Origin of the sequence: Colwellia demingiae (assembly GCF_007954275.1) — a bacterium.
Classification (GTDB): Bacteria; Pseudomonadota; Gammaproteobacteria; order Enterobacterales; family Alteromonadaceae; genus Colwellia; species Colwellia demingiae.
In genome coordinates this window covers 1-57,671 of the sequence record NZ_VOLT01000013.1, presented here as the reverse complement: position 1 = coordinate 57,671, position 57,671 = coordinate 1, and the positions used below count along the sequence as shown (strand labels likewise).

50 protein-coding genes, 7 tRNA genes and 2 pseudogenes (1 of these 59 running past the window's edge) are annotated in these 57,671 nt (G+C 38.1%); 11 read left to right on the top strand and 48 right to left on the bottom strand.

Annotated features, from left to right (window positions below; all coding sequences use genetic code 11):
* The 8 genes from pepN to ESZ36_RS19770 form a co-directional block, all read right to left on the bottom strand.
* Positions 1-2,520, bottom strand: partial view of an aminopeptidase N gene (gene pepN / locus ESZ36_RS19805; RefSeq protein ID WP_146791077.1) — the 5' portion only. Its footprint begins 99 nt before the window's first position; 2,520 of the gene's 2,619 nt are visible here — the first part of the coding sequence; the start codon lies at positions 2,518-2,520; its stop codon lies beyond the left edge, outside the window.
* A gap of 27 nt (positions 2,521-2,547) precedes the next feature.
* Positions 2,548-4,026 (bottom strand): Na+/H+ antiporter NhaC, encoded by a 1,479-nt coding sequence (gene nhaC / locus ESZ36_RS19800; RefSeq protein WP_146791075.1) that lies wholly within the window; start codon positions 4,024-4,026, stop codon positions 2,548-2,550.
* Positions 4,027-4,150: 124 nt separating this feature from the next.
* The gene (prc, locus tag ESZ36_RS19795) at positions 4,151-6,202 is read right to left on the bottom strand and encodes a carboxy terminal-processing peptidase (RefSeq protein WP_146791073.1); all 2,052 of its coding nucleotides are present in this window, start codon (positions 6,200-6,202) and stop codon (positions 4,151-4,153) included.
* Between the two features lie 87 nt (positions 6,203-6,289).
* Entirely contained in the window at positions 6,290-6,952 is a 663-nt protein-coding gene (gene proQ, locus ESZ36_RS19790; RefSeq protein WP_146791071.1) for an RNA chaperone ProQ, read from the bottom strand.
* Positions 6,953-7,051: 99 nt separating this feature from the next.
* Positions 7,052-7,339 (bottom strand): hypothetical protein, encoded by a 288-nt coding sequence (locus tag ESZ36_RS19785; RefSeq protein WP_146791069.1) that lies wholly within the window; start codon positions 7,337-7,339, stop codon positions 7,052-7,054.
* Positions 7,340-7,376: 37 nt separating this feature from the next.
* A complete protein-coding gene (locus tag ESZ36_RS19780; RefSeq protein WP_146791067.1) occupies positions 7,377-7,859 on the bottom strand; it encodes a GAF domain-containing protein in 483 nt (160 codons plus the stop codon).
* A 116-nt stretch (positions 7,860-7,975) separates the two neighbouring features.
* Positions 7,976-8,803, bottom strand: coding sequence for an SIMPL domain-containing protein (locus ESZ36_RS19775; protein ID WP_146791065.1), 828 nt, complete (start codon positions 8,801-8,803; stop codon positions 7,976-7,978).
* A 165-nt stretch (positions 8,804-8,968) separates the two neighbouring features.
* On the bottom strand, positions 8,969-9,646 hold the full coding sequence (locus tag ESZ36_RS19770) for a YccT family protein (protein WP_146791171.1): 678 nt from the start codon (positions 9,644-9,646) through the stop codon (positions 8,969-8,971).
* A gap of 158 nt (positions 9,647-9,804) precedes the next feature.
* On the opposite strand from ESZ36_RS19770, the pseudogene ESZ36_RS19765 reads away from it, so the two are divergent.
* The 3 genes and pseudogenes from ESZ36_RS19765 to ESZ36_RS19755 all read left to right on the top strand — a co-directional run bounded on the left by ESZ36_RS19765 (position 9,805) and on the right by ESZ36_RS19755 (position 14,569).
* Positions 9,805-10,362 (top strand): annotated as a pseudogene (locus ESZ36_RS19765) (RNA polymerase sigma factor).
* 30 nt (positions 10,363-10,392) lie between these two features.
* Positions 10,393-11,499, top strand: a complete 1,107-nt coding sequence (locus tag ESZ36_RS19760) for a FecR family protein (protein ID WP_146791063.1) — start codon at positions 10,393-10,395, stop codon at positions 11,497-11,499.
* Between the two features lie 220 nt (positions 11,500-11,719).
* Positions 11,720-14,569 carry a TonB-dependent receptor plug domain-containing protein gene (locus ESZ36_RS19755; protein ID WP_425457426.1) on the top strand — a complete coding sequence of 950 codons (2,850 nt, stop codon included), beginning with the start codon at positions 11,720-11,722 and terminating at the stop codon, positions 14,567-14,569.
* A 160-nt stretch (positions 14,570-14,729) separates the two neighbouring features.
* Here ESZ36_RS19755 and prpF read toward each other — a convergent pair whose 3' ends face one another.
* From prpF to ESZ36_RS19675, 16 genes are all read right to left on the bottom strand, one after another.
* Entirely contained in the window at positions 14,730-15,923 is a 1,194-nt protein-coding gene (prpF, locus tag ESZ36_RS19750) for a 2-methylaconitate cis-trans isomerase PrpF (RefSeq protein WP_146791061.1), read from the bottom strand.
* Between the two features lie 83 nt (positions 15,924-16,006).
* Positions 16,007-18,613, bottom strand: coding sequence for a Fe/S-dependent 2-methylisocitrate dehydratase AcnD (gene acnD, locus ESZ36_RS19745; RefSeq protein WP_146791059.1), 2,607 nt, complete (start codon positions 18,611-18,613; stop codon positions 16,007-16,009).
* A gap of 244 nt (positions 18,614-18,857) precedes the next feature.
* On the bottom strand, positions 18,858-19,982 hold the full coding sequence (gene prpC / locus ESZ36_RS19740; RefSeq protein ID WP_146791057.1) for a bifunctional 2-methylcitrate synthase/citrate synthase: 1,125 nt from the start codon (positions 19,980-19,982) through the stop codon (positions 18,858-18,860).
* 37 nt (positions 19,983-20,019) lie between these two features.
* The gene (gene prpB / locus ESZ36_RS19735) at positions 20,020-20,910 is read right to left on the bottom strand and encodes a methylisocitrate lyase (protein ID WP_011043628.1); all 891 of its coding nucleotides are present in this window, start codon (positions 20,908-20,910) and stop codon (positions 20,020-20,022) included.
* A gap of 13 nt (positions 20,911-20,923) precedes the next feature.
* Complete coding sequence (locus ESZ36_RS19730; protein ID WP_146791055.1) at positions 20,924-21,643, bottom strand: GntR family transcriptional regulator; 720 nt, start codon at positions 21,641-21,643, stop codon at positions 20,924-20,926.
* Between the two features lie 575 nt (positions 21,644-22,218).
* Positions 22,219-22,758, bottom strand: a complete 540-nt coding sequence (locus tag ESZ36_RS19725; RefSeq protein ID WP_146791053.1) for a DUF924 family protein — start codon at positions 22,756-22,758, stop codon at positions 22,219-22,221.
* Positions 22,759-22,831: 73 nt separating this feature from the next.
* Positions 22,832-23,218, bottom strand: coding sequence for an SMU1112c/YaeR family gloxylase I-like metalloprotein (gloA2, locus tag ESZ36_RS19720; RefSeq protein WP_146791051.1), 387 nt, complete (start codon positions 23,216-23,218; stop codon positions 22,832-22,834).
* Between the two features lie 73 nt (positions 23,219-23,291).
* Positions 23,292-24,176 carry a patatin-like phospholipase family protein gene (locus ESZ36_RS19715; protein WP_146791049.1) on the bottom strand — a complete coding sequence of 295 codons (885 nt, stop codon included), beginning with the start codon at positions 24,174-24,176 and terminating at the stop codon, positions 23,292-23,294.
* 335 nt (positions 24,177-24,511) lie between these two features.
* On the bottom strand, positions 24,512-24,931 hold the full coding sequence (locus ESZ36_RS19710) for a GFA family protein (RefSeq protein WP_146791047.1): 420 nt from the start codon (positions 24,929-24,931) through the stop codon (positions 24,512-24,514).
* A gap of 198 nt (positions 24,932-25,129) precedes the next feature.
* Positions 25,130-25,205, bottom strand: a tRNA-Glu gene (locus tag ESZ36_RS19705).
* Positions 25,206-25,419: 214 nt separating this feature from the next.
* Positions 25,420-25,495, bottom strand: a tRNA-Glu gene (locus tag ESZ36_RS19700).
* A gap of 110 nt (positions 25,496-25,605) precedes the next feature.
* Positions 25,606-25,681, bottom strand: a tRNA-Glu gene (locus ESZ36_RS19695).
* Between the two features lie 110 nt (positions 25,682-25,791).
* Positions 25,792-25,867: transfer RNA gene (locus tag ESZ36_RS19690), tRNA-Glu, on the bottom strand.
* Positions 25,868-26,044: 177 nt separating this feature from the next.
* Positions 26,045-26,120: transfer RNA gene (locus ESZ36_RS19685), tRNA-Glu, on the bottom strand.
* Between the two features lie 127 nt (positions 26,121-26,247).
* Positions 26,248-26,323, bottom strand: a tRNA-Glu gene (locus ESZ36_RS19680).
* 102 nt (positions 26,324-26,425) lie between these two features.
* Positions 26,426-26,501: transfer RNA gene (locus ESZ36_RS19675), tRNA-Ala, on the bottom strand.
* Between the two features lie 833 nt (positions 26,502-27,334).
* Here ESZ36_RS19675 and ESZ36_RS19670 point away from each other — a divergent pair.
* The gene (locus tag ESZ36_RS19670; RefSeq protein ID WP_146791045.1) at positions 27,335-28,249 is read left to right on the top strand and encodes a gluconeogenesis factor YvcK family protein; all 915 of its coding nucleotides are present in this window, start codon (positions 27,335-27,337) and stop codon (positions 28,247-28,249) included.
* 71 nt (positions 28,250-28,320) lie between these two features.
* On the opposite strand, the gene dcd is transcribed toward ESZ36_RS19670, so the two are convergent.
* Together dcd and apbC are read right to left on the bottom strand one after the other, a co-directional pair.
* Positions 28,321-28,911, bottom strand: coding sequence for a dCTP deaminase (gene dcd, locus ESZ36_RS19665; protein ID WP_146791043.1), 591 nt, complete (start codon positions 28,909-28,911; stop codon positions 28,321-28,323).
* A 41-nt stretch (positions 28,912-28,952) separates the two neighbouring features.
* Positions 28,953-30,143, bottom strand: coding sequence for an iron-sulfur cluster carrier protein ApbC (gene apbC, locus ESZ36_RS19660; RefSeq protein WP_146791041.1), 1,191 nt, complete (start codon positions 30,141-30,143; stop codon positions 28,953-28,955).
* Positions 30,144-30,255: 112 nt separating this feature from the next.
* On the opposite strand from apbC, the gene metG reads away from it, so the two are divergent.
* From metG to ESZ36_RS19640, 4 genes are all read left to right on the top strand, one after another.
* Complete coding sequence (gene metG, locus ESZ36_RS19655) at positions 30,256-32,400, top strand: methionine--tRNA ligase (RefSeq protein WP_146791039.1); 2,145 nt, start codon at positions 30,256-30,258, stop codon at positions 32,398-32,400.
* 167 nt (positions 32,401-32,567) lie between these two features.
* Positions 32,568-32,990: an Rcs stress response system protein RcsF gene (rcsF, locus tag ESZ36_RS19650; RefSeq protein ID WP_146791037.1), complete on the top strand. Its 423-nt coding sequence runs from the start codon at positions 32,568-32,570 to the stop codon at positions 32,988-32,990.
* 1 nt (position 32,991) lies between these two features.
* Positions 32,992-33,738 carry a tRNA (N6-threonylcarbamoyladenosine(37)-N6)-methyltransferase TrmO gene (tsaA, locus tag ESZ36_RS19645; RefSeq protein WP_146791035.1) on the top strand — a complete coding sequence of 249 codons (747 nt, stop codon included), beginning with the start codon at positions 32,992-32,994 and terminating at the stop codon, positions 33,736-33,738.
* 80 nt (positions 33,739-33,818) lie between these two features.
* Positions 33,819-34,466, top strand: a complete 648-nt coding sequence (locus ESZ36_RS19640) for a carbohydrate-binding family 9-like protein (protein WP_146791033.1) — start codon at positions 33,819-33,821, stop codon at positions 34,464-34,466.
* Positions 34,467-34,523: 57 nt separating this feature from the next.
* Here ESZ36_RS19640 and ESZ36_RS19635 read toward each other — a convergent pair whose 3' ends face one another.
* Positions 34,524-35,108: a class I SAM-dependent methyltransferase gene (locus ESZ36_RS19635; RefSeq protein WP_146791031.1), complete on the bottom strand. Its 585-nt coding sequence runs from the start codon at positions 35,106-35,108 to the stop codon at positions 34,524-34,526.
* A gap of 6 nt (positions 35,109-35,114) precedes the next feature.
* Complete coding sequence (locus ESZ36_RS19630; RefSeq protein ID WP_146791029.1) at positions 35,115-35,504, bottom strand: hypothetical protein; 390 nt, start codon at positions 35,502-35,504, stop codon at positions 35,115-35,117.
* 419 nt (positions 35,505-35,923) lie between these two features.
* On the opposite strand from ESZ36_RS19630, the pseudogene ESZ36_RS22995 reads away from it, so the two are divergent.
* Positions 35,924-36,127, top strand: a pseudogene (locus tag ESZ36_RS22995) (hypothetical protein); the annotation flags it as partial.
* On the opposite strand, the gene ESZ36_RS19620 reads toward ESZ36_RS22995, so the two are convergent.
* The 5 genes from ESZ36_RS19620 to ESZ36_RS19590 all read right to left on the bottom strand — a co-directional run bounded on the left by ESZ36_RS19620 (position 36,123) and on the right by ESZ36_RS19590 (position 44,651).
* Complete coding sequence (locus ESZ36_RS19620; RefSeq protein WP_146791027.1) at positions 36,123-36,626, bottom strand: FKBP-type peptidyl-prolyl cis-trans isomerase; 504 nt, start codon at positions 36,624-36,626, stop codon at positions 36,123-36,125. The pseudogene ESZ36_RS22995 and the gene ESZ36_RS19620 sit on opposite strands and share 5 nt — an antisense overlap.
* A gap of 330 nt (positions 36,627-36,956) precedes the next feature.
* Positions 36,957-37,856 (bottom strand): DMT family transporter, encoded by a 900-nt coding sequence (locus ESZ36_RS19610; RefSeq protein WP_146791023.1) that lies wholly within the window; start codon positions 37,854-37,856, stop codon positions 36,957-36,959.
* Between the two features lie 60 nt (positions 37,857-37,916).
* Positions 37,917-41,798, bottom strand: coding sequence for an AAA family ATPase (locus ESZ36_RS19605; RefSeq protein ID WP_146791021.1), 3,882 nt, complete (start codon positions 41,796-41,798; stop codon positions 37,917-37,919).
* A complete protein-coding gene (gene sbcD / locus ESZ36_RS19600) occupies positions 41,795-43,336 on the bottom strand; it encodes an exonuclease subunit SbcD (protein ID WP_146791019.1) in 1,542 nt (513 codons plus the stop codon). The genes ESZ36_RS19605 and sbcD overlap by 4 nt, the downstream gene beginning before the upstream one ends.
* Positions 43,337-43,778: 442 nt before the next feature.
* A complete protein-coding gene (locus ESZ36_RS19590; RefSeq protein ID WP_146791017.1) occupies positions 43,779-44,651 on the bottom strand; it encodes a LysR family transcriptional regulator in 873 nt (290 codons plus the stop codon).
* A gap of 128 nt (positions 44,652-44,779) precedes the next feature.
* Between ESZ36_RS19590 and ESZ36_RS19585 the strand changes: the two genes are divergently transcribed.
* A complete protein-coding gene (locus ESZ36_RS19585; RefSeq protein ID WP_146791015.1) occupies positions 44,780-46,009 on the top strand; it encodes an MFS transporter in 1,230 nt (409 codons plus the stop codon).
* 91 nt (positions 46,010-46,100) lie between these two features.
* Here the strand turns inward: ESZ36_RS19585 and ESZ36_RS19580 are convergent, their stop codons facing one another.
* The 5 genes from ESZ36_RS19580 to ESZ36_RS19560 form a co-directional block, all read right to left on the bottom strand.
* On the bottom strand, positions 46,101-46,667 hold the full coding sequence (locus ESZ36_RS19580) for a hypothetical protein (RefSeq protein ID WP_146791013.1): 567 nt from the start codon (positions 46,665-46,667) through the stop codon (positions 46,101-46,103).
* 489 nt (positions 46,668-47,156) lie between these two features.
* Positions 47,157-47,477 carry an AzlD domain-containing protein gene (locus tag ESZ36_RS19575; RefSeq protein ID WP_146791011.1) on the bottom strand — a complete coding sequence of 107 codons (321 nt, stop codon included), beginning with the start codon at positions 47,475-47,477 and terminating at the stop codon, positions 47,157-47,159.
* Positions 47,470-48,198: an AzlC family ABC transporter permease gene (locus ESZ36_RS19570; RefSeq protein ID WP_146791010.1), complete on the bottom strand. Its 729-nt coding sequence runs from the start codon at positions 48,196-48,198 to the stop codon at positions 47,470-47,472. Before ESZ36_RS19570 ends, ESZ36_RS19575 begins: the two co-directional genes overlap by 8 nt.
* A gap of 48 nt (positions 48,199-48,246) precedes the next feature.
* Positions 48,247-49,089 (bottom strand): AraC family transcriptional regulator, encoded by an 843-nt coding sequence (locus tag ESZ36_RS19565; protein WP_146791008.1) that lies wholly within the window; start codon positions 49,087-49,089, stop codon positions 48,247-48,249.
* Between the two features lie 132 nt (positions 49,090-49,221).
* Entirely contained in the window at positions 49,222-49,539 is a 318-nt protein-coding gene (locus tag ESZ36_RS19560) for a hypothetical protein (protein ID WP_146791006.1), read from the bottom strand.
* 116 nt (positions 49,540-49,655) lie between these two features.
* Between ESZ36_RS19560 and ESZ36_RS19555 the strand changes: the two genes are divergently transcribed.
* Complete coding sequence (locus tag ESZ36_RS19555; RefSeq protein WP_146791004.1) at positions 49,656-50,414, top strand: spermidine synthase; 759 nt, start codon at positions 49,656-49,658, stop codon at positions 50,412-50,414.
* 101 nt (positions 50,415-50,515) lie between these two features.
* On the opposite strand, the gene ESZ36_RS19550 is transcribed toward ESZ36_RS19555, so the two are convergent.
* The 10 genes from ESZ36_RS19550 to ESZ36_RS19510 form a co-directional block, all read right to left on the bottom strand.
* Positions 50,516-51,115, bottom strand: coding sequence for a glutathione S-transferase family protein (locus tag ESZ36_RS19550; protein WP_146791002.1), 600 nt, complete (start codon positions 51,113-51,115; stop codon positions 50,516-50,518).
* Positions 51,116-51,238: 123 nt separating this feature from the next.
* Entirely contained in the window at positions 51,239-52,030 is a 792-nt protein-coding gene (locus ESZ36_RS19545) for an EcsC family protein (protein WP_146791000.1), read from the bottom strand.
* An 83-nt stretch (positions 52,031-52,113) separates the two neighbouring features.
* Positions 52,114-53,406, bottom strand: coding sequence for an alpha/beta hydrolase (locus tag ESZ36_RS19540; RefSeq protein WP_146790998.1), 1,293 nt, complete (start codon positions 53,404-53,406; stop codon positions 52,114-52,116).
* A 146-nt stretch (positions 53,407-53,552) separates the two neighbouring features.
* Entirely contained in the window at positions 53,553-53,864 is a 312-nt protein-coding gene (locus ESZ36_RS19535; RefSeq protein ID WP_146790996.1) for a cupin domain-containing protein, read from the bottom strand.
* A gap of 119 nt (positions 53,865-53,983) precedes the next feature.
* Entirely contained in the window at positions 53,984-54,421 is a 438-nt protein-coding gene (locus ESZ36_RS19530; protein ID WP_146790994.1) for a hypothetical protein, read from the bottom strand.
* Between the two features lie 166 nt (positions 54,422-54,587).
* Positions 54,588-55,055 carry a helix-turn-helix domain-containing protein gene (locus ESZ36_RS19525; RefSeq protein ID WP_146790992.1) on the bottom strand — a complete coding sequence of 156 codons (468 nt, stop codon included), beginning with the start codon at positions 55,053-55,055 and terminating at the stop codon, positions 54,588-54,590.
* Between the two features lie 216 nt (positions 55,056-55,271).
* Complete coding sequence (locus ESZ36_RS22600; RefSeq protein WP_170235898.1) at positions 55,272-55,418, bottom strand: hypothetical protein; 147 nt, start codon at positions 55,416-55,418, stop codon at positions 55,272-55,274.
* Between the two features lie 353 nt (positions 55,419-55,771).
* Entirely contained in the window at positions 55,772-56,527 is a 756-nt protein-coding gene (locus ESZ36_RS19520) for a hypothetical protein (protein WP_146790990.1), read from the bottom strand.
* Positions 56,528-56,648: 121 nt separating this feature from the next.
* The gene (locus ESZ36_RS19515; protein WP_146790988.1) at positions 56,649-56,918 is read right to left on the bottom strand and encodes a hypothetical protein; all 270 of its coding nucleotides are present in this window, start codon (positions 56,916-56,918) and stop codon (positions 56,649-56,651) included.
* 109 nt (positions 56,919-57,027) lie between these two features.
* The gene (locus tag ESZ36_RS19510) at positions 57,028-57,522 is read right to left on the bottom strand and encodes a rod shape-determining protein (RefSeq protein ID WP_246129180.1); all 495 of its coding nucleotides are present in this window, start codon (positions 57,520-57,522) and stop codon (positions 57,028-57,030) included.
* Positions 57,523-57,671 lie beyond the last annotated feature (149 nt).

Genomic DNA, 57,671 nt, shown 5'->3' with positions numbered 1-57,671 from the left:
TGCGGGGGCAAAACTTTTATATTGAATTAACGGTGTAATTAGTCTTGAAGCAACTTGTGGGTTAATTTCATTTAATTTAGCAATTTGATTTGCTAAAAATTGATAACCTCGCCCTGTCTGACAATGAAAATACTTAGGATTATTCATTGCAAAAGCACTAATTAATGAGCGCGCTCTATTTGGATTTTTTAAGCTAAATTGTGGATGCTCTAATAACTTGTCAAGTTGTGCAAAAACATCTTCACTGACCACACTAGCATTCAAGGCAAACCATTTATCCATAACTAGTGTAGTTTGTTGCCACTTATTCTCGAAATGTTCTAATTGTTCATTTAAGTCGTCTAGATTGTTTTTTGAGCTACAAGTTAAAGCAGCCAAACTATCGGTCATGTTCTCTTGTAAGATGTCATCATTATTCGTAGCTTGTTGGTATTGTTGTGTAACCAAATACTGATATTCAGGTAAAAGACTTAAATACGCCAAACAAACATTTTTTAATGCTCTATTCGCTACAGCGTTTTCTTTTAAATCATCCTGCTGACAAGCTTTATAGCTAGTGAGTAATTGTTGCTGGGTGCCTCGAGCAATAAAAATAGCAAGCGTGGTTATCGCATTGGTCAATGCTATTGGGTCAATATCTATCATCAAACTAGCAGCTTCATCGAAGCTAGGTAATGATAATTGCTCAGCAATGAAGGCGCGATCGCCACCACTATTCAACATATCATTGATTGCATTGATTAATTCAGTAGGGACAGTGTAATCAATATCAAAAGTTAATTGATGTAAGTATGACATTAATAATTTCTGACCTGCATCCCAGCGACAGAAACTATTATCAGCTTGCTTCATAATGGTTAATAAGCTGGTATTGTCTTGATCAAAAATCAACTTAACTGGAGCACTAAAATCAGCAAGCATTGCTAAAGTTGGTTTGCTGGTAAAACCATTAAACTGCCAACTTTGCTCGGTTTGGGTCAATTCTAATAACTCACTTTGAGAAGGCTCGTCATTATTTTCACTGATTAATTCAACCTTGACTGGAATATGCAAAGCTTGTGGATTTTGTTGGTTTTTAGTTATTGGTGACTGCTGTCTTAAGGTTAATGTATAAATGTTAGTTTGTGAGTCAAACATTTCTTGTGCTTTAACCACAGGCGTTCCAGACTGACTATACCATAACTTAAATTGAGCTAAATCTTTACCACTAGCATCACTCATCGCATTGATAAAATCATCACAAGTGACTGCCATCCCATCAAAACGAGAAAAATATAAGTCCATGCCTTGTCTAAATTTATCTACACCAATTAATGTATGCAACATACGAATAACTTCTGAACCCTTTTCATAAACAGTTAGGGTGTAAAAGTTATTCATTTCTAGTACTTTTTCAGGTCGTATTGGATGCGCCATTGGGCCTGCGTCTTCAGCAAACTGCTGTGAACGTAATAGGCGTACGTTTTGAATACGCGTCACAGCACTTGAATGCATTTGGGCACTAAATTGCTGATCTCGAAAAACGGTTAAACCTTCTTTTAAGCTAAGTTGAAACCAATCACGACAGGTGACGCGATTTCCGGTCCAGTTATGAAAATACTCATGTGCGATAACCGCTTCAATATTAAAATAGTCACTATCTGTCGCGCAGTGACTATCTGCAAGTACGAATTTGGAATTAAAAACATTTAAGCCTTTGTTTTCCATCGCGCCCATATTAAAAAAGTCTACCGCGACAATCATGTAGATATCTAAGTCATATTCAAGACCAAATGTCTCTTCATCCCACGCCATTGATTTTTGTAGTGACGTCATCGCATGTTCAGCTTTAACCAAGTTACCTTTATCAACAAATATTTCAAGGGCAACTTCTCGTCCCGACGCCGTAGTAAAGCTATCCTCAAGTAGGTCAAAATCACCCGCGACTAAAGCAAAAAGATAACAAGGTTTTGGAAATGGGTCATGCCAAGTAACAAAGTGTTTATTGTTCGACAATTCACCACTCGCTACTTTATTACCATTAGATAATAAATAGGGATATAAGCTTTTATCAGCGATAACTTTAGTGGTAAATGTTGCCATCACATCAGGTCTATCTAGATAATAGCTAATACGTCGAAAGCCTTCTGCTTCACATTGAGTACAAAAAGCATCACCTGATTTAAATAATCCTTCTAGCGCCGTATTTTCTTGTGGATTTATCTCGGTAGTAATAATGAGGGTAAAATGGCTTCTATCAGGCAAGCTACTTGCCGGAATAATTAATAGCGTATCATTTATTTGATATTGTTCTTTACTGAGCGCCTGATTATCAAGCACTAATGATACTAATGTTAAATGCTCACCGTTTAGTTGCAATGCTTGTTGATTATCACCTTTTCGCTCTAGGGTCAGTTCACTAACCACTTGGCTACAGGTGTCATCTAAATGGATAGTTAAATTTACTGTGTTAATAGTAAAATCAGCTGGGCGGTAGTCCGCTAAAAATCGTGGTGCTGTGTCTGCTAAAATAGATGACATAATAGAGCCTTACTTTGGAGAAGAGAATTAAGCTGTTGCTTTATGAGTTGTTTCATTAGTTGTTTTATTAGTCAATTTCTTAATATTAAAACCAATAAAGCCATAAATAACAGCAAGAATTGGGTTAATCCAATTAAAGAAACAATAAAACATATAATCAAGTGGGTTAACTAATAACACCCCTGACATATAAACCGCACAAGTATTCCATGGGATAAGCGGTGAAGTAATAGTACCTGCATCTTCCAGAGTACGGCTTAATACTAAAGGGTCTAAACCTCTTCGCTCGTATTCTTCTTTATACATGCGACCTGGCATTACAATGGCCATATATTGATCTGCTGTTAAAATGTTAGTGCCGATACAAGTTGCCACTGTACTCGCGATAAGACTACCGGTTGATTTAGCAGAAGCTAAAATAACTTCAACAAATTTTTTCAACATACCTAAGTGCTCTAATACCGCACCAAAACTTAACGCGCACATGATAAGCCAAACAGTATTAAGCATAGAAGACATCCCTCCTCCACTGAGTAAGGAATCAAGCTGACCGTTACCCGTTTCAATCACTACACCATCAAAAAAGGCCGTCCAGATCACTTTAACATTTGCTGTAATCAAATCAGTATCTCCGCCTAAGCGCACGATTAACTCTTGCTGAAATACCAATGCCCAAACGCCACCAATTAAAGCACCAATTGCAACCGCGGGAAAGGCAGGTACTTTTTTAATGGCCAGCGTTAATAAAACCAATAAAGGTACTAAATTAAAGACCGAAATATTAAATTGTTCTGCTAACTGCTGGCTTAACAAATAAATACTGTCATTATTTACTGTAATGGTTTCATTAAGTCCAATAATGATGAACAAGACTAGCGCCGTGATAATAGAAGGCGCTGTTGTCCAAAACATATAACGTATATGAGCAAAAAGTTCACTACCTGCAATAGCCGGAGCTAAATTTGTCGTCTCTGAGAGAGGAGATATTTTATCACCAAAATAAGCACCCGAAATAACAGCACCTGCAGTAACCGCCGGAGATAAATCTAGCCCTTGAGCTATACCAATCAAAGCAACACCTATTGTAGCTGCGGTAGTCCACGAACTACCAATACTCATAGAGACTATCGCACACATTACACAAGCCGCAGCATAAAACCATGATGGATTTAATAACTGTAATCCATAATAAATCATGGTCGGTACAGTCCCTGATAATAACCAAGTGCCAATTAGCGAGCCTACGGCGAATAAGATTAAAACCGCACCAAGAGAAAGAGAAATACCATTCACAATAGCTTTTTCAATGGACTGCCAGTTGTGCCCATTTTTTACGCCAACAATAATAGCAACGCCCATGGCCATAAGTAGTGCTATTTGATTCGGACCATAAGATGAATTATCGCCAAAATAAAATACGGCTAGGGTGAGTAAACAAATTAAAGTGATCACTGGAATGCTTGCATCGAGCATACTTGGTTTTTTTGGGAGATTTAACTCAGACATGTAATGTAAACCTTTTTTATTATTGTAGTTATACCAATCGGATTAATTAACGGTAGGCTAATATCATTGTGTTTATATAAAAATAAAGCCGCCTCGATGGGCGGCTTTATTATGCAAATACTGCTTATTTTTTTGCTATTTTGCCTAAAGATACAAAATCGAAAGTTATACGAGCCGCCTCATCTAAAAATGGGTCTAAATCATCAAGCTCATCAGATAAATCATCTAAATCGGTTACTTTCTCTTTTCCTAGAAGCACAAGTTGTTCATTAACACGCACTAAACGTTTACTTTTACGCTCTTCGCGTTCAGATTTACGTGTCGCAAGGTTCAATGAAATAGTTTTATCATCTTTTTCTGCTTGATAAATACTAATATCTTCCAGTAAGTAATTAAACTCTGGGTTGTCTTTAATTCGTTGCTGATAAAGTGAACTCAGATATTCAATATCTGTATTGAGTTCATTCAATGGCGAATATTTGGCTTGTTGAATTTGATCCCAAGGTAATGCGTTTTCTTCTTTACTTTCGCCCCAATCTTCTGGGTTTACCGCGGCAGGAAAAGAAATGTCAGGTAAAACACCTCTATGTTGAGTGCTACCGCCATTAATACGATAAAATTTAGCGATAGTATATTGAATACTTCCTAAAGGCTTTTCATATAAGTCATATACACGACCTAAACCACGATGCTGTTGCACTGTACCTTTACCAAACGTATGTTCACCAATAATGACACCACGACCATAATCTTGAATGGCAGCAGAGAATATTTCAGATGCTGAAGCACTATAGCGATCAACCATTACGGTTAGTGGACCATCAAAAAAGCTAACACCATCGCGATCACTGTTAACTTGAATACGATTTGCGCCATCTCTAATTTGAACAACAGGACCTTTATCGATAAACAATCCCGTTAATAAAGTCGCTTCACTCAATGAGCCGCCACCGTTACCGCGAAGGTCAACAATGATGCCCTCCACTTTCTGTTCTTTCAGTTTGGCTATTTCTTTTTTTACATCTTTAGATAGGTTGTTGTAAAAGCTAGGTATAGTAATAACGCCTAATCTCTTACTGTCTGCCACATCTGGATTTTCAAGATAAACCTCTGACTTTGCGGCTCTATCTTCTAATTTAATAATATCTCTAACTATAGAAACCACTTTAATATTGGCTTCATCGTCACTATCACCTGATAATATTTGCAAGCGAACTGTAGTGCCTTTAGCACCTTTAATTAACTCGACCACATCATCTAAGCGCCAACCGATAACATCTTCAAAATCTTTATCACCTTGGGCAACGCCAACGATACGATCTTTTGATTTCAATTGTTTAGACTTATCTGCTGGACCACCCGTAACAACACGGTGAATAACAGTATAATCTTCAATTGAGCGTAACTCTGCACCAATCCCTTCAAGTGACAAGTTCATATCAACTTGGAATCGTTCTGCATTACGCGGAGATAAATATGAAGTATGTGGCTCAACAACACGAGCAAAGCTATTCATCACAAGTTGGAAAGCATCTTCACTTTCACTTTGCTTTAAACGTTTAATCGCGTATTCATAGCGCTTAGTTAATACTTCTTTAATTTTTGGCCATTCTTTCTTGGTTAGCGTCAGGTTTAAAACATCTGATTTAACCTTTAATCGCCATAATTCATTCAACTCAGCTTCACTAGCAGGCCAAGGTGCTTCTTCACGATCAAAAGAGTAAATTTCTTCTTTAGTGAAATTGAAAGGGTTTTTATCGCCTTTACTACTTAATAAACTGACAGCATATTCATAACGCTCTAAACGTCTTTGCATATTTAAGTTGTAAATATCGTAAGCAGTTTCTAACTTTCCACGTGTCAATACGGTGTCGAATTCCAGACGGTATTGCTGGAAATCATTAATATCAGTTGCTAAGAAAATATTTCTAGCATAATCAAGTTGTTTAATATAACGGTCAAAAACTTCACCTGATAAAGCATCGTCAATGGTAACTTTCTTATAATGCGCACGAGTGAATCGTGCCGTAATGCGCTTGCTTGCTGTAGCATGCTGAGTTTCAGGCATGAGTACAGGGAGTTCTTCTGGAGTAATTGGTTTTTCAAACGCAACAGCGCTTACTGATAAACCTAACGATAAAGATACGGCGAGAGCGATACGACAAAATTTTTGCATGCATTAACTTCCTATTCAATTTCTAAGTGACCTAACGGTTTTTGTTAGGCCTAGCCGCCAAACCTAATAATGGCGACTTTTGACTGCTTACAAGTAGATGTTTTGTAGTTGAGTTTTGATAACCATGCCAGAATCAAGTTGTACACTGATATCTTTACCTGATATTTCAGTGATAGTCGCTTTCATTGGTGAATTACCCAATTGCACTCTAACTTTACTACCTACATTGATTGTAGTTGATTCAACAGATTTAAGTGGCTCTACTTCTTTTTTCACAGCTTTTTTCGGTGTTGATTTCACTGTTTTAAATTTAGTTGATTCACGTTTCTTATCAGCTGGCTTATTATTAGCTGCTTCTGTTGAGCCTTGTTTACCTTTATAAGGCTTTTTAGCTTCGGTGTCTGTCGCTTTTTTGTTACCAAATTTTTCTTGGCTTTCTTTAAGCGTTTTGCTGGCATAAGCTGCTTGATCTTCATCAATTTCAGCAACGTCTTTACCATCAACGTCTACACGTGAATTGCCAACCTTGATAACTTTTAGATAACGCCAGCTGCTCGTATAATGTCTTAATGCTTGACGTAAACGAGTTTTGCTCACCGTTTCGTCATCATCAAGCTTTTCGGCTAGATCTTGGAATATACCAATTTTAAGGGGTTTAACAGGACCTTTAATAGAAAAACACTCTGGGAATTTTTCAGTTAAATAAGCAATGATGTCTTTCGTACTTGTACGTTTAATTTCAGTTTCCATAACTACACTTTTTTTTACAATTTAAATTAAATTAAGCTAACTTCATTTTTCAACAAGATTTAACTCTAGCAAGAAAATAGCGCCAATGTTTATCTTTCTTTATTCTTCAGATTGGAGATGTTGCTCGGGATTATCGATCACATGCTTACACCAATCATATATATCATCTGTTTCTATTTCAGCAATCGCTTCTTGGCCTATCCAGGTATCCCAAATGAGTGCCAATAACTGCTCTAAAACTTCCGTATCGATATTTTCATCCGCTAAGTCGTACATAGTATGATAAATTTCATTCATACGCTCAGCAACTTCTTCTTCCTGACCATCCCAGTCCCCAACGATTTCTTGGGTTACTAGATAGTCATGAATGACTACAAATTCTTTCATTAAACTTTCACTTTCTCTATAAATTTTAGACTACAGGTTAAACTTGCGCATTATTCATAGCCGCAATATTTTGCTCGAAAGCCTGAACTATTGACATAATACCCTGTTCGTCTTCTAGATCAAATCGGTCAAACACTGTGCTATCAATGTCTAAAATAGCAATTACTTTACCAGCAATTTTAACAGGAACAACGAGTTCAGCATTACTACTTGCATCGCAGGCAATATGACCATCAAACTGATGAACATCTGAAATTCGCTGAACTTCTCCTGTAAAACAACAGGTACCACAAACACCTTTACCGACAGGAATTCGAATACAAGCAACTTTACCTTGAAAAGGGCCAAGCACCAATTCATCATCGATAAGACGATAAAAGCCAACCCAATTTACATCCGCTAATCGCTCAAACAGCAAAGCACTGATATTTGCCATGTTTGCAATAATATCAGATTCATCGTTTATTAGCGCCTTAGTTTGCCCTAATAGTTCATGATATAATTCAGCTTGATTACTCATTTAAAGGCACCATTGAAGAAAGCTATGATAAAAAGCGCTAACATACCTAAAAACACACGATAATTAAAGCTTTTCTCGAACAAATGGCCAACTATTGCAAGTTATTAGTTCATTTATCAATCTTGAAGGCTAAATTTAACTAAAACACGGGCTGTAATGGTTTGACTACCTATTAAGGATGAATGTGCTCTTGGGCTTGAGTCTTTCATCATTGCCTCTGCATACATAGGTCGATAATGATTACTTGACTGCTCTCTAATCAACTGTAATTTTTCTATTTTTCGCCCTGCTTGTTCTGCCATACGCTGTGCTTTTTGTTTTGCATGGCTAATAGCTTTTAATAAAGCTTGTTGGTAGTACTCGTCTCTTCCTTCCACACTCATAGATAGTGAAGAAATATGGCTGACATTTATTTTAATAATTTTCGCTAAAAAACTATCGTAATCATCAATTTTATTAAAATTCACAGTAATTTGACGACTTAATTCAAACAATGGTCTTTTATGGTCATTAACACTATTTGTTTGCTGATTAATACTTTGGCCATCAATATAAACACTGCCTTGTTTCAGCTTGTTAAGTTCAAGTCCCTGCACTTGTATTGATGGTTTTTCTTCTACTATACGTAAATTAACCCGTGCAGAAGTGATATTTCTCTCTTTTACCGCAAGACTTTTAGCTGCATTAATGACTGAATTACTCTTTTTATCAACTAATACTTTTAACTTATTCGGTACACGGCCACGTTCAGTAATTGTTAACGTTAATGAGAATTGATCAGGTATAACTACTACACTGCCCTGACCTGAGACTTCAATCCCTGCGTCATCAAAAGAAAAAGCGTAGCTTGGAAAAAATAAACAAGTCAAAAGTGTCGAGTACGATGTTATGCGCTTTAGGTTTAATAAAGTGCTCATAGGTGAACGAAAAGATAACAAACTCATGTTAGTGCCTTAAATAAAGTGTTAAATGTACTAAACCCGTTACTCACGAAATACCAGGTTTTGTAGGTTGTGTGCCATTTATTGCTGCACCTAAAACTAAAAAGGCTAGCAAACTCTGTAAAACGTATGTTAATTGATAACGGGTGTATAACAGGAGGAGTTTTCCTACTTAAGTGCTTTATTTTTATTAATAAACTTAAGAAAGTTTTCTTTCTCATCTTTGTTCGCCTTCTGCCACCAGTATTTGAGCATAGGAACAGTGTCTACTTTGTTGATAACCTTGTTATTAAAGGCTTGGCTATCTTCAGCAGTAGTCATGGTTGTGCTATTATTTTGAGAGATAACTACTGGGGCTGATAATGTAGTAACCACTTTAGTTACCTGTTGACCCAATTTATAATCACTAAGCGTCTCTAATTCTAAAACCAATTCTTGTTTATTTTCATCGAGCAAGATAACTTCTGGTGATTTAACAAAGCGCTCAGCCGAAGCTAAATCACTAATTTTACTTGTAGATAAAAATAATTTCTGCTGATTTTCTACTACCAGTTTAACGACGAAGTAATCAGACTTTACCAGTCTATCCTCACCCATATCTAAGTCTTCAAAAACATCTTTATATTTAATGACTAAGGTATGTTTCCCTTGAGTTAAATCAATCGTTCGTTTTTTTGATAAAAAACCATGTTCAACTGCTTTGTCATCAACATCACGTAATATCAAATTATCAGTAACCATTAATGTCGCAGCATTAGCCTCAACAGCAATAAAACTGCCTAACAGGAGACTGGCACAAAGATAACTCAGTAGTGAATTGTTCAAAAATTTTGCGGGGGTGGTCATTGTAGTCAAGCTTGAATCCTTTATAGCGATGATATGTAATTACTCTTTATAAACTGCCTAGCGAATAAATAAAAGAAAAAAGATGTGATAAAGGTTAGACATTCATTCAACCCCATGCGTATTATCCATGCAAGTTAAAATGTAGTGAGCAAACATGGATGGCAAGAAACTCGACATTAACAAACCTTTTTCTAAGTACTAAAAGAAATATGGGTCGCTTGATTAGCCATATCGTCAAAGCTGACGATATCGATGATATAGTCCAAGAAACCTTTATTAAGACTTATGAAGCCGACTTAAAACAAGAGATTAAGTACGTTCGCAGCTATATGCTCAAAACGGCAAAAAACCTTGCGTTAAATCATGTAGCTCGATGGGATAATAAATATAATGATTCTCTAGAGGATTTTACTCAGCCACCTGTTCAATTAACTAGCGGAAAAGTTGAAGACGATTATGAAAGCAAAGAACAGTTCTTATTTTTTTGCCGTGCTACCGATCAACTATCAGGTTCAGTGCGTAAATGTTTTATTTTAAAGAAAGTCTACGGATTAAGCCAAAAATAAATTGCTCGTTATTTAAATTTAAGTGAGAGTACTGTCGAAAAACATATAGCACAGGGCCTGCTAAAAAGTACAAAATATATAAAGCGAATGAATCACGGTCATAGTGTTAAAGGTGCTAAACAAAACACCAAGTACATAGCGTCCAAGTAAAAAAAACAGTTTTGAAATAGAGTAATAAGAATGGGTAATGTAAGCCAACTATTCGGCAAAGATAACAAACAAGAAGAAGATAGTATCCAAGACCTTGCTTGTCTTTGGATCAGTCGTATGGATCGAGGATTAAGTGCATCTGAACAACAACAACTTGTTGATTGGTGTAAGCAAAAGACTCAACACCATAATGCACTACTTGAGATGGCTTCTTATTGGGATGATTTAAGCGTTTTGAATGAATTAAGTGATTTATTTCCGTTAATACAGCCAAAAGTGGGCAATCAACGGAACAAGTACTCTGCTATCGCCCTAGCGGCAAGTGTCGCCATTATCTCTATCATAGGCATCAATACATTCGTCAATGAATCATTTTTACCTTATTTACCGTCTTTTCATGAACAGACATTAACGCAAACTGATACCTTGAAAACTCAAGTGGGTGAACAAACAAGTTTTACTTTGCAAGATGGTTCACAAATCCAATTAAATACTAACAGTCTTATCAAAGTGGACTATAGCCCCACACAACGTCTACTTACACTGGTGCGAGGCGAAGCCCGTTTTGATGTCGCTAAAGATAAAAACCGTCCGTTCACCGTCACTGTGGGTGAAAAGTCTTTTACTGCACTAGGTACAATATTTAATGTCCAAAAAAACGATAACCAAGCAATGGAATTGGTTGTTACCGAAGGGAAAGTATTAATCACCAAAGCAACGACTTCACTAACTGATATTAAAGATACTTTACTTTCAGTGAGTACAGCATTTATGCCGGATATAAATGAAGCAACGTTAGTTACTTCTGGCGAAAAAGCGGTGATAGTCCAAAACTCAGCACCGATTGCTAAAACACCAGTTGAGAAAGTATCTTTAGATCAAATTAACCGTGATCTAGCTTGGCAGCAAGGTATGCTTATTTTTGAAGGTGAACCTTTATCAATGGCGCTGACAGAGATTAGCCGTTATACCTCTAGTAACTTTGAGATAGTTGACAGTAAACTATCTGAGTTAACGGTTGCTGGTTACTTCAAAGCTGGGGATATTGATGGCCTATTAACCTCATTACAAAGTAACTTTGGCATTATTTATCACAAAAACTCCAGCGGTACTATTTTACTTTCCTCCGCAGAATAATCACCATCATATCGTAAACCCTCTCTTATTTAGTTGATAAATAGCCGGTATTTTTTACTGGCTATTTGACTACATATAGAACAATATAAAAAAAAACAAAAAATAAATTAGAGGATTCCCCCTGCTTAACTGTTTATTACTATTGCACAGTTGGCGAAATAAACTTCGTCTGAATCAAGCCTCGTTTAGGCATGCCTTGTTACTTAATATCACCTTAGTGATGATGTTATCAACAATAAGTCATGTCCAGGCAAAGGAACTAATTCGCTTTGATATTAATAAACAACGAGCTGATAAAGCTTTAATTGCATTTGCCCAAAAAGCCAATCAAACGATAATTTTTTCCTTTGATTTAGCCAAGCAATATCAAGCAAATACTTTGAAAGGTTATTATCCTGTTAACCCGGGCCTAAAAAAATTATTAAATGGTTCTGGTCTAATCGCTGTTGTTAATACCTCTGGTCAACTGAGCATTCAAGTTGATTCACATAACAAGAGAGATATAACAATGAGAAATAAAAACATACACGCCGCGCTAATACCTATTTTACTCGGTGCAGCTAGCCAAACAGCATTAGCTCAAGAACCAGCACAAGTACAAGAGGAAGAAGTAGAGAAAATATCCATAGTCGGTAGCCGCGTGGCTGGCCGATCTGTCGAAGACTTACCTGTACCTGTTGATATTTTATCAGCAGAGGCGTTAGCTAATACTGGCCAGACAGAAGTTGGCCGAATGCTCCAAGCCATTGCCCCATCATTTAACTTTTCTAGCTCATCTATCAGTGATGGTACCGATGCTTTACGCCCCGCGACATTGCGAGGTCTAGGACCGGATCAAACCCTAGTACTGATTAATGGCCGTCGTCGTCATCAAGCCAGTTTAATTCACATCAATACATCTGTTGGCCGAGGCACAGCAGGTACTGATATGAATGCTATCCCTGCAGCGTCTATCAAACGTATAGAAGTATTACGTGATGGTGCTGCCGCACAATATGGCTCTGATGCAATAGCAGGTGTTATTAACATCGTACTTAACGATGCCGATGAAGGCGGTAAAGTCGCGGTGTCTTATGGTGAATATTCAGAAGGTGATGGTGAAACAACCAATGTAGATATTTCTAAGGGCTTTAGCTTAGGAGATAATGGTTACCTTAATACTACCCTTAACTTTAGAGATCGTGGTTTTACTAATCGCGCAGGCTTGCATGGCTCATGTCAATTTTCAGGATGTATTGAACAGGCTAATGGTGATTTATTATTAGGCGACCCTAGAGAAGCAACAGCAACCCGATCTACCTTTAGAATTGGTGATGCCGATGCCAGTCAGTTTGGTTTAACTATCAATAGCGGTTATGAATTAGGTGATGGTGAATTGTATGGTTTCCTTACTTACTCAAATCGCGATAATGAATCAGCAGCATTTTTCCGCCACAACAATAATAATGGCGGTAATGCCCCACTACAAGATGGCGATGCGACTATTACAGCCGGATTTTTACCTAAGATTAATACTGAAATAAAAGACATTTCTTATAATTTTGGTTATCAAACAGAATTTTCAGATGGTTCGTCTTTAGATTTTTCGTATACCTATGGGCAGAACAATATTGATTACGTCACCAGTAACACAATTAACTCTTCTTTTGCTAACTCATTACGCTATAGCTCAAGTTTAAGCGCAGATGAAATTAGAGCATCGATTCCCCGCCAAGCGTCAGCTTACGGATTAGAGTTATCCCTGCAAACGTTAAACCTTGATTATACGCAAGACTATGAATACTTTTCATTAGCCATGGGCGCAGAAATTAGAACGGATGAGTTTAAAGTAACTGCAGGTGATGAATATTCTTATCGCGACTATGATACCGATGAATTAGGCAATAGCTTATATCCTGATGACCGTTCTGCCGGTACTCAAGGATTTGGTGGTACAGCGCCAATGCAAGCCGTAGATGAAACCCGTGATGTCATCTCATTTTATATTGATGCTGAAACCGAGGTTACCGAAGATTTAATCGTCAGTGGCGCCGTACGTTACGATGATTATGAAGGCTTTGGCGACAGTACCAACTTCAAATTAGCCGCTAATTGGTCTATCACTGAGGCTATCGCTATTCGTGGTGCTATGAGTACAGGTTTTAGAGCTCCATCAATGCAACAACTCTACACTGACAACATAAGTACTCAGTTCCAAACAGACCCTGCAAATCCTGGCGGCGATCAAATTGCCGTACAAGTGGGTACTTTTCGCAATGACTCAAACCTAGCTAAGGCAATAGGTATACCTGAATTAAAAGAAGAAGAAGCCACTAACTTTAGTTTAGGGACTGTCATTAATATTACAGATGACATTAACTTAACCATCGACTGGTACTCTATCGATATTGATGATCGAATCGTATTAAGTAACTCCCTAGGTCAAGGTTTGTCACCTGCTTTAGATGCCGCACTTATTGCATCCGGCGCTGGTGCAGGTCAGTTTTTCCTTAATGGTGCTGATACTGAAACTACTGGTATTGATATCATTGCAACATGGAATACCGAACTACTGGGTGGTGACTTTAATTTAACTGCAGCTGCGAACTTTACTGAAACCGATGTGGTAAATATCTATACCCCACCAGACAGTGCATTGGGTAGTATCGATCCAAGTGATGTGTTTTCAGAGCAAGCCGTTTCTATTATTGAAGAATGGCAACCGCAAGATCGTATCAGCCTAAGCGGTTTATACACTATTGGTGATGTAAGTATTAATTTAGCCTTCAATCGTTATGGTGAATATACAGTTACCGATGGTGGCACACAAACCTACGGTGCTGAAGTATTAACTGACTTACGTGTTAACTATCAAGTAACTGAGAGCTTATCATTTAACATTGGTGGTAATAACTTGTTTGATGTTTACCCTGATGAAAACACCATAGGTAACTCACGTTCAGGAACAATAGTGGATGCAAGTGGCGATGTTGTAGTAAGTAGCCCTGGCGTATTTACTTATTCACGTCGTTCGGCTCCTTTTGGATTTAACGGCGCATTTTATTATGCAGGTGCTGAATTTAAATTCTAATTCTAGCGAGTCGTAGATAAAAAAAGCGCAGAGTAATCTGCGCTTTTTATTTTAAAACTGTTCGTCAATGTTAAAAGATGCTCATATTAGCTTTATCAATAAAAAGATGATCAAACCATAGCAAACCATTCTTTAAGTTAAACATTAAACAGTTTCGAATTTATTCAAACAATGCTGGCACCCTTACCTGACCTTCCATAAGTACTCGAGCACTTCGGCTCATACTTACTTTTTTCACCGTCCAGTTACCATTAACACATTCAGCTTGTGCGCCGACTTTTAGTGTGCCTGATGGATGACCAAAAGTTACCTCGCTTCTTTCTCCCGAGCCAGCAGCTAAATTTACCAGTGTGCCTGGAATAGCAGCAGCAGTACCAATAGCAACAGCAGCAGTTCCCATCATGGCATGGTGTAACTTACCCATAGAGAGTGCACGTACATGTAAATCAATATCACTAGCAGCAATATTTTTACCGCTAGAAGAAGTATAAGCTTTTGCAGGTGCAACAAACGCTACTTTAGGGGTATGTTGACGTGAGGCAGCTTCAGAGATATCACTGATCAAGCCCATTTTTACTGCGCCATAAGCACGAATGGTTTCAAAACGCGCTAAAGCTTTGTCATCACCATTAATTGCCTCTTGAAGCTCTGTACCTGTATACCCTATTTCGTCTGCATTTAAGAAAATAGTTGGAATACCTGCCGTTATCATGGTCACTTTAAACGTGCCGATATCAGGTACAACAAGATCATCAACTAAATTACCTGTTGGGAACATCGCTTCGCTTGGGTCTACTGGTGCAACAAAGTCCACTTTCACTTCAGCTGCAGGGAAAGTTACACCGTCTAATTCAAAATCACCGGTTTCTTGCACTTCACCTTGTGTGATTGGTACATGGGCAATAATTGTTTTGCTGATATTTTTTTGCCAAATTCTTACTTCGCAAATACCATTCTCAGGTACTCTGTCTGCACTTACTAATCCTGAGCTAATTGCAAAAGAGCCAACCGCTGCGGTAAGGTTGCCGCAATTGCCACTCCAATCGACAAACGCTTTATCAATGGCCACTTGCCCGAAGAGATAGTCAACGTCGTGATCCACTTGTTCTGATTTAGCTAAGATTACCGTTTTACTGGTACTAGAGGTTGCTCCGCCCATACCATCAGTTTGTTTGCCGTATGGATCTGGGCTACCAATTACGCGTAATAACATATTGTCACGCGGTTCACCTGGAACCTGACAGCTTTCTGGCAAATCGGTTAAATTAAAAAATACACCTTTAGAGGTACCTCCACGAATATAGGTAGCAGGTATTTTGACTTGAGGCTTGTGCACTTGAGAATCGTGAGACATCACGTTTTCCTTTTATTTATTTAATAAAAAAGCGGTACTAACACAACTGTTAAGTACCGCTTAAATGATTATTTTAGCGAAACTTAGCTAGCGTTTGACTGAAGAAAATCAGTTGCGAACTTTTGAAGAACACCGCCGCCATCGTAAACTGAAACTTCTTCAGCAGTATCTAAACGACACTTCACTGGAATCTCAATTACTTCACCATTTTTACGCGTCATAATCACAGTCATAGCACCACCTGGAGCTGTAGTACCTTCAACATCATAAGTTTCAGTACCATCAATGCTATAAGTATTACGTGTGTCACCATTGGTAAATTCGAGTGGTAAAACGCCCATACCAATCAAGTTAGTACGGTGAATACGTTCAAAGCCTTCTGAAACGATAACTTCAACACCCGCTAAACGAACACCTTTTGCTGCCCAGTCGCGTGATGAACCTTGACCATAATCAGCACCAGCGATAATGATTAATGGCTGTTTGCGTTCCATGTAAGTTTCGATAGCTTCCCACATGCGAGATTCAGTACCTTCAGGTTCAATACGTGCAAGTGAACCTTGTTTAACTTCGCCATTGTCATCACGACACATTTCATTGAACAATTTCGGGTTAGCGAATGTTGCACGTTGTGTTGTTTCATGATCGCCACGATGCGTTGCATATGAGTTAAAGTCTTCGTGTGGAACGCCCATTTTATCAAGATAAGCACCTGAAGCACTGTTTAACTGAATAGCGTTAGACGGTGATAAATGATCTGTTGTGATGTTGTCACCAAGTACCGCTAAAGGTCGCATACCTTTCATGGTACGTTCACCGGCTAAAGCACCTTCCCAATAAGGAGGACGACGGATATAAGTACTGGTAAGATCCCAGTCGTATAATGGACTTTCCGCTGGTTCAAAAGCGCCTAAATCGAACATTGGCGTGTAGATTTTTTTGAATTGCTCAGGTTTAACACATGATGCAACAATTGAATCAATCTCTTCATCTGATGGCCAGATATCTTTCAAAGTAATGTCATTACCGTTTTGATCTTGTCCTAATATGTCTTTTTCTATATCAAAACGCATCGTACCCGCAATGGCATAAGCAACAACTAATGGTGGCGACGCTAAGAAAGCTTGTTTAGCGTGTGGATGAATACGACCATCAAAGTTACGGTTACCTGATAATACTGCTGTTGAGTATAAATCACGGTCAATGATTTCTTGTTGAATTTTCGGGTCTAATGCACCCGACATGCCGTTACACGTAGTACATGCGTAGCCAACAATACCAAAGCCTAGTTTCTCCATCTCAGATAATAAACCAGCTTCTTCTAGGTAAAGTTTTGCAACTTTTGAACCAGGAGCGAATGACGATTTAACCCAAGGTTTACGTACAAGACCTAATTCGTTTGCACGTTTTGCCACTAAACCAGCAGCAATAACGTTACGTGGGTTAGAGGTATTCGTACAAGAAGTAATAGCGGCAATAATTACCGCGCCATCTGGCATTTCGCCATTAGCTTCTTGTGCTTTACATAGGTCTAAGTTTTTAGCGATATCTTTAGATACAAGATCAGCAGTCGCTAATCGACGATGTGGGTTAGATGGACCCGCTAAGTTACGACATACCGTTGATAAATCAAATTCAATAACACGTGGGTATTCTGCATCAACTAAATCGTCAGCCCATAAACCTGTGTGTTTTGCGTATGTTTCAACAAGTGCTACTTGCTCTGGCTCACGACCAGTAAGCTTTAAGTAATCAATCGTTTGTTGATCGATATAGAACATACCTGCAGATGCACCGTATTCTGGTGTCATGTTTGAGATAGTTGCACGGTCACCAATGGTTAAAGCTTTAGTGCCTTCACCGAAAAATTCTAAGTAGCTTGAAACAACTTTTTGGTTACGTAAAAATTCAGTGATCGCAAGTACCATATCGGTTGCTGTGATACCTGGTGCACGTTTACCCGTTAACTTAACACCAATAATATCAGGTAAGCGCATCATAGATGGGCGACCAAGCATTACTGTTTCAGCTTCTAAACCACCAACACCAATCGCGATAACACCTAAAGCGTCAACGTGTGGTGTATGTGAATCAGTACCAACACAAGTATCAGGGAAAGCAACGCCGTCACGGGCTTGAATAACTGGTGACATTTTCTCTAAGTTGATTTGGTGCATAATGCCGTTACCAGCAGGAATTACATCAATATTTTTAAAGGCTGTTTTAGTCCACTCAATAAATTCAAAACGGTCTTTGTTACGACGATCTTCTATATCACGGTTTTTCTGAAATGCATCAGAGTCAAAACCCGGCGCTTCCACTGCAAGAGAGTGATCTACGATTAACTGTGTTGGAACAACGGGGTTAACTTTAGAAGGATCACCACCTTGTTCAGCGATTGCATCACGAAGACCAGCAAGATCAACTAAGGCTGTTTGACCTAAGATATCGTGGCAAACAACACGTGCTGGGTACCATGGAAAATCAAGTTCTTGTTTAACATCAATAAGTTGTTTTAATGAATCGGTAAGTGCAGCTGGATCACATCTACGGACTAATTGCTCAGCTAAAACACGCGAGGTATAAGGTAGTTTTGCGTAGCTACCAGGAGTAATCGCTTCAACCGCTTCACGCGTATCAAAAAAATCTATATTCGCACCAGGAAGCGGTTTGCGGTAATCATAATTCATAAGTTAATCCAGGAAAATATCAAATAAAAGAATTGTCAAATAACATATACCCGTTACCAATCAAGATGTTTGACTAAAAGGGCTTTAAACGGCCCTTTGAATGGTAACGGGTATACATTGCTTAAATCTTTAAGAGCTCAATTAAATAATGGTATTTGCCACTAATTCAAGAAAGAAAATATGAGCATATGAAACTATGCGATTATTTTATAACGATGAAGTGGTGGCAAATAACAAGTCTCTACTATCTCTCTGAGATAGGCTTAACTGTACGTGGTTCAGCACCAGTATAATCAGCACTTGGACGGATTATTCGGTTATTAGAGCGTTGCTCCATTACGTGAGCAGCCCAACCAGTTAAGCGTGAACAAACAAAAATAGGTGTAAACAGTTTAGTTGGAATACCCATATAGTTGTAAGTAGAAGCATGGAAGAAATCAGCATTACAGAATAATTTTTTCGTATCCCACATAAACTCTTCACAAGCAACTGAGATATCATAAAGTGATGTATCTCCATTTTCTGCTGCTAGTTTTTCTGACCATGCTTTGATAATGACATTACGTGGATCTGAGGTGCGATAAATTGCATGGCCAAAACCCATAATTTTTTCTTTGCGCTCAAGCATACCAGCCATTTTTTCTTTGGCATCTGCAGGAGAAGTGAACTTTTGGATCATATCCATAGCAGCTTCGTTAGCACCACCGTGAAGTGGTCCACGTAAAGTACCGATTGCACCCGTAATACAAGAGAACATATCTGATAAGGTTGATGCACATACACGCGCAGTAAACGTTGACGCGTTAAACTCATGCTCTGCATATAAAATCAACGAAACATCCATCACACGTTCATGCTGTGCAGATGGGCTTTCACCATTAAGCAGACGTAAGAAGTGACCACCAAGTGATTCTTCTTCACTAGTACAATCAATTTCAACACCATCATGTGAAAATTTATACCAGTAACACATGATTGCAGGGAACGCCGCTAATAAACGGTTAGCTGCTTTATTTTGTTCAGAAAAATCAACTTCTGGCTCAATATTACCTAAAAAAGAACAACCTGTACGCATAACGTCCATAGGATGTGTATCTTTAGGGATAAGTTTTAAAACTTCTTTTAATGCTTTTGGAATATCACGCATCGCTAGTAATTCAGCTTTGTACTCAGCTAGTTCACCACGTGTTGGTAATTCACCGTTGAATAATAAATAAGCTACTTCTTCAAAGGTAGCATTATCAGCTAAATCAGAAATATCATAACCACAATAGGTTAAACCACTGCCTGATTGACCAACAGTACAAAGAGCCGTATCACCTGCGCTTTGACCACGTAAACCTGCACCACTAATTTTTTTATCTGACATAATTCTTTCCTCATTCTTTAATATTTTTATAGGTAAATTACTTATTTTTTCCATCAGCAAATAACGAATCTAGTTTTTGCTCATAATCGTGGTAGCCAAGGTAGTCATATAAATCCATGCGTGTTTGCATGTTGTCAATTTCAGCTTTTTGATCACCATCATTTAATAGTGTTCTATAAACAGACTCAGCGGCTTTATTCATGGCACGAAATGCTGATAATGGATAAAGCACCATCGCACAACCCCATTCACCTAATTGTTCTTTATTCCAAAGTTCTGTTTGACCAAATTCAGTGATATTGGCAAGAACCGGAACATCTAACGCTTCTGTAAAGGCACGATAATGTTCTTCTGTTTGAATCGCTTCTGCAAAAATACCGTCAGCACCCGCTGCAACGTATGCTTTAGCACGTTCAATGGCAGCTTCTAGACCTTCTTGAGCAAAAGCGTCTGTACGGGCCATAATGAAAAAATCAGGGTCAATACGTGCATCAACAGCGGCGCGAATACGATCAGCCATTTCTTCTGTTGAAACAATTTCTTTATTTGGACGATGACCACAACGCTTTTGCGCCACTTGATCTTCAATATGAACAGCTGCAGCACCTGCTTTTTCCATATCACGAATAGTTTTAGCTATATTAAATGCACCACCCCAACCCGTATCAATATCAACAAGTAAAGGTAAGCTTGAAGCACCGGTAATTCTTTGTACGTCAGCAACAACATCATTCAATGACGTCATACCAAGATCTGGTAAACCATAAGAGGCATTGGCAACACCGCCACCTGATAAATATATGGCTTGATGACCTATTTGCTCAGCCATCATAGCGCTATAGGCATTGATAGTGCCTACAACTTGTAGTGGTTTGTTATTTACTAACGCTTGGCGAAATTTTGCGCCTGCAGATAATTGACTAGTCATGATATATTTCCTCTTAAGACTTGATGAGTTGTATTTTGTTTTGCTCTTTTTGAGCGATTTCTTTTGTTATTTTGTTTTCTATATTTTTACGTGATGCAGCAATGTGACGTCGCATTAGCATTTCTGCCAATTCTCCATCTCTATCTGCAATTGCTTGGATTATTCGTGAGTGTTCATCAAAAGCACGACTAGCTCTTGGACTATTCATGCCAAATTGACAACGATACATACGAATTAAGTGATATAACTGGCCACAGATCAATTCGATTAATTGTTTATTATGACTACCTAAAATAACCTTATAATGAAAATCAAGATCACCTTTTTCTTGGTAGTAAGCTACCCCGTCTTGCAACGCTTTATCACCTGCATGTTGAGTTAGCATATCTTGCATATGCGCTACTTCTTCATCGGTCATATTCAATGCCGCTTGGCGACACGCCATGCCTTCAAGTGCTTCTCTTGTTATATATAACTCAAGTAAACCTTCTATAGTGCAATCAACGACACGTGAGCCAACATTTGCCTTACGCTCTATCAAATGACATTTTTCCAAGCGGTTTAACGCTTCACGTAATGTAGAACGGCTTATTTGGTAATGCTTAGCAAGCTCAGGCTCACTTATTTTACTACCAGCAGCCATCTCACCTTCAACAATGGCAAATTGAAGTTGTTCAAAAACTTTATCTGCCGTAGTAACTGCGGCTTGTTTGGTTGGATTTTGTAAAAGCATAATGTGCCTTATTAACCTAAATATTAACTTTATGGTAATGTTGTCGAACTACATAACATTGTCGACAAACATAATAATATGAATCAATAATATCTGAAATTTTGAATTAATCAAGTAGACTTAAGTATAATTGTCGACAATTGTGATTTAACAGTGAAATAGAGTTAAAATTTCAGAGGCAGAATAATTTGACTAGAAGCATTGATGGTTAAGTAAAGCCCGTAGATAAATAGGACTATTAATTATTGAGGTATGATGACGAACTCCCCCAGCTACTTGAAACAGTAATGGGAGTAACTTATTGGATGTTTTTTTTATGTCTCAAATAACAAACAAGATTTGCTACTAAATACTCTTTCGACCATTGTCCTTATTATTATTTGTTAATTTATTAGTTAGCTTTATTCTGACCAAGCGATATTCAACATCAACCGCTTACAGCATCATATGTAAGTGCCCTGCTTACATTAAGCAGGTAAAATTAGTTCATACAAAGTTAGTCCTTATATATGCATAAACCGAATTTACCCAATAAATTAGGTCTACCAATTCAGCCAACAGATCAAACTAAATTATTAAAATGAGGAGTTAGGTTGCGATAAAAATTTAACTTCTTCGTCGGTAGATTCTCTATTTAAGATAATATTTCGGTGCGGATAGCGACCAAAGCGCTCAATAATATCTTTATGTTTACCTTCAAATTCAACATTGCTCACTATGCCATTAGCCTGATAAAGCGCTAAGGCTTTTTTGTGAATGACTATTGATTCACTGTGCATAAAAGGCATATATAAAAAACTATTCTCTATCGGTTCAAGTGTTTTATCCGCACCCAAAGCAATTGCTTCTTGTGCTAGCGCTAAAGCAATTCCATCATAAGCGAAGGCTTGAGGGGTATCTCGATACATGTTGCGTGAAAATTGATCCAATACAATGATTTCGGCAAGTCGACCAGAGGCTGTTTTTCGCCAATGTACTAATTCACATTGTTTTGCCGACTGATGAATTTCAAAAAATCGCTTAGTTATCTCCTTATCGAAGCTTAACTCTTTTACCCACCAGCGAGCCGGCTCTATTTCTTTAAACCAAAAGTCGATAACTTCTTGATAGTTCATTTCATTTCCTCTGTAACACTTATAATTTATAAATTTCACTGTTATAAAATTTATTCTCGCTTACCTTTTCGAATTAAGATTGCTGATACAACTCTAAAGGCAAGCCATCAGGGTCACTAAAAAAAGTAAACTTTTTATCCGTATACTCATCTACTCGAATAGGTTCAACCTCAACACCCAAGTTCGCCAAATACTGACTAACCACCGCAACGTTTTCGACATTAAAAGCTAAGTGTCTAAGTCCTTGAGCTTCTGGAAAGCTCGGTCTTTTGGGGGCGCCAGGAAATGAAAAAAGTTCGATTTGAGCGCCATTAGCTAACGCTAAATCTAATTTAAAAGAATCTCGATCTGCTCTATAGTTTTCTGCGACTATTTTAAAGCCCAAAATTCGAGTGTAAAAATCTTTAGATTTTTCATAATCGGAGCAGATAATCGCCACATGATGAATACCATTTAACACGTTATTTCCCTTATAGTGTAAGCCGTTAATGAAAAAGATGGGCAGTATTACTTAGGCAGTTTCTAACTGTTCACTAATTATTCTTTAGCGTAGCTAAAGAAGCTTGTGCGGTATCATAACCAAGCTTTATCATTTCATCTGCACGATGAAACTCTAAGGTACCACACGCATTACGCGCTATTTCAACAAAATAATCTGCTGGATATGCCGCTAATTTTTGTCGAGCTATAGTACTTTGCATCGCATCAAAAGCCTGATTAGCAATATCATAAGCGCCCCATTCATTAGCATTATGTAACACAACTTTACTCTTAAACCGCGCTAAAAAACTGTCCAGTTTACTCGATGGCTTATTTTCAATAAGACTTACCTGAGTTTCAGTGGTGTTCAACGTTTTAAGACTTCCACCTAAGTTAACTGCGATTGAGAAATCAGTGTTATCACCGAACGTAGGAGCAATTGGTACCGGATTAAGCACGCCACCATCAATAAGGTCCACACCATTATAATGAAAAGGAGTAAAAAAGAGTGGTAATGAAATAGAAGCCCTAATAGCACTGAACAAACTGCCAGAGCTTAGCCATACCTCTTTTTCATTAGCGATATCAGCAGCAACCGCTGTGTATTTAATAGGAAGATCTTCAATGCTGATATCCCCTACTAACTCCGTAAGCGTTGCAATTATTTTGTCACCTTTAACTAGACCATTTTTTTGCCAAGATAAATCAAGTAAAGTTAAAATATCAACTTTACTAATGTCCCTCACCCACTGTTCAAATACGTCAAGTTTACCAGCCGCATAAATACCACCAATGAGTGCCCCCATTGAACAACCAGAAATAGAAGTTATTTCAAATCCCTGCTCTTCTAACCAATGTATAACACCAATATGCGCTAAACCTCTTGCACCACCACTACCTAACACAAGAGATATCGACGTTTTCTTATTTACTGACATCTTCAACCTCTTTTATCAATCTTTATAGCAATCACGGTAAACACACAACTAAAAAACCGATAGAAACATTATACCAATCCGTATAAGAAAGTGATCGCTTAGCGAGAATTTAAAGGCTTATAGACAAGGCATTGATTGTAGGTAATGGTTATTCCCTTACCAAAATCAATAACGCAGTATATAAGCCTTGAAAACTCGCCCTTTGGGAACGCATGGAACATCATGATAACTTCACAAAACATGCTTGATGTAGAATAACTATAACTACGCATATTTTGATTGTTCTCATGTCGCCCATGCCGTTCTAAGTGCTCACTTCTTTATACGGAATGGTATCAGAATGGCTGCTTTTCATGTGACGGTAAGTCTAAAGGCAACTTAAACCATGCTTGTTTTTCACTGGTCCAAATATGCATAGTGGGCTGTATGACACTAGTATCCTCTAACGTACTCGGTTTTAATTTTATTTTATCAGGAAAATTGGGATTAAAATGATATATACGATTACCACAACAAGGACAGAATTTTGCCCCGTTAGTGTTACCGTTCTCTGCTAAGCGGCTCCAATCAGACATTTTTCCAGAAAACACTACATCGGCAGCATTAACTACGGCAGTGATACTAAAAGCACTCGTTGATAGCTTTTGGCATTCACGGCAATGGCACGCAGCAACCATAAGTGGCGCAGCTAATAATTGATAGGTTACTTGTCCGCATTGGCAAGCGCCATTTATAGGATAGTTAATTTCGAGCATATTACTTCCTCATTACATTTCAATAAAATGGTAATTAATATTTTATAATACTATAAAGTGAAAATAAAACGCTGCCAACGATAAAATCAGGATTAATAAATAAGAACTAAAAATTTGGCAAAAAAAAACCCACGTAATATTTACATATTACGTGGGTTTTCTTGTGTAGTTACTTGCTTACTTATTCAAGAAAGAAAGTGGCATCCCTAAGGGGATTCGAACCCCTGTTACCGCCGTGAAAGGGCGGTGTCCTAGGCCTCTAGACGATAGGGACACTGATTGACTTAACGGTTAACACTAAATCATTTCAAACTATCTAGCAGATCACTCTGCTGATTTAATTTAATCAATGTCATTAATAAATGACAATTGAAAAACTAAAACTCTAATTTCTTATTTTAAGTCTCTGTATTTAAAATACGATACTTAACAGTAATAAGATAACTGCATGCTCCTTCCATCATCTCTTATTAAAGGTATGATAAAAGTGGCATCCCTAAGGGGATTCGAACCCCTGTTACCGCCGTGAAAGGGCGGTGTCCTAGGCCTCTAGACGATAGGGACACAGAACTAGCATTACGCTAAATTCAGAACAGCTTAATTTTTTAAAAGTGTAAGCAACTTTTTATACTTAATGCTCCTTTCATCATCTCTTATTACAGGTATGATAAAAGTGGCATCCCTAAGGGGATTCGAACCCCTGTTACCGCCGTGAAAGGGCGGTGTCCTAGGCCTCTAGACGATAGGGACACAGAACTAGCAAATTGCTATTTCAGAACATGCTTAATTTTTTAAAAGTTTAAGCAACTTCTTGTACTTAATGCTCCTTTCATCATCTCTTATTAAAGCTATGATAAAAGTGGCATCCCTAAGGGGATTCGAACCCCTGTTACCGCCGTGAAAGGGCGGTGTCCTAGGCCTCTAGACGATAGGGACACAGAACTAGCTTTTTCGAAGTAAACTTCGTTAGTTATGTGTAAAAGGAGTGCTGAGCCCGCGAAGCCGACCAACATTGTCCCAATACAGAACTAGCAAATTGCTATTTCAGAACATGCTTAATTTTTTAAAAGTTTAAGCAACTTTTTTACTTAATGCTCATTCTCAAAAGAGAATTGGCATCCCTAAGGGGATTCGAACCCCTGTTACCGCCGTGAAAGGGCGGTGTCCTAGGCCTCTAGACGATAGGGACACAGAACTAGATTTTTCAAAGTAAACTTTGAGCAATACTATTTCAAAACATTGCTTAGTGTTTTATAAGTTTAAGCAAACTTAATTGCCTTTACCTCACCTATAAATAGAAGAGATAAAGAGAATAGTGGCATCCCTAAGGGGATTCGAACCCCTGTTACCGCCGTGAAAGGGCGGTGTCCTAGGCCTCTAGACGATAGGGACACAAATTAGTGTTTATATTATAAATAATATTAACAAACCAATTAAACTATCTATTTTTCATTAATGAAAACTCAAGAGTTAACGTTAACAAAAAACCTAATATGGTGGAGCTATGCGGGATCGAACCGCAGACCTCTTCGCTGCCAGCGAAGCGCTCTCCCAGCTGAGCTATAGCCCCGAATTATTCGGTTCGTTCAATAACTGGCCTAATAGCTATCAAACATGCTCTCAACCAGTGGACCTAACACTTGCTGAAAACGAGGCGCATTCTAAGCAGCAGCTAAGAAACTGTCAACACTTATTTATAAAAAAAGGCATTTATTTATAAAGAATTGCATTAACTGATCGCATAATAACCAAGGTGGTTATTTCTTATCTAATTTAAACTAACTTCCTGTAATGATAGTGTAATTATTGAACAGCTTGAAATGACCTGTTATCAGTCAGCAACAGACGAAGCATTGTTCACTCTATTCCAACATCCGAAATACATCGAGCAAACTACCTCAAGATATATTTCGTAGGGTTTGTGAATCAATACAGCTTTAGCGCATCGATTAAATAGGGGTTATCCCCCATTTTATTGCTGCAACATCAAAACTGGATGGCTGACAACCTTATACCATCAGTTTTGAACGGTAATGAGTATATACCCGTTACCATTCAAAGTGCGAGATTTCAGTGGGAGTTAAAAGTGCTTTAGCCAAGGCATTCATTTTAAACCAGGGTTATTCCCTTGTTCAAATGAATAACGCCGGCTAAATCGCTTTTAGCCCCATCGAAGAAGCGCTTGATCAACATCACTTCATCGTTGCTGTGATTCACAATGGAATAACCATTATTTCATTACAGCGCCTTGAATTGAAATTGCTCAAGCACTCTGAAACCTGCATCTTGATTGGTGACGGGTATAGGTATATTGTTTCCCTTACGCTTAGTTACTTTATCTTTTTGCTATTTAACGGTATGGTTTAGCTAACTTAGCCATACATAACGAAAGCAGCAAACCGTATGCAGCTCAAAAAACTTAACATTGTCGCCATTGGCGGCGGACACGGTTTAGGTCGTGTGCTCTGTACCCTATCCTTTATGGGTAATAAACTCACCGGGATTGTAACTACCACCGACAATGGCGGTTCAACGGGTAGACTAAGAAAAAGAAGTAGTACTATTGCTTGGGGTGATTTACGTAATTGTTTAACCCAGTTAGTGGATCAAAATTCAATTGGTAGTCAGTTATTCAACTTTCGCTTTGAAGGTGAAGATGAGCTTGGTGGACATAACCTTGGTAACTTGATTCTTTACGGTCTGGGTAAAGTACAATCGAGCCCTATGGACTCCATCAAATTAGTTCGCCGTATACTCGGAGTAAAAACGCATGTTTTACCTATGTCTGAAACGCCAACAGACTTAATGGCTTTTTACCCTGAAGGACGTTGCCGCCTTGGTGAGCTCTCTGTTGATGAAATGCCGATAATGCCAACAGATTTAATGTTAGCGCCATTAGTTAAGTCGGTTAAGCCCTGTCTTGATGCGATTGAGAATGCCGACCTCATCATTCTGGGTCCAGGCAGCTTCTTAACCAGTGTTGTACCACCACTTTTAGTGAGAGATATCGCTAAAGCAATAGATAAGCGTAAAGGACACTGTGTTTTTATTGACAATATTGTTGCTGAGCAGAGCCCTGCCGCTAAACTATCAATAGATGAAAAGCTTAACTGGATTGAAAGAAATATTGGTTGCATGCCGGTTGATAGCGTTATTTGCCAAGATGAAAAAATGAGTTCAGATAAGGTTAATATCATTTGCCAAGACTTGACTCATAATAAAGTGTCACATCACCATGATACCGAAAAACTAATTCATGCGTTAGAAACGTGCGTAAATCAAATTTCTAGCCCTGTAAAAATAGAAATAGCGAGCTAAGCTCGCTATTTCTTTAACACATTTTCTAAAAATAATATTTTTTAGAAAAGGTTAATCATTCAACTTAATGTTTATTCGTTATCGTCTTCACTAATACGACTAGCAACTGCGCCTTTTTGATCTCTATACTTTGCATCTTCACGTTTGTTATATGGGCGAGCTGCGCTTGATGACATAGTTTCAAAGTTTAACGCCGCTATTTTCATTTGAGGACGCAGCGCTAATGGTAATTTTCCGCTGTTATAAAACTCTAAAACTATTTGACCAGACCAGCCGGGATCAATACGGTGCGCTGTTACATGAACCATTAACCCTAAACGAGCTAATGATGAGCGTCCATCAAGCCAACCAACAATATTATCAGGCAGTGTCACTGACTCCAAAGTTACTGCCAATGCCAACTCTCCAGGATGTAAAAAGAAAGCATCACCGTCAGCTATATGAATTTCATCACTCATAATAGAATTCATGGCTTTTTGTACTTCAGCTTTTGGCGCACTTAAATCAATATACGGAGCGGTATGATCTTGAAAAACTCTAAATTCATTGCCCAAACGAATATCAACACTGACGCCTGAGATCATTGAACTGTCAGGTTTTGGCTCGATAATTATCTTTTCATCATCAAGGTATTGTTCTATATCTTTATCACATAATCTCATAATGGCTGTCTTTACCTTAGTTGCGCTTAAACCTTTCTGGTTTAAATACGCGTGGTTATTGTTGCTGTTAGCGGGCTGGCAATGTCACACTGTAAAAATAATTGCGCCGAAATATTTCGGGCTATTTTACGGTAATGATTGGCTATTTCACCAGCGCTATTTTCAATTATGTCAGATTCACCAAAATCAGCATCTTGGCGAATAGCAATATCTAACGGCAATTGTCCTAATAGTTTTGTTTCATGATCATGTGCCATATGCTCGCCACCTGCTTCACCAAAAATATGACTTTGATGACCACAGTTTTCGCACAGGTGATAACTCATGTTCTCGACAATACCTAATACTGGTACTTTAACTTTATCGAACATGGCAATACCTTTAACTGCATCAATTAAAGCAATATCTTGTGGTGTAGTAACGATTACAGCGGCTGCAACAGGTACTTTTTGCGCTAAAGTTAATTGAATATCTCCCGTACCAGGCGGCATATCAATGAGTAGATAATCAAGCTCTGGCCAATCAGTTTCATTTAATAATTGATTGAATGCAGAGCTGGCCATAGGACCTCGCCAAACGGTGGCATCTGCTTCATCAACTAAAAAGCCAATCGACATAGCACTCAAACCTTTAGCATCTAAAGGGGTCATAAGCTTGCCATCACTGGAACTTGGCTTTTCATTTTTAAGACCCAGCATAGAAGGAATTGATGGGCCGTATATATCAGCATCTAAAATCCCTACCCTGGCACCTTCGCACATTAAGGCATACGCTAAATTAACCGTAGTGGTGGACTTACCTACTCCGCCTTTACCTGAGGCTATGGCAATAATGTTCGCCACTTTACCTTGTACGGTACCTTCTTGCCCTGCTTTGTCTTGATCAGCTTTATTTTTATCATTACCAAGGGAAAATTGACGCACTGGTTTTATCGCTAATGCTATTTTAATCCTAACGGTGCAAGCTAAATTCTCACTTAACGTTTGGGCAAGCAAATCTAGCTCGCCTTGGCAGACAAATGGCATAATAAGATTGATGGTGATTTTTTTATTTTGAGTGATGCTCAATTCCTGACAAACTGCCAGAACACCTTGTGGAAAATTGTCTGAAATATAATGCGATAATGTGTCTTTAATAAACTGTTCAATTTCAGATGAGTTAAGTGCTTCACCGTTTGATTTAACGTCAGTTTTAGGCGTTTTTTTTGAAAAAATTTTACCAAACATAGTCATTTGGAGACCTTTATAAGAGAAATAGCGAAATTAGTTGCATTCAACTAATGAAAATCATCGCTAAATTCTGTACTATTGCCGACATTATTACCATCAAAAACAACTATTTTTCATGTCTGACACTACTTTATCTGAAGCTACATCAAACACTGCATCGCATTCTTTACAAGAAAAGCGCAAAATTCTTGTTACTTGTGCCCTTCCTTATGCCAATGGTTCTATCCATTTAGGCCATATGCTAGAGCATATTCAAACCGATATTTGGGTACGTTTTCAACGAATGCGTGGACATGAAACGTATTTTGTATGTGCTGATGATGCTCATGGCACACCGATTATGCTTAAAGCGCAAGAGCTTGGCATAACACCAGAAGAAATGATCAAAGGTGTGCGTGAAGAGCGTATTAAAGAATTTAGTGACTTTCACATTAGCTTTGATAATTACCACACAACGCATAGCGATGAAAACAAAGAGTACTCTGAAAGAATTTACAACAGTTTACATGCGAAAGGTCATATTAAAACCCGTACTATTTCTCAGTTATATGATCCTGAAAAAGGCATGTTCTTAGCTGATCGATTTGTTAAAGGTACTTGTCCAAAATGTAAAAGTGAAGATGAAAATGGTGATAGCTGCGACAACTGTGGTGCGACTTACTCACCAACAGAAGTACTTAATCCACGTTCAGCTATTTCAGGTGCTACACCGATATTAAAAGATTCTGAACATTACTTCTTTGACTTACCAGCTTTTGAAACCATGTTAGCAGACTGGATACGCAGTGGTACATTGCAAGAAGAAGTAGCAAACAAACTGACTGAATGGTTCGAACAAGGCTTAAAACAGTGGGATATTAGCCGTGACGCACCTTATTTTGGTTTTGAAATACCTAATGCCCCAGGTAAATTTTTCTATGTTTGGTTAGACGCTCCTATTGGTTATATGGGCAGTTTTAAAAACCTATGTAATAAAGATTCCAGTATCGATTTTGACAGTTTTTGGAATAAAGATTCAGACGCCGAGCTATATCATTTTATCGGTAAAGACATTATTAACTTTCACAGTCTTTTTTGGCCAGCCATGTTAGAAGGTGCTGATTTCCGCAAGCCTACAGCTGTTTTCGCTCATGGTTTTGTTACCGTGAACGGAGAAAAAATGTCTAAATCTAAAGGTACTTTTGTTAAAGCAAGTACCTATTTAGCGCATTTAAACCCTGAATACTTACGTTATTACTACGCGACTAAATTAACGCACAAAATTGATGATTTAGATTTAAATCTTGAAGATTTTGTACAACGCGTTAACTCTGATTTAGTGGGTAAAGTGGTTAATATCGCTTCTCGTTGTGCGAGTTTTATCACCAAACGTTTTGATGGCATGTTATCAACTAACATTGATGATCAAGCCCTAGCGGATGAAGTAATGGCTGCAGGTGATAGTATTGCTGCCCATTATGAATCACGTGATTTCGGCCGTGGTATGCGCGAAATAATGGCACTTGCTGATAAAGTAAATGAATATATAGCTATAAAAGAACCATGGCAGCTGGTTAAAGATGAAACTAAGCAACAAGAGGTACACGATATTTGTTCTCTTGGTATCAATATGTTCCGTACTTTAATGATCTACTTAAAACCTGTATTGCCTGTACTTGCCGATAGTACTGCCGCTTTCTTAAATGATGAGCTAGTTTGGGATGGACACAAAACCTTATTAACTGACCATAAGATAAATAAATTCAAAGCGTTATTACAACGTGTTGATATGGATAAAGTTAATGCGATGACTGATGCTTCAAAAGACAGTTTAGGTGGCGATGCAGAAGAAGAAAAGAAAAAACCTGCCAAGAAAAAGAAAGCCCCTAAAGTAGTTGATAACTCAGCCGCACTTGCTGATCCTTTAGCAGCCGACCCACTTTCTGAAGAAATTGGCTTTGATGATTTTGCCAAAATAGATTTACGAATCGTTAAAATCATTAATGCTGAACATGTTGAAAAGGCTGATAAGTTAATACAGCTAACCTTAGCACTTAATGAAGAAGGCACCGAAACTCGTCAAGTTTTCGCGGGTATTAAGTCAGCCTATAACCCAGAAGATTTAATCGGCAAGCACACAGTCATGGTTGCTAACTTAGCGCCACGTAAAATGCGTTTTGGTATGTCTGAAGGTATGGTGTTAGCTGCTGGCCCTGGCGATAAAGATTTATGGATATTAAATCCAGATGATGGCGCTAAAGCTGGTATGCGCGTTAAGTAAAACTTGAAGTAATATTTAACAGTTAGATGAAAACAATAAAAAGGTATAGTGAACAACTATACCTTTTTTAATGTCTATACCCATGATACTTCAAGATACGAGTTTCAGGATACCTGAACGATTCATGATCAAAGCGCATCTTTTTAATTCAGACCAAAGGAAATTGTATGAACTTTATTTCTACCTCAAAAATACCTTTAAAATTAGCACTAACGGTCGTTCTCCTAACAACTATGCTTTGGGGATGTACTGGTAACTATACCTTTGAAAGCAACGTTAAGGCTGATGATGCCGAGGAATATTTTAGTGCTAGCAAAGTTAAAATATTTAATGACGAGCAAGATTTTAACGTAAATTATCAATATGTAGGTTTGGTTGAAGGGGAAGATTGCCAAAAAGAGCAACACCTTGCGCCGCCTGATCAGATCAATGCGCGTACACAAGCTAGACAGTCTGCTTATTTAAAACAAGCCAATGCCATTATTTTTACTAGCTGTATTGATATAGAAACCAAACATTGTGTCGCACAAGTTGTTTGTTACGGTAAAGCCTATAGATTAGCGGTCCCTAATGAGCAAGTAGAACAATAAAATGTCAAACACATGCAAAACCCCTCATGATGTGCAAAGCTTTAAATTTGATGCCATAGGCGTCATTGAGTCGCCCTATCAAGAGAAGTTTGCCATACCTCGCCAGCCAAACTTAGTCAGTGCAGCAAAAGGTAAGGTAGTGTTACTTGGTGAAGCTAATAATCATGAGTTAGTTCGAGATATTGAACAGTTTAGTCATCTGTGGTTACTCTTTGTATTCCATGGCACACAAGACCAAGGGTGGAAGCCCTTAGTACGCCCACCTCGCCTTGGCGGCAATGTAAAAACAGGTGTATTGGCAACTCGCTCAACTTTTCGGCCAAACCCAATTGGTATGTCCGTAGTCAAACTCGATAAGGTTGTGACAGAAAAAAAGCAAACCATTTTGCATATCTCTGGTTTGGACTTATTAAATGGCACGCCTATTATCGATGTAAAGCCTTATGTGCCCTATTCTGACGCAGTTATGAATGCCAATGGGGGTTTTGCACAAGAGCAACCAGAAGCCGCTTTGTCCGTTGTATTTAGTGAGCAAGTGAAAGCTGATCTGATAAAATATAAACAACGTGATAATGAATTAGGATTATTAATAGAGCAAGTATTAAAACAAGATCCCAGGCCAGCCTATAAACGCGGTAAAACTGATGATAAGGTTTATGGCATGAGCTTATATGACTTAAATATCCAATGGCAATTGATCACATTGGATACCGTATTAGTACTGAATATTACTCAAGTAACCAAGTGATAAGCAATAAAGTGGGTTTGCCCTTTTTTGCTAAGCACTCGATAAGTTAACATCAGCTAACATCAGTAAAAGAGATAGCCATGAGCCAGTATATTATTAACAAAACAGTCTCGAGTAACAACGCGGCGAACTTTATCCCTGATTGGCAAGCAATAGATGCCATAGAAATTAATCACTTTCCGTGGTACCAAGGTGGCAGAAAGCAAAACACACAAGTAAAGCTTACTGCAAATAACGAGACTTTGTTCATCCAGATAATTGCACAAGACCATTACAGCTTCGCCAAGCAAACCGAACTAAACAACATGCTCGTATGTGAAGATTCCTGTGTGGAATTTTTCTTTAGCCCTAGTGGTAAGTTGGGCAGTAGTTACGTTAACTTAGAAGTGAATTGCTGTGGCACACTTCACCTCGCTTATGGTGAAGGACGTGATAATCGTCAATTTATCAGCCTTGAAGCTGCGAGTTTAATCCAACGTAAAAGCAGTATTACCTCACCAGTTAAAATAGAAAGTGAACATGATCATGAATGGTGTGTTGAAATAGCACTACCCTTTGCAGCAATTGAGCAACTAACTGGCGAAAGCGTGAATAAAGCTAAGTGGTTTGCCAACTTCTATCGCTGTGGTGGTAGAACAGAGCCACAATACGCGGTATGGCATAATATTGATGTCTCTGAACCCGATTATCATAGACCTGAATATTTTGGCGAGTTAGTGTTTACCTAACGCCTTATATGTAAAAGCAAAAATTGACAAGGGTGCTTCCTTACCGCAATGGCTTTATTAGAACAATGGCTTCCTTGCAATAATCTGGGCAATAGCTTGTTTTCCTGATTCATTATTAACATCAGCGTTTTTTGCATCAATGACGCCTTCAAAACTATGGATAATATGCCAATCAGAAAATAGTTCAGCCAACTCACCATGGTTTAATAAAAATTTAGGATTTTTGGGTCGGCCAAATTGTGGCTGATCTACGGTAAAGGTTTCATAAACAACATAACCACCAGGAATAACAGCTTGCTTGATTTGTTCAAATAGAGGTCGGTGCAAATAACGAAAAACGATAATCGCTGAAAAGGACTTACCCGCTAAAGGCTTTAACTCCTCTTGTTCAAAACTGTCTTGCTCAAAATCAACTTGCCAAAAGTCCGCCGTTGATTTCCCCCCACATTGATGACGAATTACTGTACTTTCAACCTGCTCTAAAGCCGATTCTTTTATATCAGCAAAGACCACAGGGATGTTTTGATTTACCAGGTAAAGTCCGTTTCTGCCACTACCACATTCAAGATCAAGCACTGGCGCTTGCATATTTGCTTCACGTAATAACTCAATAGCTTTTTCTAATAACGGGGAGTGACTCAATTGAAGCTATCCTTTGGTGTCGTTTAATGAGGTAATTTTTCTACCATGAACAAATGAATAATAACGCACCGAACTGGGTGCATGGGAGATCATGCCTGAGATAATGATTATCGCAACTAAACAATGCCAAGCATATTCATCAAAAAAGAAAACACAGGTAAGCAGAGTCAATTTAATATACATAGCAAGCGCCCTGATTTGTACAAACCAGACAAAGTTAGATAACGCTTCAAGGCTTAATAAACCTAAGCCACTTACAATCGTAATGCCCCAATAAACATCTTGTTCTGTTCCGGTTAAAATCGAACCAAAAACACCCGCAAAACCAACTAGATGGGTTGTGCGTAATGATATTTTTAACCAGCGTTTACCGATAAAGTTAGGAATAATAGACAAAAGAACTTCACACTTTAAATAAAAGATTTCAAACTGAACAATAACTCATTATAACGTGCTGTTAAATTGATTAAAGATGAAGTTGTGTGAAATTTTCAGTTAATAATAATAAATAGTATTTTTTAGATACGGTAATACACATCAGTATTGGTCGATATAGAATGAATATATACGCACACATTTTGCTTGTTCTAACTTCCCTGACACAGCTCTGAATTGAATCATTCATTATTTCATTTGGTATTAAGTGACCTATCAAAATCAAAAAAGCGCTAAGTAGTTAAACTACTTAGCGCTTTTTATCTAGTCTTTAATAAGCCGTAACAACGGCTAATTAATATCGAACATTAGACTAGGGTCTGTTGATCTTTCACGGTTAAATTTTTTTCGAGATAAAAGCGTTTTAATCGCGGCGAGTAGTGTGTAGCCTAGTCACTCTACGCAAATACTACTCAACAATGAATAAGACGCTTTTAGCCGAATCCTTCGGACAGCGTTTGTTGGTCATTTGTACGGCGTTATCGCCTTTTTATGTGGAACAACCACATGACAAAGGCTCTGCCTTGTATAAATACCCAACAAACCGCTGCAAAAACAATCTCGAAAGATCAGCAGACCCTAATGATCGTGACCACAGCTGCTATCGGCACTGTGAACATGTCCGTGTTGTACTTCTTCTTCAGTCGCTTCACGTACGTCAACAATTTCAATATCAAAAGTCAGTACTTTACCCGCTAATGGTGGGTTAATATCAACAGTAACCATAAATTTACCCACTTTTAGTACGGTAACTTGGCGTTGACCAGCGTCAGTTTGTACTGCAGCCGTCATGCCTTTTTTCCATTTAGCATTTTTGCTTACTAAACCTTGTAAGTGTTTAACTGGCACACGTTGCTCTAAGCCTTCTTGATAAGGGCCGTAAGCATCTTCTGGTTGTAAAGTTACTGAGAATTTCTCACCTCTTTCTTTACCTGTTAAAGCTGTTTCTAAGCCCGGTAAAGTATTGTTAGCGCCATGTAAATAGGTTAAAGGCTCATGACCGTCTGATGATTCTATTTCTTCACCCGCTTCATTTTTAAGGGTGTAGTGAAAGTGAGCAACGGTTTTTTCAGCAATTTTCATAGTAATCTCTTCTTTAGTACTTTTGTTAATATGTAGGTTTAATATTTATGTAAAACTTAAATTAAATACTCGTGTGAGTAATAATACCAATTGTACTAAGAAAGTGATCATTTTCAAATGGCCTAAATCTCCAATAACGTCGTTGCTTTCAATCCCAATAGCCAGCTATTGCTCAATTAAGCGCCTTGTCCTTGAAAATTTATTCTCATTGAATTCTGCAATCTTAATTAATCCAAATGCTATTATAATATTTAATGTAATGCTGAGCATAATACCTTGCTTTACCCAGTAATCAAGTCTATTTAACAGCATACGTTTATGACCCTACTTTTACGACCATAACAGTAATATAACTACACTTAAAACAATCAGGAACATACCTAAGTATTCTTTTAAAGTGATCGTTTCTTTAAATACACGATAAGTTAATGCCAAGGTAATAAAGAATTCAACCTGCCCCAATGCTTTTACATAAGCCGCATTTTGATAACTCGCTGCAGTAAACCAGCCGATTGAGCCTAATACACTGGTAATGCCAACAAATAAGCATAACCGCCAGTGCTTCATCATTAGCGGCAATTGTGATTTATCTTGGATGTAGACATAAATAAGCGAAATAAACGATTGTACTGTGATCATAAACACCAAGGTGACCGCAGCACTGACCATCAAATCAGTATTGAGAGCTAAGCTTGATTCACGAATAAGCAAGGTGGTAATAGCTAAACCAAGACCGGCAGCTAAACCATATCCCATGCCAATGAGACCTTGTGAATCAGCCAAAATATCTTTTAAGCTAAACCTTACTTTAGACACTAAAAATACACCAACAACACCGACAACAACACTAAACCAACCTAAGCCAGACAGCGTAGCGCCGAACAGCAAAGCGCCAACAATGGCTACTTGAATCGCTTCCGTTTTAGCTAAACTCGTCGCCACCGCAAAGTTACGGTAGCGAAAAGCGGCGACTAAACACGCGGTGCCCCATATCTGCATCACACAGGCAATTAAGGCGTATTGTAAAAAGTCGTTATTGAGTGCTGGTACTGCTACTTCTCTAAAATCAAGCATCCACCATAGATAGGCCCATGCAAAAGGTAAGGCAAAGAAATAGCGTACCCCCGTGGTGGCCATTGAATTGAGCTTACCCGATAACTGCTTTTGTCCCGCGGTTCTTACTGCCTGCATCGTTGCGGCTAATAAAGTGAAATAAATCCAAATGTCCAAAAATGTACCCTATTCTATTTGTAATCAATAATCGTTAGGCTGTATTGTTCGGCTATACAATTAGTTAACCGTCTCAGCATGAAATTCATACTGTTTATCCAAACTGCTGATCCCTAGCCCACTGAGTTTTTTAACTTTAATTTGCACGCCAATGCGTTCTTTTAATGCATCAACATGGCTGATAACACCAATCATTTTGCCACTGGCATTTAAGTTATCGAGCGCATCAAGTGCTACTTCAAGGGTGTTATTATCTAACGTACCAAAACCTTCATCGAGAAAGAGTGAGTCGATACTGGTTTTATTACTGACTAAATCCGATAGTGCTAAAGCGAGCGCCAAACTTATTAAGAAGCTTTCACCGCCAGATAAGGTTTTAATATCACGAGCAGTATCTCCTTGCCAGGTATCGAGTACTTCTAATTCTAGGGTATCGTTCTGTTGACACTGAAGCTGATATCGACCAAAGAGGCGCTCTAATTGTGCATTGGCAAGATGTACTAAATTAGCGAGTGTTAAGCCTTGTGCGAAGCGTCTAAATTTAGCGCCATCAGCTGAGCCAATAAGTGCGTTAAGGTGACTAAGATCATCCAAAGCATCTTGCGCTGATTTAATATTTTTCAGTAACGTTTCCTGTCGATTTTTGTTACTTTTATCTTGTTCGATTTGTTGGCTAAACTGTCCTATATTTTGCTGACATTGTTTCAACAACTCTGACAAATCCATCAAGGCTTTTGATACTGAACTTTCAATAAAGTCATCTGCACCGTTTGCACTCAACTCAGTTTTTTTATCATTCAATTCTAGGGATATTTTTTCACTTTGTGCTATCAATATTTTCGCTTGTTTTTTACTATCATCAATGTCGTTTGAAAGCTTAGTTAATTGTTGCTTTTTCTCTGTACTGAGCAGCGCTGATAAGTATTGATTTTCATCGGTAAACTTACTTTCAGAGAGTAACGTTATCCAATTATTATTTGCGCTATCATGTTGTGTAAACAGACTTTGCAATTGAGTTTTCGAGGTGGTTAATTGGCCTTTATTAAGCTGTTGAGTCGATTTTTTCTCATTATGGACTCGTTCAGCCTCATCAAACTCAGATTCACTCAATCCTCGTTGACTATTAATGCTTTCTCTAAGTAATACAGATTCTTGCATATCTTCATCAGTAATACCTAGATCAACAAAAAAGGTAACGCGTAACAGTAAAGATTGCATTAACTCACTCTCTTGTTGCGTCAATTGGATTTTTATCTGGTTAACTTGATTCTGCTGCTGATGAACTTGCTGTTTTAATAAACCTAGATTATTCCCAAGGTTATCAAGCTCAGTTTTAGCGGCTTGATGAGTCGTTACAGTTTGCTGGTAATCAGCCCCCTGTTGACTGATAGAGTCAAGCCAATCCCCATCAATACAAATGGCTTGATATTGTGCTTTTTCTTGCGCCTGGTTTTGCTCACTACTTCCACTAAATGGCAGAGTGATTTCAGTCGCTGTTATATCTGCTAACAACTGAGCATTTAGCGTCAAAAATGCCTGTTGTTTTAGGCGTAAATCTTCAGCTGACTTTTGATTTAAACCTTGGTGATTATTACTTTGTTCTTGCAAAATTTGTAACTGATTTAACTGAGTAGACAGCTGCTTTTCACTATGGGTAATTTGTTCACTATTATGTTGTTGATTTTGGCTATTTCCTTGCAGCGACGTTTGCAATAAAAGTAACTCTTCAAGCTGCTTTAATACTGTCGTTAACTGGTCATTTATTGCCTGTTCTACACCAACATCTAGTAATGAAAATGACTGTTCATTTTGGTTTAACAAAACGTACTGGTTAATATTTAATGATTGCCAATTATGTTCCAGATTACCTTGTTCGCTGGTTATGCCTTGTAAACGATTTTTCTGCATTTCAAGTTGCGCAGTTAAGTTTGCTTGTACAACGTTCAGCTCTTTACCTTGTTTTTCAAGTTGCGTTCGCTCAAGTGTTAACTGTGTCAAACGTTGTTGATGCGCATCATTATCAAGCGCTTGATATTCTTTAACGGCAGGATGATCAGTAGAGCCACACAATGGACATGACTCTTGTGGTTGCAGTTTTGCTCTATGTTCACTCAGTGCCATGATAGTTTGCTGCTGAGCAAGTAAGGTTTCTACATCTTTTTTCTGCTGTTGAGTAGCACTGTAACGTTGGCGTAACTGTACAAGTTCTTGCTCTGCGGTAACAAGTTGTTGATTATCTTTGCCCTGCTGCACAGATAACGCCTGTTGTTCTTGTGAAAGCACATGAAAACGCTGCGCCAACTGCTGTGCTTGGTTTAAAGCGAGTTGATGATTTTGACGATCTAAAATTGCTTGATTGAGTATGCCACTCGTCAACTCAGGGGCAGCGCCATCACCTCTGTCATTACTTTTACCAGCGCTTGAGAGAATAGCTTGAGCTACTTGGCTGTTTTGTATTAGCTGCTGTGTTTGTTCAGCCATTATCTGCTTATGGCTGTTTAGTTGTTTTAATTCGTCTTCACTTTTCGTGATTAGCAGTTGTTGATTTTGTTGCTTAGTTTGCAAAGTTAACACGTTTTTTTCAATGTTACTTTGCTCGTTAACTAATTCCACAACATTAGATTGTAGTTGGCTTAACTGCTTAAATTGACTGTTCCATAAGGGCAACTTTTCTGGCAATTTTGCTAACGCCTGACCTTGCGCTAAATACGCTTGTTGCTGTTGAACAGTCTCTACTGCTTTTAGTTGCTCAGTTTCTAACGCTGCCAACGCATTAGCATTCACATTAAGTGCTTCGCTTTGTTCAGCTATGGTACTTTTTGTTTCTGTTAAGGTATTTTGTTGGTGGGTAATGGCATGGTCAAGTGGTTGTATCTTGTCATGCAATACTTGCTCAATCACCTTACGTTGTATTTCAGCTTCATTGTGGCATTTTTTTAACAGCGTTAACGCTTCATCACTCACTAAAACGTCTTGTTCAAGGATAGCCAACTGCTCTGTTTGACTGGTAACCTGTTGTAAGGTTTGCTGATATTGCTCGCGATAATGCACCATTTTTTCATAGGGTGCCTGAATCGGTTCGGCCAAGGACGACAGCGTCAGTAAATCAAGTTCTTGTTTCGCTGCTAATTCTTTATTCTCTATTTCAACCAGTTGTGTTTTAGCTGTTTGCTGGTTTTGTTCATTAGCTGAAAAGCTTGTACACCAGGTTTTAACTTGTTGCGCTTGTTGTAATTGCGCGTTTACATTTTTCTCTTGCTCGGTAATATCTGCAAGTTGTTGCTCAAGAGCTTTTAGTTGCTCATCATCAAGTAAAGTAACACCTTGGCTTTGCGCTTGTAAAAGTTTCAAGGATTCACTGGCACTACGATGATTATCAAAAACCTGCTTAGATATATCGCCGTATATTTCAGTCCCTGTCAGTTGCTCTAATAATTGCGCGCGCTCATTAGGTTGTGATGTTAAAAATGCGGCAAACTCTCCCTGAGACAACATCATTGATTTGGTAAAGCGTGAGAAGTTAAGCCCTGTTAACTCGCTAATATCACTACGCACCATTTTAAGCTTGTCTGACACTATAGTGCCATCGACTTTGGCAAGCTCTGCAACAGGCTCTAATAAATTACCATCAAGCTTATTACGCGCGCGTTTTTGACTCCAAAAAGCTCTATAGCCTTGACCTCTTACTTCAAACTCAACTTCAGCCATACAATGGCTGGTGTGGCGAGTCATTAACTGATTCTGTTTTTTAGAGACTGTTAATCGGGGTGTTTGGTGATATAGCGCTAAACAAATGGCATCTAGTATCGTAGTTTTACCTGCCCCAGTAGGACCGGTAATAGCAAATAAACCATTGTTATCAAAAGGCGCTTCACTAAAATCTATTTTCCAACTGCCTTTGAGGGAATTAATGTTCTCAAAGCGTAAACTTAATATTCTCATAAATTGTGTTGCTCTAGCGATTCAGGCGTAATACTGTCTTTTTCGACGATAGCACTGACTTTTTCAGTGATAACACCCTCTTTTTCGGTGATAACACTTTCTTTTTCAGCGTCTGTGCTTTCTTCTTCAGGTAAAGCACTTTGTGATGTCGACTCTTTTTGGGCTGATGAACTAGTCTTTAGCGCTTTATCCGCATCACTTTTTTGATTCGCAAGAGAAGCGGCTTGTTTCATTTCGACCGACAGTTCAGTAAATAATTGTGTTAACCGTGTTTTACGTGCGACTTCTTCATCCGTTTGCCATTCAAGTTGTGATAACCGCGAATCGAAAACTTCAGTTAAAGATAACTCACTCAACGTACTGTTATCCTGTTGTGATAATTGGGCTTGTCGTCGTTGACGCGCCTTTTTGGAACGACGAACCAATAACACTTCAAAAGGCATATCTACGGCTAGTTCAGTGACTCGCTGCGATAAATCACTTAAGTGATCACCGTTATCAATTTCAATATCAAGCCAAGCCTTAACACTCGCAGGAATATTTTCCGCTGCTTGGCGCTTTTCAAATGCGACCAGTGTTTCTTGAAGCGAGCTTTCAACCTCATCTATCGATGTTTTCACCATGTATAGCGGTTGGAAACACGGCACAATAACATCTTCAACTTGATTAAGTTTACCTGAGGTAAACTCAACCATCAGCACACGTTTATCTTGCTTGGCTTCATCAAAACTTAAAGCAATTGGCGAGCCGCAATAACGTATATGCTCTGACTTTGCTACCTGTTGTGCTCTATGGATATGGCCAAGAGCAATATAGTCCGCAGGGGGAAAAGCACTAGCAGGAAAGGCTTCTAACGAACCAATATAAATATCTCTAACGGAATCACTCTTACTGTCATTTATTGAAACGCCAAGCGCTGTTAAGTGGCCGGTTGCTATAATGGGTACGACAATGCCCTCAGCTTTTTCAAACGCGTCAGCTTGCTTTCGTGCCTGTTGATATAAATACTGATAATGGTCACTAATTGCTTGTTGTAAGCTCTGCTGTTTATCACTAGCCGACTGCCCTGCTCGACTTCTAATAACATCACGCGGACGAACAAAAGGAATAGCACAAATAATGGCTGTGATTTTCCCATCAGCATCATGTAATGGAAAAACTTGTTGTGAAAGTGCCTTCTCTTCGAGCTCATCTTCACTGAGTGAAGCGGGTATTACCTGCGTAATAACACGGGTAGACAAACTCGCTAATACGGCTTGTGATTCAGACAACATCGCTACAGAGTCATGATTACCAGCCAAAATAATAAGTTGGCAATTGCTCCCTTGTAATCTCGCTATAAAATCGAAATACATTTCGCGGGCATAACTTGGCGGTGTTGAGGTATCAAAAATATCACCCGCCACAATAATCGCATCAATGTTATGTAGGCTAACTTGTGCTAATAACCAGGTAAGAAACTGTTGATGTTCATTGGCGCGGCTTTTGCCGTAAAAATATTGGCCAAGATGCCAATCTGAGGTATGAATAATACGCATAAAAACGTTAAGAGACTGTGCAATGTAGAATTGTTCATTAGTTTACCTGAACAGATAAACTAAGTGTAGTAACACAGAGTTTATCTGGCTTATTGGAGTATTCGTTTCGATTCATCTAGATAATATACCCGTTCCACTTAAAGATGCAGGATTCAGCTGGAATTAGAAACGCCTTTAGGCAAGGCATTGATTAAAGAGAATAGTTATTCTATTGTCGAAATCAATAACGCAGCATAAAGCGTTTCTAAACCAGCCCATTGGGGAAGACTCAGCAAATCATACTCTGCGTTACCTTTCTTTTTAATGACGTTACATGGATGTAGCTTGTTAGAGAATGCAGGAGCAGATTCTCCTGAATGACCCTTAATAAAAAAATGCGTCTTGATTATGAATAGCTCAGACTTCCTGAAACGAGTATCTTCAAGTGGATCGGGTATAAGCTTTATTTATCATACTCATTAACGAATTCGAGAAATGCTCTATCTGCTAGTGACAAATAACCATTTTTCCGCCAAGCCATGGCAATATTTAGATAGACAGGCTTTTCAAACGGAATGGCAACAACGCCTTTTTCATGGTCTGTCACCAGTTCAAGTAATGCTGATATTGAAAAATCATGTCGCACTATATTTAACATCATCGGCAACAGGTTTGTTTCGAAAGAGATCTTCGGGGTGAAATTGTATTTTTGACAGAGTTCATCAATAAATTCCCGATGAAAATATCCCGCTTTAAACATCACAAGATCTTCTTTAAAGAAGTCGACAAATTTCATGCAGGGCTGTGCCGCTAAATGATGATCTTCACTAACCACTGCGACCATTTGAGAAGTGATTAAGTGCTCCGTTTCAAGACGTTCAGGCACATCTTCGTTATGTATGACGCCTAAGTCTAATTCTCCATCTAACAACATTTGGCGAATAGATTGTGTGCCTGCTTCAATAATAGTGAGTTTCAGATTTGGGTACTTGCTTTTAAATCCCATTAATATTTCAGGAAAAAAGTAAGAGCCGAGCATACTAGGAACACCTAGTTTTACTTCGCCTTTTTCAAGCCCTTTTAACTCAGCCATTGCAATATTAGCGTCGTTAATTTGTTGTAAAACAAGTCGAGCATGCCCAAGTAAAACCTCACCTTCATGAGTAAGCGTGACTTTTCGTTCATTTCGATGAAATAAAGGCAGATCTAATTGCTGCTCTAGTTTTTTTATAGCAACACTTAATGCAGGTTGTGCAATGTGTAACTGCTCAGCCGCACGGGTGAAATTCTCTGTTTCAACCAGTTTGACAAAGTAAGTCAATAAACGTGTATTCATAGCTATAACCTTAAGTTATAGAGTTGATAGTTATTATATATTTTAATTATTGATGTAATATTGCTATTGTTTTATCAATTCGTCAAATAATACTCGTTATTAAACGTCACCTTCTGAGTGTCATCACCATGATCGAAATAAAAACAGCTGCTTATCGCCGTGCAAGTTTTGCGTTAGCGTTAGGATCTTTCCTCGTCTTTTGTAATTTGTACATGTTCCAACCTATGTTGCCCTTAATGGCTGAAAAATTTAACGCCAGTGCCATTGAAATTAACTGGTTACTGGCAGCAAGTACCTTAACCTTAGCGCTAACGCTTGTGCCATGGGCTATCGCTTCAGAAATGATTGGCCGTCGTAAGGTGATGATGCTGAGTCTTTTCTTATTGCCGTTTGCTGGTATGGCAATGTTACTAACAGATTCATTGCTAATGTTAACCTTAGCCCGCGGGTTAATGGGTATATCTCTGGCAGGATTTGCCGCCGTTGCTGTGGCATACATGGCAGAAGAATTCACCCCTAAAGCCTTGATGCTTGCTATCGGGGGCTATATTAGTGCAAATTCATTAGGAGGAATTACTGGCCGTTTATACGGCGGTTTTGTCACTGAGTATTGGGGCTGGGAAATGGCGGTTATTGGTATGGCTATTGCCAGTTTATTCGGCGCATTATTAGTTAACCGACTGTTACCTGAACAACAATATTTCACCCCGAAAAAAGGACAATTCCGTAGCCATAACCGAAATGTCATTGGTCACTTAAAGCAGCGTAAATTATGGTTAGCGATGATTATTGGGGGACTAAATTTTGCTTTGTTCGTTAATCTTTATACGGTAATGGGATTTCGTCTTGTTGCGCCGCCCTACTCACTGTCTATCAGCTTAACCTCGATGATTTTTTTGTGTTATCTCACTGGCACCATTACGGCAAAATTTAGTGGTCGTTGGAGCCAAGTTTACAGCCCAATCTATGGCATGGTATTAGGAACAACGGTAAGTGTTATAGGTATGTGGCTCGCCAGTTATGATTCTTTATACGCCATGATTATTGGCCTATTATTGATTAGTTCTGGCGCTTTCTTCACCCACTCACTTGCCTATGCCTGGGTAAGTCAAAAAGCGGATACAGCGAAAGCAACAGCAACGGCGTTATACCTAGTGCATTATTACGTTGGCGGTAGTTTAGGTGGTTTTTACTTAATTGCCTGTTGGCAATATGGCGCATGGCATGGAGTACTTGCCGGTGGAATGGTGCTTTATGGTTTGATTTATCTGCTGTGTTGGCTGTTACACCGCTGTACCGTGTCTCAACACAAAGATGATGAAATTGCAGCGTTAAAAGAAACACACCCTGTCGTCTAATTAATGGCTTAATTAAGTTAATTATAAAAAAAAGAGAATAACATCAAAATGTTATTCTCTTTTTTAGGTCACTTAATTGAACAGCAAAAAATTAACGGATTTCTATATCGGGTAACCAACGTTGTACGCGTTCTATTTCATCTCGTAATTCTTCAGAGTAAAAAGGCGTATCTAAATCTTCAGGCGGGGCTGCGAGCAAGTTAAGATCTATTGCTTGTGCTTCACCTACAATAACATCCTCTTTAATCATCAAAGCATAATAAACGCCATTCCAGAAGTTAGCACCAAACTCATTTTTTTTCTTAAACATAAAGAGTAAGTCATGCTCTAACCAGCGTAAATCATTAGTTGTTAAGGTATGTGGTTGTTCGTAGGGGTATCTGATATGACACCAAAGCTCAGGCCCTTCGAGACATTTCATCTCTTTCATAGACAAAAAATAATCTTTAAAACGACTATGATCAATATGTAATTGATACTGAATATTGTTAGGTGTAGGTATAAACTCAATACTGCCTATGGGTATACGCTGACCTTCTTTAGTGAGTAAATTTATTGTTTTTGTACCACTTAATACCGAAGCACTATAACTGTTTGATGAAACTAAAGTAGCGAGTACCAATGCACTGGTGAGAAAAAACTTCATGACTGTAGACATCTTAATACTCCAATTATAGGGTTGCTTGATACTATATATATCCGCTCCACTTGAAGATGCTCGTTTCAGGAAACCTGAGCGAATCATAATCAAGGCACATTTTTTTGTTAAGGGTGGTTCCCTTAAAAACAAATGTAACGACGGGTATGGTTTGCTCAGTTTTCCCCAAAGGGCTGGTTTATAAACGCTTTATGCTACGTTATTGATTTCGACAATATAATAACTATTCTCTTCATCAATGCCTTGCCTAAAGGCGTTTATAATTCCAGCTGAATCCTGCATCTTCAAGTGGAACGGGTATAAGCTTACCTTCTGTTGAATTTAAGTCCATGACACTTAAGTAGGATTTTTTTGATGGCAACACTTTTTTGATGACAATAAATAGAACTATCGCGTTGAGCATTACCTGAGTGTAATGTCTCGTTATGCTTTTTATCACATCGCTTTGCTTTCAATTGCTTTGCTTTGCTTTGCTTTCAAATGTTTTACTTAGAAAAACACCTTCAACAAGGCAAAAACACTCATACCGAATATAACCACGGCCAGCGTATTTTTTATCAATAAACTAAATATCACTGTTGCTATACCTGCGATTAAAAAAGGGCTGGTAATAAAATCACTACCGCTCTCCTGATGGCCAAGAAATACAATAGGTACCCACATCGCTGTCATAACAGAAGGTGCTGTATAGCTAAGTAATCTGCTTACTTTTGGCCCGAGTTTAAAAGGGACGGTTGTGGAGAAAAAGAAGTATCGACATGAAAAGGTGATACATGTCATGCCTAATAAAGCTAACCAAAAATCATTCATTAATGCTCTCCTTGTCTTTTGTTAAGTAACCACAAATCATACCAATGAAGGTTGCTGCAATTAGCGCATATTCTTTCATAAAGACTGAAAGGATAATGGCACTTAAACCGCTAGTGACAACGGATACCATGGTAGATTTATTTTTAATAAGTGGAATGACTATCGCGATGAATGTTGCTGCAATAGCAAACTCAAGCCCTAAATGTTCTAGATTGGGAATATGCTGACCCGCAACGATTCCTGCAAAGGTTGAAATGTTCCAAATAACATAAAAGGTAATACCAGAGCTGAGTGCGTAAACAGGACTAAATCTTTTATTTTTCACTATATAAGCACACGTTACCGCAAACATTTCATCAGTGAGAAAAAAGGCAATACTACAACGAAGTCCGAAAGAGCTTTTTCTCACGTGATCTCGAAAAACAGCTGAATAAAGTAAGTGTCGGGAACTAATAACAAAGGTTGACGAAAACATTGAAGATAAAGAGCCAACAGCGCCCATAATAGTAAGTGCTGCTAATTGCGCCGCCCCTGCAAAGATTAACAATGACATTAATTGAGCTTGTAAAGGTGTAAGACCTACATTAATGGCTAAAGAGCCACAAAGCACTCCCCATGGCACTACAGCGAGTGAAAGCGGGAATATAGCAACGATTGCTTGCTTCATTGTTTGAAAATCGCTTGAGACGGACTCCCCAGCGATAGCGGTTTTACTTGGCATTAATAACACTCCTTCTAGATTTTGAAAGAGTTTACAGGGTAAACGTAATCAGTTCTTGTACAAAACTGCTTGTTTTTGAAACTTACTTGGCGAAGTACCCAGTGCTTTTTTAAAGTGTCTATTGAAATGGCTTTGATCATGAAAACCACAATCGCTCGCAACCATAACGGGTTTCACCCCAGCTTTTAGTAACGTTTTCGCTTTTTTTAACCTAGCCTGGATTTGATAGCTATGGGGCGCAAGGTCGAACATTTTTTTAAATTGCCGAATAAAGTGATATTGACTTAAGCCAGCGATTATCGCCAATTGTTTCAACGATATATCTTCCGCTGGATAGAAATCTAAATAGTCTTTTACCCTAATGAGTTTTTCTTTGCTGCCTGACAAGTCTTTTGGAACATGGCGATGTGAAGAATGCCTTAACGTTAATCGTAACATTAAGGCATACAGAATAGTTTCTGTTAGTAATTTTGAGGCATTGTTATCGACTTGATTAAATAGCAATCTTAACTGCTCTGTTAAGATAGGATCGTTAATAACTGACGAGCTGAAGTATGGTGCGAATTTCCCACCATCATAAAGATCAATACTGATGTTTTCAAAATGTTCCGGCAAAGGATACATTGCTCGATATTGCCACCCACCCGGTGAAGCAGACTCACCCGTGTGTACATCGTCAGCATTTACTAAAATAATAGAGTTCGTATCCGCAGTATGAATTTCACCACTACGGTAAAAGCGTTGCGCGCCTTTTTCAATGACACCTATGGTGTAACCTTCATGAACGTGTTTTGAAAACGCCTGCCCCTTATAATCGGCGCGTACCATTTCAACGCCACCATAGGCATTGGCAAGAGTAAAGTCGGCTTTTTCCTGTGTTTTATTATCCATAACTAGCAATTAAGTTTCATTCTTAAAAAATAGTACAATATTGCTGTTATTTATCACAGCTATTTGCATCTTTTATCACTCTTAATTAAACCCCGCTTATTTGCGAGCCTGAGTTCAGACCTGAATTGTCAGCTAATGAAGTGTCGGTTTTTGCATATCCCACATGCTTCCTTGCCAATTAGAAATGGTTCCAGACGCTTCACAGGTATCACAATGCCACTCAATGATGTTATTTGCGATACAATTTGCTTCAATATCTCCTTCACAAGACAACTCAGCTGCTCGGGTATTGCATCTCAAGTCAATCTCAATGAGCGGCTGTTCGATATTTTCAGAAACCGATAACACAATCGTAGTCAGAAATTTGAACACCGTTTTGGCTTGTTCCGTAAGTTCTAGTACCTTGCCCTTTTCGTCAAGAAACTGTTTTAAATTTACTTTTAATGCCATCTATTTTTTGTCCTTGTTAAAACGCTTGTTATAGAGCAGACTCACTCGACATTGCTATTTTTCATTATAATGCCCTACCAGCTATATACACGTATTTAAAAGGTCTTAAAAATACCATGGATATCAATGGAAAATGTATCTTATCTACAGCAGATGAGCACGGCCCGATTTATGTTTACCAAACAAAGACCAGCCGAATTCTCAGCTTTGATGGGAAAATATATCAAAGTTGCATGAAACTCAATAACATTAATGGATTACATCTCAGTTATACCCAGGCCATGATGGCGGGTTTATTATTTATCCCCACAGTAAAAACAGCCACCGTCATGGGGTTAGGTGCAGGCTCTATGGCGAAGAACCTGCTCAGTAGTTTCTCAGAATTAAACGTACACGCGATTGAGTACCGTGAAGCAGTCGCTAAGACCGCAAAAGAATATTTTTACTTGCCCGATACTGATCGCCTCTTTATTCATATAGACAATGCTGTGAATTACATGAAAAATACCGTTATTAAAAGCGATATTATCTTTTCAGATCTATACAACTCACAAGGCATGGAACCGAAACAAGTACAATTATCCTACTTGCGTGATTGTAAAAATGCACTCAACAAACACGGTGTCCTCGTGCTAAATATCTGCCATACGACACATAACTTACGAGAAGAGTTAGATGAATTACTCGCGCTCGAATTTGAAAAGCAACGACTCAGTTTCGAAGTAGACAGTGAAAACACGATCGTACTCGCATTCAAAAACGACATCCCCTCGATAAACAGAGAAGAACTACTTACTAGAGGTCAATGGTTGCAAGAGCAAATGAACATTCCGATGGAGCGTTATGCCAAATTACTATGTGATACACAAAATTGATGGGGATGTTCATAGTTAACGCCCTGCTAAGCGGATCAGAATAGTTGGCTAAAATGGAGATGAGTGAAACAGCCAGCTGTTTTTAGTCCTGCTTTAATGACTTATGCGTTTTTCCAGCTTTGAGCAAGATTTATAGCCTGTTTTAAATTAGACCAATTCAAAAGACTTTCCTGGTACTCGCCGGCTTTACCTTGAAGCTTTATACCATATGCTTTTAACCTAAAGGCAAGAATTGAATAAAACGCATCTACTACTCCCGCAGAATTAAACATAAATGGCAAATGTGCTGATCCAAAAATATTTTCAAGCCTAATTAGCTCATTATCAATGTCCTCATTAAGCTCTAATAAAGGAGTAACTTGTTCTAATGAAAATGGGCATTGTGCTCTAAGGTTAGTAAAACCAGAGTGTAACTCTGAACATAAACTTCGAGCTAAAGCTCTTTCGGAGCTTAGACTAGGGTAAAGAGCACCATCAGAACATTCATTGAAATACTCAGCGATTGCTAGCGAATCATGTATCACAAAAGTACCCTCATTTAAGGAAGGCACTAAACCTGTGACAGAGTGCTTGAATATCTCTGATTTATAGTCTGAACTAGTTAAATCAATTACGTTAACTTCAACATTTAATTGTGCTAATTGACTGCATATCCAAACTCTTAGTGACCATGTTGAATCAGTACCAACAGTTAATTTCATTTATTAAACTCCGAATGATAAATCGACTTAATGTATAACGCCACATTAAGCGGCAAAATTTAGTTGGCTAAAATGTTGAGGAACGAAAACAGCCAACTGTCTTTCGTCCGTTTGAGTAACTTGTTAGCCATTTTTAGGTAATGCATCATATGCGTCTTTGACTACTTCATATCCATATACACGTTCTAATTTTCTAATAATAAAATGGCCTCTAGCCATGTCTTGAAAGTGATCAATAAATAAAGTGTTTATGATTGCGCCGCCAGCTGCACCAATGGCAGGAACGGCTTGTGCAGCTGCTTTTTGAGTAACTTGTACACCAAACTTTTCAGCGATTTTAGCAATTAATTTAATTAAAATAGGAGCTGCTTCATCGGTAATACCTTTTTTTAGAATAAATTCTGCTGCTTCAGCAACTGACTTTGCTAGTGCTGCTCTTATCGCAAAATACCCTGACTCACTGCCATCATCTAGATCACTTGGCCCTCCCAATGCAAACACCTCTAAACAAGCCATTTGAGTTTCAGGTGTTGTAATCGATTCACCTTCGCTACGAGCAATATCAGCTATAGAACGCAACATTATTGATGTTGAAATCGGTAGTTCAACAGCTATTGCCGCCAAGCCAAAGAAACCACCGACACCACCACTAACGGCAACTCCCAACTTATGCCAAATATTAGACGATCCTTCTCCAGGAATATCTTTCATCGTAAATATCGCAGCATCAGATGCCTTAATTAGAGATTTCTCTGTCACTTTAGCTATATTTTTACTCCAATCATCAGGAAGTAAATCTAAACCTTTTTCAATAGGAGTACCTATAAGGTTAGTTATTTTTGCAGCAAGTCCTGGGTTCTCTAATAAAGATTTTGCAACTAAAAGCTCTTTTTCATGTAACTCAGAAATTTTCAAGTAAACCCCTTAATGGCTAACGCTTTGCTAAGCGGCAAATAATAGCAGGCTAAAATGTGTGAGGTACGAACAACAGCCAGCTGTTATTTGTCCTGCTTGAGTGATTTGTTAGTTTTTTGTACAGCCAGAAGTGAGAGTAAGCCTTTTGCGAGAGTGTGTCGCCACCCTATATGTGCATGACCACTTTTGTACTGATAATAGTCAACTTGATAGTTTTTAAGTAAAAGAATATCCCGCAATTGTCGATTAATACCAACTCGACCAAGGCCAAGATCATATAACCCTACTTCCAAATAGAAATTAATTCCTCTATTTTCTGATTTCTTATAGTCGAGAATAAGCTTGCCTTCAAATTCAGGGTATATTGGCCAATTTTCCTTGTCGGTATAATAAAATGAACCAGATTGTGACAGTACGCTGCCCACAATAGTAGGATGACGTAGAGCTGTATTAGCAGCAGCAAAACCTCCACGACTAGCACCAGAAACAACGACATCTGATTGGTTCTTTGAAATGTTGTAATTACTTCTTACCCAGCTAACCAACTCAATAGCGACAAAGTCTGTTATTTTCTTGCTGATCAAATCACCTGAGCGGTTGCCTTGGTTGTTGATAAATACAGCAATAGTAGGCACTATCTTCTGTTCATGAATCAAATTGTCAAGAATCGTGGGCATTGGTGTCCAACCCTGCCAAGCAGGTCCTTCATCAGGACCTTGCGAGTAATCTTCTCCGTCAAACTGAAAAATTAAGTTATGTGCAATTTGGGGATTATAATTAGCCGGTATATAAATCAATATTTTACGTTCTTCATTCATAAACTTACTGTCTAGGAAAACTTCACGCAACTCTCCTTTAGGTACGTTCTGGTTTGCATGAATATAAGGTGACATAGGTGCTTCAGGACCTATGACAGCTCCATCATAAATGTGTTCCATTGTAGTTAAGTCAAGTCCATTTAATTCATGAGATGGTGTTCTTTTGAATTCATTAACCCCATAATTGAACCAAGCATCAACGGGAATGTCCTGAATGCAGAAGTAAATATTACTGTTGCCAATTTTTTTAAACCTTAACCCATAAAAGTCTGGTCCACCCGACTGCAAAATATAGTCAGTTTCTGAACTGCCTTTTGCAAGATATGTCACGGTAGCTTTCTTTGGATTGCCTTTTTTAAGTTCGACAATATGCTTTTCAGCCAAACCGTCATAAAATTTAATAATAGAGTGCTCATTCTTTCTATAATCAGCCCATAATTGATAAAGGGTTTCTGTCGGGTATTCTTTTTGAGCAAGTTGCTTTTGCTTTGAATTCATTTCATTTGCACTAACAGATATTGTCAGGAAAAGAAAAAACAACACAATAAATTTATTCATTAGGCATCAATTCCATCTCAGTTATTAGAAAAACTAACGCCTCAATAAGAGGCGAAAAATAGTTGGTTAAAATAGGTGAACGGAGTGAACAAAAAAGCCAACTTTATTTTGTCCCTCTTGAAATTATTGTTATGTGATGATTACACTTAATAGAAAATGGCTAACCAAACCGTTGCTTCATCAGATGATGTTTCTATCACTCTGTGCTTTTCATGAGCTTGGATATTCAAGTAATCACCTTGTTTGAGAGTAATTTTAATACCATTTATATATTCAATTACACCGTAACCAGATAAAACAATAACCCATTCATTTTCACTTTGATCATACCAGCCACTATCAGGAGATGTTTGCCCTTTTGATACTATGCGCTCGACTCTTAGCTTTTCTGTAATGATAATATCTTCGAATATTTCATTTGGTAATTCTGATGGAATATTGCTAAATATATTTTCCAATAGGTCACCCCTTTTAAATCACATAACGTCTACTTAAGCGGAAAAATAAAGTTCGCTATAATGTGGACGTAGTGAAACAGCCAACTGTATTTTTCCGTTTGAAGTTCTTGTTAGCTGCTTTATTTTAGCAGGACAAGGTAATAATTATTATTAGACTCAAATACATCTTTGGACTTGAAGTCATACCAATAATTAGTATCTATATTAGAAATGTAGTTGTCAGCACGATATTTAGAAGCTTTATTACTTTCAGGATTTAACTCTAAAAATAAAACACAACCTTTTGTAGAGCAAAAGTAGTTTGAATTTTTTAAATCCTCGGAAAAGCCTAAATCAATAAAGCTCTTGATATCTGCTTCTGATGATACATTAGAGTTTCCTGAGTTTACTTGATTGATTAATTGCTCTAGTTCACTTTCTGTGTTTTTTTCAAAAAGAGTTAAATCGAAGTTCTCTTGTAAAAAGCTGATGTCGTTGACTTGACTAGTTTTTGCATAAGATTGATTTGAAATGCCTAGCAATACAAATACAACAGTTAGATTAATAATAAATTTCATAGTATTCCCTTTCGTTATTAATGAATAATTGAATATAGATGATTGCCAGCAGTTTGGCAAAGCAGCTAACGCCTAATTAACAGGCTAAGTAATAGTTGGTTAAAATCAGTGACGAAGGAGAAAAAACCAACTGTTATTTGTCCTTTTGAGTGCCTTGTTATGTGCGTTACAGTTTTTTATTTAACCTTTTTTCTATCTGCTTCTTTTCCCAATCAGCACCGAAAAAATTTATAATTTCAAAAACACTAAGGGCATGAGAAATCACACCAATCCCCCAACCGATAGCTATCCACCAAGCCCAAATATAATCAGGGCTTGTTACTAAGTTTAAAATAAAGAATGCCCCTACAACAATCCCATAATTAATAAGATGTGAATAAAAGTCTTTTATATCTTTTACATGCTCTATTATTTTAACTTCTTTATCTGAAAGGTTTGTGTTGGTATCCATAACTGTCTCCTGTTGTAAGTCTTGAATATTAAGTTCAAAAACAGCAGCTAAAGATTTTAATGATTCCAATCCAGCAGTTTTTCCTCTTTCAATACGTTGAATAGTTCTTACACTCAATCCGCTAAATTGAGCAAGTTGATCTTGAGACCAACCTCGCTGTATTCTTAATTTTCGAACGATCATTTATATATCCTTTACTGTAGTTCGAGACTGATTATCAACTAAACAACCTTGATTTAGCTACGACATCTACATGACACATACATGACACTTATTAAAAATCAGTAGGTTATAAATATGAGAAAGCACATAACGCCACGTTAAGGGGCAAAAAATTGTTGGCTAAAATGTTGATGAACGAAAACAACCAATTGTTTTTTGTCCTTATTAATTAGCTTGTTATGTAGCAATTGTAGTTATACCACGAAAATAACCGCCAATGAATATTGCTACCAAAATAGATAATGCTGAAATAGGTAAATCAATAAACCATGTTGGAGAAATATATATAGCGCCCATAAGTACAGAAACGATAGAAGTAGCCACAATAGAACTTATTACAACGGTTATTAAAAGATGCAATAGAACCTTGGAGCTTTGTGTTTTTGCAAATAGCGTTAGGATAACTGACCCGACAAGGAATGATGGTAAATTGAAATAAACTAGCAACTCACGCTCTGTTTGTTGCTCTAAATTATCGGCTCCAATTAACAAAGTAGTTAACGTACTCAGCAAAGTGAGTATTACAAAATGGAATAGTGAAAACTTGATTATACTCGACCAGTTCAACGTGCTTCCTTGCTACATAACGCCCATTTAAGGGGCTGATAATTGTTTACTAAAATTGTGAAGCGAAGCGGAACCGAGCAAACTGTTAGCAGTCCTGCTTTAAATTCTTGTTATGAGGAGAACTCCTCCTTGGCCTCATTTTCATACTTCAGACAGTTTTTTCCCCAATTAGATTCTCGCTCAAAATAGATGTGCAACTTATCTAAATTCTCAGGACAGTTAGTTATTACTTTAATACGTTTATCTGCTGGGATTCTCTGAGGTACAGTTGAATCAAAAACCACTCCGTAAGCCATATTCTGCATACAAACTTGAAAGTCCCCAAAGTACATCATTGAATCATCAGTAAGTTTGATTAAACTCTCAAGAACCTTAAACCTGTCCTGTTCTTTTTGTAGGGCTAATAAATCATGATGAATAGAATACAAAGCAAAGCGAAACACGCGGAATAATTTAAAGTTAACAATTTCATGTGACTCCATTTTGCTGGCAACAACTAAAAGAGCATTGCTAAAGTTTTTCATTAACTCCAAAAACTCAACATGATCAATTTCTGCTCTCATTTCAAGGTTTGAATACTTTTTTCCAAAACAATATGAATGAACTTCACGAATTTTAGTATTCGAAGATTCGAGTAAAACGTTAATTTCCTTAAATAGATCTATGCGAGTTTTACTTTTTGTTTCTTCTTTTTTTAGTTCTAGAGTGTTTTTATGCTGTTTAGATAGCTGCATAAATGCAATGAGAACGGAAAATAAAATAGCTATGGTTGCTAATACAGGACTCGCAAAATCTTTTGCTATCTCGTAACACGAAAAGTCATTAACGAAATAACAGCTTTTAATTACAATATTTGCAGCGACCACTGGATATCCCTCTCCTCATAACGCCCAATTAATGGGCTAAAAATAGTGGGCTAAAATGGAGCAAAGCGAACAGCCCACTGTTTTTAGTCCTGTTAAATTGCTTGTTATATTTTTTATGCTCCTAACTAAGAAGACTTATAATAATCTCTATCTGCTCGATAGGTACTGAATTAATTAGGTCACTTTGCATTTGATTTAACAACTCTGGAAGGTTATCTATTTGAGATGTTAAGTCACTAAACTGCTCTTTAACCCAATCTCTAAACTCACCTTTGACATGATCTGAAACCTCATCAAAAAACTCGACCTTTTCAATAAGATCAGATGCTGACAGCGTCACTTTTGATACTGATTGCGCCGTTGTAATGTTATCAACAATAAGTGTAGACATAACTCCTCCTGAGAAAAATATAACGCCCTGTTAAGGGGCAAAATTTAGTTGGCTAAAATGTTGAGGAACGAAAACAGCCAACTGTATTTTGTCCTGCTTGAATAGCTTGTTAAGTGGCTGATATTCTTGCCTTTACTGTATCAAATCCTTCAACATTAGTATTGATTTTACAACCTAAATAAATAACCACTTCGCGAGCACCTGCACCCATTGCTAGCTCGCGTAAAACTCTTTCTTCTATATCGGTTAGCCCACCATCAGTTTTCTCTAACTGGTGAATATTAACCCTAGGTGAAGGTCTGATTATTGGACTATTATGCATGGTATAAATACCGTGCTGCAATATTTTCTCTGCGCACATAAAGTCTGCGACAAAAGACCGGTTGTGCTTAAAAGGGTTTAGAACTCTAATATTTGGAGCAGATAGGGATTTAGCATTCTTTCCGATTGCTTTTACGACTTCCCCTTTTTTAGTATTTTCTATAGCAATATAAGGCTCTTCTTCGAATGACATATCAGAAGTAAAAGCTTTAATCGAAACTTTGTTCTCACTTAATTCGACAAGTAAATCATTGGAGAACAGACTTCTAATAAATGTGAACAATACTTTCGGCCTCCGAGCCACTTAACGCCACGTTAAGCGGCAAAAAATTGTTGGCTAAAATTGTGAACGGAGTGAAACAGCCAACTGTTTTTTGTCCGTTTGAACGCTTTGTTAGAGTTTTTTACTCTTTAGAAACTGCTGATACTTAG

Coding starts and splice junctions, on each gene's coding strand:
- nhaC (WP_146791075.1), bottom strand. CDS start 4,026: ATGTCTGAGTTAAATCTCCCAAAAAAACCAAGTATGCTCGATGCAAGC.
- prc (WP_146791073.1), bottom strand. CDS start 6,202: ATGCAAAAATTTTGTCGTATCGCTCTCGCCGTATCTTTATCGTTAGGT.
- proQ (WP_146791071.1), bottom strand. CDS start 6,952: ATGGAAACTGAAATTAAACGTACAAGTACGAAAGACATCATTGCTTAT.
- ESZ36_RS19785 (WP_146791069.1), bottom strand. CDS start 7,339: ATGAAAGAATTTGTAGTCATTCATGACTATCTAGTAACCCAAGAAATC.
- ESZ36_RS19780 (WP_146791067.1), bottom strand. CDS start 7,859: ATGAGTAATCAAGCTGAATTATATCATGAACTATTAGGGCAAACTAAG.
- ESZ36_RS19775 (WP_146791065.1), bottom strand. CDS start 8,803: ATGAGTTTGTTATCTTTTCGTTCACCTATGAGCACTTTATTAAACCTA.
- ESZ36_RS19770 (WP_146791171.1), bottom strand. CDS start 9,646: ATGACCACCCCCGCAAAATTTTTGAACAATTCACTACTGAGTTATCTT.
- ESZ36_RS19760 (WP_146791063.1), top strand. CDS start 10,393: ATGGGTAATGTAAGCCAACTATTCGGCAAAGATAACAAACAAGAAGAA.
- ESZ36_RS19755 (WP_425457426.1), top strand. CDS start 11,720: ATGATGTTATCAACAATAAGTCATGTCCAGGCAAAGGAACTAATTCGC.
- prpF (WP_146791061.1), bottom strand. CDS start 15,923: ATGTCTCACGATTCTCAAGTGCACAAGCCTCAAGTCAAAATACCTGCT.
- acnD (WP_146791059.1), bottom strand. CDS start 18,613: ATGAATTATGATTACCGCAAACCGCTTCCTGGTGCGAATATAGATTTT.
- prpC (WP_146791057.1), bottom strand. CDS start 19,982: ATGTCAGATAAAAAAATTAGTGGTGCAGGTTTACGTGGTCAAAGCGCA.
- prpB (WP_011043628.1), bottom strand. CDS start 20,910: ATGACTAGTCAATTATCTGCAGGCGCAAAATTTCGCCAAGCGTTAGTA.
- ESZ36_RS19730 (WP_146791055.1), bottom strand. CDS start 21,643: ATGCTTTTACAAAATCCAACCAAACAAGCCGCAGTTACTACGGCAGAT.
- ESZ36_RS19725 (WP_146791053.1), bottom strand. CDS start 22,758: ATGAACTATCAAGAAGTTATCGACTTTTGGTTTAAAGAAATAGAGCCG.
- ESZ36_RS19715 (WP_146791049.1), bottom strand. CDS start 24,176: ATGTCAGTAAATAAGAAAACGTCGATATCTCTTGTGTTAGGTAGTGGT.
- ESZ36_RS19710 (WP_146791047.1), bottom strand. CDS start 24,931: ATGCTCGAAATTAACTATCCTATAAATGGCGCTTGCCAATGCGGACAA.
- ESZ36_RS19670 (WP_146791045.1), top strand. CDS start 27,335: ATGCAGCTCAAAAAACTTAACATTGTCGCCATTGGCGGCGGACACGGT.
- dcd (WP_146791043.1), bottom strand. CDS start 28,911: ATGAGATTATGTGATAAAGATATAGAACAATACCTTGATGATGAAAAG.
- apbC (WP_146791041.1), bottom strand. CDS start 30,143: ATGACTATGTTTGGTAAAATTTTTTCAAAAAAAACGCCTAAAACTGAC.
- metG (WP_146791039.1), top strand. CDS start 30,256: ATGTCTGACACTACTTTATCTGAAGCTACATCAAACACTGCATCGCAT.
- rcsF (WP_146791037.1), top strand. CDS start 32,568: ATGAACTTTATTTCTACCTCAAAAATACCTTTAAAATTAGCACTAACG.
- tsaA (WP_146791035.1), top strand. CDS start 32,992: ATGTCAAACACATGCAAAACCCCTCATGATGTGCAAAGCTTTAAATTT.
- ESZ36_RS19640 (WP_146791033.1), top strand. CDS start 33,819: ATGAGCCAGTATATTATTAACAAAACAGTCTCGAGTAACAACGCGGCG.
- ESZ36_RS19620 (WP_146791027.1), bottom strand. CDS start 36,626: ATGAAAATTGCTGAAAAAACCGTTGCTCACTTTCACTACACCCTTAAA.
- ESZ36_RS19605 (WP_146791021.1), bottom strand. CDS start 41,798: ATGAGAATATTAAGTTTACGCTTTGAGAACATTAATTCCCTCAAAGGC.
- sbcD (WP_146791019.1), bottom strand. CDS start 43,336: ATGCGTATTATTCATACCTCAGATTGGCATCTTGGCCAATATTTTTAC.
- ESZ36_RS19590 (WP_146791017.1), bottom strand. CDS start 44,651: ATGAATACACGTTTATTGACTTACTTTGTCAAACTGGTTGAAACAGAG.
- ESZ36_RS19585 (WP_146791015.1), top strand. CDS start 44,780: ATGATCGAAATAAAAACAGCTGCTTATCGCCGTGCAAGTTTTGCGTTA.
- ESZ36_RS19580 (WP_146791013.1), bottom strand. CDS start 46,667: ATGTCTACAGTCATGAAGTTTTTTCTCACCAGTGCATTGGTACTCGCT.
- ESZ36_RS19575 (WP_146791011.1), bottom strand. CDS start 47,477: ATGAATGATTTTTGGTTAGCTTTATTAGGCATGACATGTATCACCTTT.
- ESZ36_RS19570 (WP_146791010.1), bottom strand. CDS start 48,198: ATGCCAAGTAAAACCGCTATCGCTGGGGAGTCCGTCTCAAGCGATTTT.
- ESZ36_RS19565 (WP_146791008.1), bottom strand. CDS start 49,089: ATGGATAATAAAACACAGGAAAAAGCCGACTTTACTCTTGCCAATGCC.
- ESZ36_RS19560 (WP_146791006.1), bottom strand. CDS start 49,539: ATGGCATTAAAAGTAAATTTAAAACAGTTTCTTGACGAAAAGGGCAAG.
- ESZ36_RS19555 (WP_146791004.1), top strand. CDS start 49,656: ATGGATATCAATGGAAAATGTATCTTATCTACAGCAGATGAGCACGGC.
- ESZ36_RS19550 (WP_146791002.1), bottom strand. CDS start 51,115: ATGAAATTAACTGTTGGTACTGATTCAACATGGTCACTAAGAGTTTGG.
- ESZ36_RS19540 (WP_146790998.1), bottom strand. CDS start 53,406: ATGAATAAATTTATTGTGTTGTTTTTTCTTTTCCTGACAATATCTGTT.
- ESZ36_RS19530 (WP_146790994.1), bottom strand. CDS start 54,421: ATGAAATTTATTATTAATCTAACTGTTGTATTTGTATTGCTAGGCATT.
- ESZ36_RS19525 (WP_146790992.1), bottom strand. CDS start 55,055: ATGATCGTTCGAAAATTAAGAATACAGCGAGGTTGGTCTCAAGATCAA.
- ESZ36_RS19515 (WP_146790988.1), bottom strand. CDS start 56,918: ATGTCTACACTTATTGTTGATAACATTACAACGGCGCAATCAGTATCA.